Source organism: Leuconostoc inhae (genome assembly GCF_019656015.1).
GTDB lineage: Bacteria > Bacillota > Bacilli > Lactobacillales > Lactobacillaceae > Leuconostoc > Leuconostoc inhae_A.
Window position 1 is genome coordinate 1 of record NZ_BPKW01000013.1, and the last position, 46,356, is coordinate 46,356.

A 46,356-nucleotide genomic window follows, 5' to 3' on the forward strand; every position below is an offset into this window, starting at 1 on the left:
CATAAAAAGCTCCTATATTATATTATCTCGGATTTCGTCCTAGAAAGAAAGTAGTCCGGAATTTCAGTATAGGAGCAGTATTGGAAATCAGATATAATTTAGTTGTCGAAATTAATGTTAATGATAGTCGTGCTGATCAAAATAATATCAATGTATTGGATATGAAAATGTCATTTGTCAAATAGATTATTTTATCAAAACAGTAAATTTATTTACTGTTTTTTTGTGACAATTAATTTTAAATCATGGTAATTAACATGCCATTTTACATGGCAAATCATTCAAATATATCACTATGTTAACATAACTAAGTGAATCAAATTTTTTTAGCCATTAATAAGTCAGTTTGAGCATCAGTACCTAAGTTAAATCTATGTTCCCCCACAACTTCGAATCCTAGATGATTATAAAACAATTTAGCATTTTCATTGTATTCCCAGACACCAAGCCATATTTGTTTTTTGTTTAATTCAAACGCTTTTTCTAGCGCCAAATTAAACATTTTACGGCCAAGTCCTTTTTTCTGATGACTTTTTCGAATATATATACGTTCAATTTCTAGCGCATCAACAAACTCACTTTCAGATTGTGCGTTTTCAACATTTAATTTTAAATAAGCCATTTTTTCATTGTTTTTGTCATAAAAAATATAAAATAACGAATTATTATTTTCAATTTCCTTTTTTAACTTTTCAAGTGAATAACTTTCTTCCAAATATTGATACAAATCACTTTCATCACTTTGACTGCCATAAGTATCTGTAAATGTTTCAATGCTAATTTCTTGTAATTCGTAAACTTGAGCTGCTGTTAATTGCTTGATTTCCATTTTTTGTACTTCCCTTATTTTTAATAACATTGTGATGAGAATATTATTTTATTCACACGAAAAATTTAATTATATTCGCATAAAAATATATTTTATCATAAGATTTGCTCCAGTTCAATCTTTTTTAAATTTGATATGATGCTCTTTTGACGTAATTAAAAATAATAAATTATAGACGTTCTTATTAAAATTAACAATTCTTATCACAACAATTTTTTGTTTAAACAAAGTTGTACTTTAACAAATAAAATCTAATAATCTATCCCAATCATTGGATTTTATTTATACAAAACTAACATCATATTTTATATTTTGACTGATTAACCAACAAATTAAAATCTGGCAGCACTTGTTCAAATAACGAGGTTGTCGCGTAAAAAACATATTTCCCTTGCTTTTCACTTGCCACCAATTCTGCCTCTTTCAAAAGTCTGAGTTGCTTAGAAACATTAGATTGAGTATACGATAGTAGTTGCGCAAGTCCTTGGGTCGTATTCTTCTCCTCATGCAAGTGAGACACAAGTTCGATTCTTGCAGGGTCACTTAGCGCAAAGAATACTTTGCTCAGTTGTTCGATATCTAATTTTTTGTGCCGGTTACTGAGACAATCATAGGTAATAAAAATACCCTTAGAAAAGGTTTCCGCAAATAAATGAGGATAAGTGAAATAACTTGGCACAAAAAGCAAAGAATCGGCGTTTTTTAACTGAATATTAGCATCAAAAGGCTTTAAAATCATCAGTTTATTATCTTTAAATTGCATACGTTCAATTTGAAGTTGGTTCAAAAAACCTTTAAACCCGACGCGATGCATGATTTGACTAGCACTTTCAATTTCTTCTAAAAGTATTTGTTCAATATTTTTGTCATACCAATAATCATCAAAAATTAGCGTTCTATATTGACTTATAAAATTGAAAAAACGTTTATATACAGCGTCTGAATCTTTTAAAATGTCTGAAATAATATTTTCATTATGGCTCAGCTTAAAATCTCCCCATTCCAACCCTTTAGCTAATTTAGGAATAAAACTGTTTTCCCTGTTTTTAGTCATCACAGTCAAAAGATTAACCATTTCATCATCTGTCACTGCATTAAGTTTATCCCTTAATAATACAATTTCGTTATCTAAGTTAGTGATAAATATTTCAGTGCTCGGTAAAAACAACGTCGGCGTTCCTAATTCATAAATTAAACGAAAATAGTGTAAGTCATTATATAATGCTGATATCATTTTCTGTTGCGTCTCCACAATCCATTTCATATGAAGGCCATGATGTCTAGGATTAAGTAAAATATGCAACGAACGAAACAATTCGTTGAGCGGAGAAAAAACAAACTGAACCCTTTGCGTCAGTGTTTCTTCTGTTTGGGTAGAAAAATTCTCAAAATTTATTTCAATTGCCATGTAAACACCTTCCTCGATTGAATAATATGGAAATCATTACTTATATCGTATCATTTCTTTGTGAAAAAGCGCATGATGAAATCAGTAAAAATAAATTTTGGAGGCTGATTTTATGATTAAAAGTATCAAAAGTTGCTATATACAGGTGCAACTCTTATGAAGATAATTAATAAATCAAAAATCGAGAATCTTATTATTCTTGTTGCTTGTATTGGCATGTTTCTTTCAACCCTTGATACAGGAATAATGAATATTGCGCTACCATTCCTCACACATCACTTTGAAACGACAAATTCTATCGCAACCATCAGTATTTCAGGCTACACAATGACTCTTGCGGCCGTCATCATGTTTTTTGGTGTACTGAGTGATAAGATTGGGAAACTTAAAGTTTCTCTGTACGGTTTCATTATTTTTGGATTAAGTTCCTTGTTGGCAGGGTTTTCAGTAAATATTGACATGTTGATCTTTTTTAGGATTTTTCAAGGAATCGGAGCAGCAGGACTACAAGCTACCTCTATTACTATGATTACAACTTTTGTAAATAAAGAACGGCTACATACAGCGATTGGTATATTAGGTATCGCAATAGGGCTTGGCCCAGTCCTAGGACCAACAATAGGTGGACTTTTTTTATCTCTTGGCGATTGGCGCTGGATCTTTTGGATGAATGTTCCGATTGTTTTGATTTCTCTATTAACAACTATTTTTTTATTTAAAAATGTGAAAGAGCATCTAATCGTGCAACACAAAATTGATCGTATAGGTATGATGTTAAGTGCAGTAATTATTATTTGTTTACTTTCAGGTTTATCCTTTGTGCAAAGTAATGTTGCTTTAGCTGGATTACTCATACTCACAGCCATTATTTTCACATGGATTTTATTCAAAATAGAACATCATCAAACAAATCCATTATTTAGCCTGAAATTATACAAAAAGAGTCAACACTTAGGCCTGTTTCTACTCGAAACAATGACTTTCGGCTTTGCATCAGCACTGATTTTTCTTTTTCCACCTTTTCTACTCGAAAAACATCTAGGAGTAAGTGCCGGTTTAGCTGGCCTATTTGTACTTGGAACACCTGTTGGACTCGTTATTTTCTCGAGAATTAGTAGTAAGTTGAACAAAGGAAATAAAGGTAGAAAATTTGTTAGTATTGGTTTTATTATGATGACACTTTCATTTATTTTATTGTTTGCATGTCATACTCTGCTGACACCATTCCTAGTAACAATCTTCCTTTTCATTTACGGTATTGGTGGTGGCCTCTTTCAACCCGCAAATATTGCGCTCATTTCTAAATCCGTGCCAATCACGATTCAAGGAGAAATAGGGTCACTTCAAAGAATGGTACAAAACATTGGTATTTCTACTGGCGTCACCATTGGTGGTGTGATTTTATCATTACATGATTCTTTATTGCAGAATATCAAGATTGGATGGCTTTTAGGTGCAATAGTTCTTGTCGTAATAATTATAATTGATTGTTTTTCTAGCGATCACAATTGATCTACATTTCGAAATAGAGGGCAAACAAAAAAGCATCCTAAGGATGCCCACATGATCTCAATGACCGTCACGGTCATCAAAATAACGTTTAATTGCAAACATTACAACTGCCACACAAATTGTGTTGAACAGTTGTGTTAGTTCTTGGAAGAAATATATCATGGAGTTTTCACCTCCTTGCCGTTGCGTATAGTAGGAAACAACAGCTTTTTAAGTATATCATGTTTTGAAATGTCACCAATAAAATGCTATAATGTAAGCAGGAAGAAATACATGGAGACTCACCTCTCTAGTAAAAAAGGGCTAGTGCGTAGGAACACCAGCTCTTTTTTGTTTGGCATTTTTGGGTTTAGATAGGCTACATTATGGTGACTATAAATGTAAAAGTGCTTTTAATTTTCTTTGCCAAGTGTATTTAAAGCCCATAGTGTTGACTGCATAAAATCTGTTTAATATAGCCAACGTACGAATATTAAGTAAAAATACTCCCCAAATGGATCAGCCCAAAAAGACTTGAATATAAGACAACAGCTTCTATTTGAACTTCTTTTGAAAACATAACCCCCTGAGTTTGATTTTCTCCAACTCAGGGGGTTCAGTTCAACACTTAATAGCTGAGTCAATTTTTGTTTACAATCTACTGTTCTTTTTGTCTCAACCCAACACCCGTCACAGCTGATAATACTGACATGACTGGTGACAATAGGGCAAATAATGTAAATGGCGCAAATTCAATCACTGGCACGCCTAATGTTTGTGCAGCAAAGCCGCCTGCCACGCCCCATGGTACCAAGTAATTCATGACTGTCCCTGAGTCTTCAATTGTTCGACCGAGAGCCAATGGTGATAACGCAACTTTTTTAAAGCTCTCTTTAAACAATTGCCCTGGTAAAATTGTTGCCAAATATTGTTCGCCAACTAAAAAGTTAGCGCCAATTCCCGTCAATAATGTTGCCAATATAATTGAACGTTGTGTCTGTAAATGGACAACAATGGGTGCCATGACACGTTTCAAAATACCCAATCCGCTTAACAATCCACCCAAGGCAAGTGCCAACATAATCATCATAATCGTTTCCATCATGGCAGACATCCCCCCACGATTAAGCAATGACATCAACGTTGCGTTAGTACTTGTTGTATGAAAACCGTTCACTAATAAGTCAGCCCAGGCCTTCAAGCTATGCTGTGTTAAAAACATGACACTTGATACTAAAACGTTGATCATCAGAGCAGGAATAGCAGGCAATTTAAACCATGCCGTTGCAACCAATAACACGAGTGGCACAATCGCCCACCATGTCGGTTGTAGCAAAGGTAGCAACGCCGTAATCTTACGGGTAGCATCTGCATGAGTTTGATGCCCTAAACTCATAACAATCGTCACAATAAACGTTAAACTCCAAGCTGGTACAGTCGTCCACATCAGATTTTTGATATGTGCAAATAAATCCGTTTCGGAAATGGCACTGGCTAAGTTCGTTGAATCTGATAATGGCGAATTCTTATCACCAAAAATTGCCCCTGACAACACAATCCCAGCAACTATGGCTGGATTGATACCCATCAATGTGCCAACGCCCATTAGCGCAACACCAACTGTCGATAGCGTCGTAAATGCGCTACCGATTAGTGTGCCAATAATTGATGTTGTAATGAAAGCCGTCGGCAAGAAAAAAGCAGGTGTTAAGACTTTAAAGCCAACCCAAATCATTGTTGGAATCACTCCGATTGCCAACCATAAGGCAATGAGTGCACCAATTAATAAGAATAAAAATAATGGCGTCAATCCTGACTCAACACCCTTAATCAGCGCTGTTTGGCTAGCTTGCCAAGAAATACCCCTAAAACGGGCAACGACCATAATCATACCAATGACAAGTAAGATCGGTGCAATCGGTGCCAGCCCAAAGCCAATCACACCAACTGCCAAAATCATAACTGTCGCGACAACTAGTGCCACTGAAGTTCCTGTGTTTAATTTATTATCCATACCACTTCTCCTGTCAATTTTTATATTGTGACAATAAAAAAGTCCCCGCTGTCACATTGACAGAAGGGACGAATTGACATTTAAAAATCCGTGGTACCACCCAGCTTACGCGCTAAAAAACGCATCACTTTGGCATTTGATAACATGGTGCTGCCATGCTTAAATCGATAGCTGTATTTCGAATATTAACACCTGTGCAGTTTTCACCAACCACTGCTTCTCTTCACGCCGAATGTCTATTCTACTCAATAATTGCTAATTTCAAGTAAGTTAAGTCTACTATGCCACTGAATTTTTGTCAACACGGCATTTTTCACCAAAACACGTCCACAAGGAAACCTAATTATTTAATATCATGCCATTGCCAATTGACAACGTCTGGTAAATCGGTCCCTTTATCACAAATATAAGCAGTATGCTGCGCGAGTATCGTATCCATTTTCTGATTGAATTGACCAGCTGCATCAGCATAACGAGTTGCATTAATGGCATCCTTAGCTAAGTGAAACCGATCAAGTTCATTAAGTACACGCATATCAAAAGGTGTTGTAATGTCACCATTTTCACGATAACCATGAAAAATAACGTGATGATTATGGCGATCATAAAACAAATCGCGAGCGAGACTTTCAAAACCATGAAAAGCGAAAATAACTGGCTTATCAATCGTAAAGTAACGATCAAATTCGTCGTCACTCAAACCACGACTATCTTGATCATTCCCCTTTTTACGCAGTTTCAGTAAATCTATAACATTTATGAAACGGAATTTTAAATCAGGAAAATTATCATGCAATAACGAAATAGCTGCTAAGCTTTCCATCGTTGCTTCAGTACCACCAGCTGCAAAAATAATATCCGGCGCAACATTATTATCATTTGAAGCCCAAGGAATAATTCCTAATCCATTATCAACTAATTTAGTTGCTTCATCGATTGTAAACCATTGGGTTCGTGGATGTTTAGAAGCAACAATAATATTGATTTTATTACGGACCTTGAATGATTTATTCATCACAGCCAAAAGTGAATTTGCATCGGCTGGTAAAAATTCATTGACAAACTCATGTCCTTTTTCAGCCATATGTGTCAACATACCTGGATCTTGATGCGTATACCCATTATGATCTTGTTGAAAAGCATGAGACGCGTTGACAATATTTAACGAGGGATAATCATGACGCCAAGTCTGTTCTGTCGCCTTACGCAGCCACTTATAATATTGTGTGAGCATAGAATCAACAACACGCGTAAAGGCTTCATATGATGCAAAGAAACCATGTCTTCCAGTAAGAACATACCCTTCGAGCCAGCCTTCAGCTTGATGTTCAGATAATTGTGCATCCAGTATACGACCTGAATGTGCCATAGCTTGGTCATTTGGTGTATGAATATCTTGCATCCATTGACGATTAGTCACCTTAAATTCATCCCATAAGCGGTTTGACATTGTTTCATCTGGACCAAATTGTCGGAAATTAGAGGGATTTTTTTCCATGATATCAGCAATAAAAGTTGAAACAATTTGTAGATCCATTTTCTGCGTTTGATTATTTTTAAGTTCATTGCTAGCAACCGCAAATTTCTTATAATCAGGCATTTTTAACAGCTTTGTATTAATACCGCCATTAGTGATGGGATTCATCGCCATACGCTGATTTCCCTGAGGTTGATTAACACGTACAATATCTGTTAATGTCCCATCTTGATTAAATAATTCTTCTGGTTTGTAAGAAGTCATCCAATCAGTCAACATCGTTTTATGTTCTAAATGGTTGGCATCCACAGGAATAGGCACTTGGTGGGCACGAAAAGAATTTTCAATTGGGTTTCCTGCCAAATCTTTCTTTGGCCCTGTCCATCCTTTGGGTGCACGTAACACAATCATTGGCCAGATTGGCAATGATTCGTCATCCATTTGACGGGCATTCTGTTGGATCGCTTTAATTTTTTCTACTGCCGTATCAACTGCTTTAGCCATAGCACCATGGGCTTTAAAATTATCACTGCCATCAGTCTCGACAAATAACGGCTGCCACCCCATACCTTCGTAATACTTTTCAATATCATTGTCACTCATTCGCGACAAGATTGTCGGATTCGAAATTTTAAAACCATTAACCTGCACAATCGGTAAAATAGCACCATCATGAATCGGATTAATAAATTTACTGGAAAACCATGATGCCGCTAGAGGACCCGTCTCAGATTCACCATCACCCACTTCTACAGCAGCAATTACGTCAGGGTTATCCAAAATAGCACCAACACCGTGAGAAATTGAATAGCCTAGTTCACCCCCCTCATGCATTGATCCAGGCGTTTCCGGCGCAGCATGAGAAGCAATGCCACCTGGAAACGAAAACTGTTTAAACAAGCGTTGCATGCCCTGAATATTCTGAGTGATATTGGGGTACATGTTCGTATATGAACCATCCAAATAGGCATTAGATACCATTACTTGGCCACCATGACCCGAGCCTTCTATGTAAAACATATTCAAATCATACTTCAAAATAGCACGATTTAAGTGGGCATAAATAAAGTTTTGTGGGGCAATTGTTCCCCAATGCCCAATCGGTTTTATTTTGACGTCTTCAGAGGTTAATTCACTTTGTAGTAACGGATTTTTCCTCAAAAAAAGTTGACCAACAGATAAATAATTAGCAGCTCGCCAATAAGCGTCAACATAGTTTAAATAATCTTTTGAATCGTAATCAATTGTCATTTGTTCTCCTTCACAAACTACTTTTTAATCTTTTTTAGGCAGTCACAACGCCTTTTCTACTATAAAATATCGGTAAAATAGTTTTCCAAAAATACCGCAACGCCATCATCTGCATTTGACAAGGTCACATTGTTAGCAATTTTTTTCACACTTACAACAGCATTTTCCATCGCCACACCCACACCTGCAGATTGAATCATCTCTTCATCATTTTCCTCATCACCAAAAGCCATAATATCAGACCATTTAAATTCAAAATAAGAAATAAGTTTTTCTAAGCCATTTTTCTTATTAGTTCCTCTTGGTAAAAATTCAAGCAAATCACGTCTTGATCTAACAATTGTTAGATTATCAACTGTCTTCAGAAGCACACTAATTTTATCTATTTTAGTCGGATCATCTTGGCAAACAAATTTATAATATTTTTGGTCTGGTAACTTTGCAAAATTCAAATCACTGAATGTCATAGGCGGACCAATATAATTTTCATAAGTTGATTTACCAAGTTCAGTAATTGAATACGCTTGTTGCAGCGAGACAATATCAAGTGGAAAATGGTATGTCATCGCCAAATCATAAATAGGTAAAATATCTTTTTTAACCATTGCATGGCTAAATAGTGTCTTTTGATTTGCATTATTGACAACAACTGCACCATTAAAGTTAATCGCATAATCATCTGCTTGTAGCAGATCAAGTTGTCTGATAAAAGGAAGAATTCCTTTTATCGGTCGGCCAGTAGTTAGAACAATTTTGATACCTTTTTGGTGAAGATTTTTTAAAACCAACTCACTGCGCAAGCTAATTTCTTTTTGTGGATTTAATAATGTATTATCCAAATCTAATGCAATTAATTTTGTTGCCATAAGCTAATAACATCCCTTTTACCAAATCAATAGTCACTTCATAGATAGTTAGAGCAGATAAAAATGCTTTTAATTATCTTTAAAATCAGCTATGGTGATTCAAAATGTTTGATATGTTTTAATCATATGAGACTGCCTCCTACCCCTATCTAAATTTAAACACGCTGATTTCTATTTGTAAAATAAATATTTATAATGACTTGTATTAACAATATAAATATAAACCGATATTTGTTCATAATAAAAACCCACAACGTCAAATGTTGTGGGCTATCTTCAATACTATGACACATATCTCAAATATTTTAATACTACTGAAATGTTACGCCAAAAATAGCAATCAATTCAAAATTATATCTATGCCACTGAATTTTTGTCAACACGTCGCGCCATGGTCAATGCTAACAGCCCAGTGATAATTATCATTACAATAAAAACCGACAAAAATAACGTATTTGTCCATCCGTGATCCATCATAACACCCGAATATATCGGTCCAACAACACGACCAGAACTAATCATCATTGACACAAATCCTTGTGCCTGTCCAGCAACTTCTTTGGGTGTCATTTGGGCAACCCATGCCGGTACTTGCGGACTTTGTAGCATTTCACCAATCGTTAATAATTCAAAGACTAATACAATTTGCCAAAATTCTTCAACAAAAATCAAAAAGAAAAAGCTCAGCGCAAAAATAACACTCCCTAAAATAACAGACACATGGTACGGGTGTTTATTTGCCCAATTTGAGACAAATTTCTGCAACACAATAATTGTGACACCATTAATCATCCATAAATCAGCATAGTTCCGCGTTGGCATGCCTAGTGTTTTCATATGTGGTGCCATAACTGTTTCCCAAAGCATGTAAGATAAATAGGTAATAAATAAGAGCGCACCAATAGCAATTAAAACAGGTGTTAATTTAAATTTTTTCTTTGTACTTGTTGGCTTGTTGCCCTGTTCTTCTTCGTTGTTAACTACCGGATCAGCATCGTCCACCGACACATTAAATTTAGTAATAATAATCAACATTAATCCAAAATAAATGGCCGTCGAAATCATCATCAGTAAGCTGAACCCATAATCAAACAAATAACCAACAGCTAACGTTCCCAAAACAACACCAATATTTAAAACAATATACATATTATTAAATATCACACGCGTTTTTTGACCAGATATAGTTGTCGCAAATGAATTTACTAATGTCTGCTCAATGCCCATACCAAAATTTGCTATCCAGATTAAAATAGCAAATACTGGCCATTTATTAAAGAATATTAGGCTAGCCACCGCTGTCAAAATGATGATACTGGTCAAAACCATAGCAGCATAAGGGCGCCAGTGATCAAATAATTTACCACCAACAAAAGAGCCAAATAAACTCACCATGGCCCCAATCATTAAAACAACGCCAGCGGTTGTAAAACTTTGATTCAAAACACCAGTGATGTACAAAGTCATAACAGGCCAAATCATAGAATTCCCTGTACTTGACAGCAAGGTACCTATAAGTAGCCATTTTTCATTGAGCTGTCGCGGTTTATCAGCTAAACTTGTTTGCATAAATCCTCCAATTAGTAGGTTTATTGTAGCATAAAAAACAGCTTAGAATGAGCTATTTTAAGCTGTTTCAACAAAAATTATATTATGTAAAATTGTACGTTTCAGATACTGTCATCTTACCATGAATTTTTTTAAGAGGCGTCTAATTGGCTTGCTAAAAATAGCAGAATTCAAAACGTATTGATGCCTGACTGTGGTCGTTCTTAACCCACCTGCTTTGAGTAACTCGGCTACCTCAATTGGCTTAATTGGTTCATCAGGTTGATAGCGCCAATGATTGGTCTTTAAATCAATATGGATGACATAATAATTTTTAGTATTATTTTTACTCGGTGCGTGGGCAATCAGCGTTTGACCAGCGTACTGACCAATATCTAATTGTCGTAAAATTTGTTGTTGTTTTGGGGTAAAATCGTTAATTAACATTTTTTCCTTACCTAGCAGTTGACGTGTTTGTGAAAACGCATACTTTCTAACTGATTTTGCGTTATAATAATAGTTGAATTCAATTCTAATATTAAGGGGAACATTATGGTTTCAGAAATCAAGACATTGGTAACATTTTTTGGCGGTACTGGTGATTTGGCAAAGCGCAAGCTTTACCCATCAGTTTTCAACCTTTATAAGAAAGGTTACCTACAAGAACACTTTGCCATTGTTGGCACGGCGCGTCAAGAACTAACGGACGAAGAATTTAAACAATTAGTTCGCGAGTCTATTGCAGACTTTACAGAAGATCAAGATCAAGCCGAGGCATTTATTGCCCATTTCTCATACCGTGCACATGATGTCACAGATGCTGCTTCATATGGTATTTTGAAAGAAGCGATTGAAGAAGCTGCTACAAAGTTTGATATTGACGGTAACCGTATCTTTTACATGTCAGTTGCCCCACGCTTCTTTGGTACAATTGCAAAGTATCTCAAGTCTGAAAACTTACTGGCTAATACTGGTTACAACCGTTTAATGATTGAAAAGCCCTTTGGTACATCATACACGACCGCTGAAGAATTACAAAATGATTTAGAAAACGCCTTTAAAGATGATCAATTATTCCGTATTGACCACTACTTAGGTAAAGAAATGGTTCAAAACATCGCTGCTTTGCGTTTTGGAAACCCAATCTTTGATGCCGCTTGGAACAAAGACTATATTAAAAACGTACAAGTGACTTTGTCAGAAGTATTAGGTGTTGAAGAGCGTGCCGGCTATTACGATACAGCTGGCGCATTGCTTGATATGATTCAAAACCATACCATGCAAATTGTTGGTTGGTTAGCTATGGAAAAGCCAGCATCATTTAACGATAAAGACATCCGTGCTGCTAAAAATGCTGCTTTCAACGCATTGAAAATTTATAATGAAGAAGAAGTCAACAAGTACTTCGTTCGCGCACAATATGGTGCCGGCGATTCAGCTGATTTCAAGCCATACTTGGAAGAATTAGATGTCCCTGCTGATTCAAAGAATAACACCTTTATTGCTGGTGAACTACAGTTTGATTTGCCACGTTGGGAAGGTGTCCCATTCTATGTCCGTTCAGGTAAGCGTTTAGCTGCTAAGCAGACACGTGTCGATATTGTCTTCAAAGCAGGCACATTTGACTTTGGTACAACACAAGAAGCACAAGAGTCTGTTTTGTCAATTTTGATCGACCCTAAGGGTGGTATAGAATTCAAGATTAACTCAAAGTCTGTTGAAGATTCATTCAACACACGTACTATTGACCTTGGTTGGACAATTTCTGATGAAGATAAGCAAAACACACCAGAACCATACGAACGTATGATTCATGACACAATGAACGGCGATGGCTCAAACTTCGCTGACTGGAATGGTGTCGCAATTGCTTGGAAGTTCGTTGATGCAATTTCAGCAGTTTATACTGCCGGTAAAGCACCGCTTGAAACTTACAAGTCAGGTTCAATGGGACCTGAAGCATCTGATAAGTTGTTAGCCGGTAACGGTGACGCTTGGGTGTTTAAGGGATAAAATTAATATATAACTAAAAGCGCTTAGAGAATTTTACCTCTCTAAGCGCTTTTTTTCACCCTAATTGAATCAAATGAACAGGTAGATCGACCATTTGTTCCAAGTTATGTGATGTCATAACGACTACTTTTTGACGATCCTGTACCAGAGAAGCAATCATGCTCAAAATAATTTTTGTATTATCAACATCAACACCACTAGTCGGTTCATCAAAAATATACAGCTTTTTTTCCAACAAACACTGCCCGTATGTTAAGACCATTTGTCGCTCACCGCCAGATAATTTGCCCATTTCAACCTGCCATATTTTATCCAATACCCGTTTTTTAATTATTTGAAATGTTGTATTTTCTGTTTCAATCGCTGGGTTACCAAGTTGTCGATACATTGTAATCGTCTGGGCAACACTAAGTGTTGTAAAAAAATGAATATGCTGCAATTGATAGGCAATTTCAGCTTGTTTGGGTACATTGATTTTATCGCCTTTGGCCGCTTTTGGACCAACACCCGCAATAAAGTCTAACAGTGTCGTCTTACCAGCGCCATTAGCACCCGTAATCACATTGATTTCTTGATTAGAAAATTCAACCTCCAAATTCTGGGCGAGAACACGATCAGCATAACGTAATGAATAATTTTTTATTTGCATATGTTAATCTCCTAACTAGACCCGATCAATAATCGAATGAACTGATAATTTCGACGTGCCAAACCACCCGAACAAACCATAAACCACCGTGACAATCAACCATATTAAAATCATACTATAATCAAATGTATGATTAAAAAACAATGACAACGTCTGGAAAGAAGTTTCAACCGTATAGGTTAGTGGATTAAGTAAGGATAGTATGTGACTAATCGATCCACTTTTTGGTAAATTAATCAGGGCAAACAACCCAAACAATAAAATAGATACCAGAATATTAATTGATTCAATTTTAACTTTTAACAAAAATAACAGACTACTAATCAACGCCACAGGTACAGAAACAATTATAGCCGACAACATGCCAGCTAAAAGCAGACTAATATGCCAATTATGAAAAACTGTCATCACTACCACATTGAAGATAATCAATTCACCATTTAGAACTGCCAGTTGCACTAAAAAATTAGCGATGAGTATTTTCCATTTAGAACCAACAATAAAAAATAATTGTTTATAAAAACCATTTTCTCGTTGCGCAATCATGGCAACAATCACATTATTTAATATTGTCACCATAATAATGTAGGCCCAAAAATAACTAATCACTAAATTAGTCGATTGGCTGAAACTGACAGCAGGGCGAGACCAGTATTTGCCATTTTGGTATAAAAAATAAATCGTTGGTAATAGCAAGTTAAACACAAAGACAAATTTATTACTCAACAGATTAATGACATATACTTTGCTCAGTGCCCTTATATCGTTCATATTTACTCCCAAATAATTAATATATTTATGATAAAAAAATCATTTATATCATCATAACACAATAATCAACTCATGTTATCTATTTTAAGGTCAAAAAGCCAATGACAACTGTCGTCCCAACATCAATTTTTGAGGTCACTGTAATGTCACATGATAATTTATTCAACACTAATTTTGATAAATATAATCCCAAGCCACTCGATTTTTTATCTAGTCGACCATTATAACCAGTAAAACCATGTGAAAACAACCGTGGTAAGTCTGAAGCTAATATGCCAATACCACTATCTGTAATACGTAATTGTTGATCAGTTATTTCAATTCTTACCCCACCTGTTTCCGTGTATTTCACCGCATTATTAATAATCTGCTCTACAGCTACCGCCAACCATTTAGCATCGGTTTGAATCGTTGCTTCACCGACAATTATCACCTTTAAATCCTTATGAATAAACTGAGCAGCATACTTTTTAATCACCATATTAACTAACTCACGGATATTCACAACTTCAAAACGAAAATCAGTTGTTATATTTTGAACGCGAAGGTACTCAAGCAGAATAGTCAAATAATTTTCTAATTCAAATGTTTGCTTTTGAAGCTCCGGTAACCGCGTTTGCGCAATCAAATCTAAACTCGCTAATGGTACTTTCATTTGGTGCGTCCAGACACGCATAATATCCATAAACGCTTTATCTCTCTGCATTTGCGCTGCCAATTTCGTACTAATTTGTGCATTTTCTGATTGTAAATCACCTAAATATCGTTGTTCGTGTCGAAATTTTTGATAATCAATCGTTGCGTAAATAATAAGCATTAACAAAAACAATAAACTTGCATTTAGAAGCGATGTCATTGGTAACTGCCATAAGAAAAAAGTACATAAAAATAGACTCATCCCCACAATAAGTGTTAAAAATAACCCCAATTGTCGTTTTAAATACTTACCCCAATACATAGCCAACCCCGCGTACTGTGTGAATTTTATCAAAATTAATGACCGCTACTTTTTTCCGCAACCGTGCCATATTAACATGCAGTGTATTAGCGTCGATGAAATCGTCATTTTCCCACAGCTTTGCCAACAAGAAATCCTTAGTTACAACCGTTGTGCCATGTTCAAATAACGTCTGCAGTATTTTTGTTTCCGTTCCTGTTAAATCAATTTTAGCCTCAGCGCTAATCAACTGACTATCAACTAAGCGATATCCAGCAAACATCAACTCTGACGCACTAAAATTGTAACTACGGCGTAACAATGCCTGCACTTTAGCATTCAAAACAGCTAAATTAAACGGTTTAGCAACAAAGTCATCAGCACCCATACTCAATGCCATCACTTGATTCATTTCATCATTAGCACTTGAAATGAAAATAATAGGCACTTTACTAATCTGACGTAACGCTGCTGTCCAATAAAAACCATTAAAGTAAGGTAACGTGATGTCCATTAATACTAAATCAGCATGTGCCTCAGTTATTTCTTGTACGACAGCACGAAAATTCAGCGTTGTCGCAACGCTGAATTCTCTGGATAATATATCTTTTAAACTGTCGACAATACTCGTGTCGTCTTCAACAATAAATATTTTTTGCATAACTTCATTATACGTGACGTTGTACAATCTTAACATAACTACGCGACGTGACTTTATAAATCAGATAGTACATCACAACAATTAATAGAATGACACCACCACTAACAGATAACATTAACATGTCATTGGTAATGCCAAAGGCATTAATAATTTTAGAAATCATGATATAAGCACCTGCAAAATGAACAACAGCCACCGCAATTGGCATGAAAAACAATAAACGTATTTGACTATTAATTGTTTGTGACACTTCTTTTTTAGACAGGCCGACCTCTTGTAATATGCGGAACGCCTCTTTATCCTGTTCGCCTTCAGCAATTTGTTTATAATAAATGATTAACGCAGCACCAATGATAAATGTTAATCCCAATGTGAAACCAATGAAGAGAAAGCCACCTGAATATGCCTGCCCCTCTTTTAGTAGTGCAAATCGATCAGATGAGAATGCTGATACTCGGGGTACCGATGATAAGTTGCTGTCATTTTCACCTATTGATTTAAATGCTTTAACAACTTGCTTACTATCAATCTTACTTAAATTAATCACTAGCTTACGTTGTGCAATTGAGTAACCATCTGCATCAAACGTAATACGTTGATACAGCTGTTTGGCTTGTCTATCATTTGCCGTTACAATCATCATACTGTTACCTACAATACTTTGAGTTGGATAGTTTTTGACATTTTCTGTTTGACCTTTAACACGTAATGATTGACCAAACCAGTTGACGCTCTTTGGATTAAACTGCCCAGCATAATTATGAATTAATATATCATTTGGTGCCAACTTCGGTATTTTGTTGCCAAGCTTAATTAACGTATCACGGGAAACAATCTCTACATTAGTAAGACCTGACTGACTAGCACTAGACATGACATGGTTAACCGTCACATGTTCACTACTAGGCAATTGAACTGACGTTGTGCCATAGTCAACGTATTGAATCCCTTTTGTCAAATCAATATGTGTTTGTTGCTCAGTTAATGACAAAAGACGGTCAAACTGTTCTTCTGTTACATTGCCAACACGAGTATCGCCTGTGTTCATGGCGCTCAGTTCGGTTGTAAATGGCATATTTGCCATCATATTTTGTTTTAATCCAGCCTGTAACATGACTGTCGTGACTAAAGTCACGATGGCCATTGTGACTAGTATGGTAATATTACCTAACCCAATAGCATTTTGTTTCATGCGGTATAGTAAGGCATTTGTTGTGATAAATTTTTCTGGCTGATAATATTTACGGCCTCGTTTTTGACGTTTTAAATACCAAATAGTAAATGCGACATAAAATAAGTAAGTCCCTATAATCACTAATATCACTGCACCCGCAAATATGATAATCATAAGCGAATTTACTTTAATCGTTATCGCCATATAATAACCAATAACTAGTAGTAACATGCCTAAAAACGCTAAAAATCCGCGTGATTTTGGTTCACGTTCACCCTGGTTCTCCGAATGCAATAATGACAAGCTAGAATGGTGATGGATCGTCCACATACTAATCAATGCTAATAGGACAAAAGCCGTTAAAGTCACAATAATCGGCATAACAATGCCGACAACTGAAAAAGTTAAATTGAAATAGTTGCCACCGATTAAGGCAATAAAAACTAAAAATAAGAATTTTGATAAAATAATACCAATTATTGTGCCGAGTAATAACGTGGCTATTAACAAGAATAGTAGTTCAAGTAAGGCAACAAAAATAATCTGCGCCTTGCCAAGGCCTAAAATATCATACAAGCCAAACTCTCGTGAACGTTTCTTTAATAAAAAACGGTAAGCGTAGATTTCAATCCCAATCGAAAAAGGAATAAGTATGATTTGACCAATAATTAAAACGACAGCTACTGACTTGATGTCTAATTTATCTAATTCTGGTGAAAAAGCAATTGATGCCAAAATAAAATTCAAAACAAACATCATCAGGGTTGCTAGTAAAAATGGGGCAAAGTTTTTGAATGACTTTCGAATGTTACGTTGCGCTAATTTCAGATAAAACATATCAATTGCCTCCTAAAACACTACTCATGGCTAAGTTGATTTCTTTGTTAAAGTCTGCTGTACTACGCTCAGCACGATATAATTGATGATAAATCATACCATCTTTAATAAACAACACACGTTTAGCGTGACTGGCAACAACACTTGAATGTGTCACCATTAAAATAGTTTGACCTTCATCATTGATTTGTTCAAATAAATTTAACAAGCGATCTGAGTTTTTTGAATCTAACGCTGCAGTTGGTTCATCCCCCAAAATCAAGTCAGGTTCCGTCATCAAAGCTCTTGCAATCGCTACGCGCTGTTTTTGACCACCAGATAATTCAAAAGGTTGTTTATTTAATATTTCTGATATATTAAGTAGCGGTGCTAACTTACCAATACGTTCTTGCATCATTTGTACTGGTTTACAGTTTAAAACCAGTGGCAAATAAATATTGTCGCGCACATTCAATGTATCTAACAAATTAAAATCTTGAAAGACAAATCCCAAGTGTTCACGACGAAATTTAGCTAAATCGTTGGCTTTAATACCAGTTATATTCGTGCCATTTAACGATACAACGCCGTTAGTCGGGCGTTCTAATGTCGCTAATATATTGAGAAGCGTTGTCTTACCACTGCCAGATTCACCCATGATTGCAATATATTCACCCTTCTCAACGCTAAAATCAACGTCACGCAATGCCGTCGTTGTTTCCTTCGAAAAACGTGTTTTAAAAATCTTTGCTAAATGATTAACTTCGAGTAACATATTATTTTCTCCAATTCATATTCTATATCTATTATTATCTAATAACTTAGCCTGCCATTCACTAACAAATGCGACCATAACCTGACAAAAATGTCAGATTAGCCACTTTTAAAGATAAGGTTGACAAATGCAATCATTATTTGGTATAGTTTACTGGTTAATTAACTAGTAAACTATCGAGGCCAATCATGTCAGAATCCGACAACATTATTCAAGAACTCAACACCTTTGTCCAAACGTACGCGGCAAGTTCTGAGTTCATTCGCACAACCACAGCCCAGCAAATTAATGCCACACAGGCGCATTTGCTGATGCTATTACGATCACAAAACGCGACCAATACAATGCTCGCTGAAACAATGAAGCTCACAAAACCAGCAATTACCAAGGCCATTAAAAATTTGACCACGCATGGCTATGTGACATCAACCAAAGATGCCGTCGATAAACGTAGCGTCAATTATACTTTAACACCTGAAGGCATCAAACTTGCCTTACAACATGAGCAATCGCACCAGAATTTACATCATGATATTAATGCGACTGTTTCAAATTTCACACCTGAGCAGCAAACAACAATTATTACATTTCTTGAACAAATTAATCATTTAAAGGACAATCACTCATGAAAAAACTAATCGCCGCTATGGTAATTATCGTTATTGCCATTGTAGGTTTTGCCACATTTAAAGGTAATTCACCAAAACAAAATACAACTAAAATCAACATTGTCGCATCAACTGATTTCTATGCTGAACTTGCCCAAACAGTTGTTGGTACACATGGTACTGCCACAGCAATTATTAAAGATCCTAATGTATCACCCGAAGATTACGAACCAACCACAGAAGTTGCTAAAAAAGTTAGTGGCGCTGATATTGCACTGGCCAACGGTTTGGGGTACGATGCTTGGCTTAACAAACTGGCTCGAACATCCAAACATACCCAACTCATCCGCATTGGTGAAAACGTATTAAAAGAAAAGTCCGGTGTCAATCCTCATCTCTGGAATAATCCGGAAACCATGACGAAAACAGCCCAATATTTAGCTGATAAGTTGTCAAAGCAAGACCCCTCACATAAAAAAGAATATCAAGCTAATGCCAAAAAATATATCACGAGTTTAAAACCCGTGACAGATCTTGTTGATCAACTTAAAAAGCATGCTAATAATCAATCTGTTGCCCAAACTGAACCTGTATTTGAATATATGTTAACAGCTTTAGGATACAAAGTAATGGATACTGATTTTTCTGAAGCCATTGAAGAGGGCAATGATCCGTCACCTGCGACACTAACAAACCTTCGTTCAGCTATTACAAACCACAAAATTGCCTTTTTGGTAAATAATAAGCAAACGACAAGCTCAACTGTTTCAACAATCGTTAACCTTGCAAAAGACAATCATGTGCCTGTTATCAATGTTACCGAAACTATCCCACGTAACGAAAATTATGTCAGCTGGAAATTAGCAGAGTTAAAACAAATTCAAAAAATAACACAGTAATCTTACCATGCCATTAATCATTTCAAATATGCTATACTACTCTTGAAGAGGATCACAAACTATCCGATGCGCTTCAAGATAATCAATTAGTAATTTATGATGGAGGTAACATTTATGTCTCTTACAGACACTTATACACTAGCAAACGGTACTAAAATACCAGTTCTTGGTTTTGGTACTTGGCAATCCGCTGATGGTGACGTCGCTTATCAAGCAGTTAAGTGGGCGCTTGATGCTGGTTACCGACACATTGATACAGCTGCCGTTTATGGTAACGAAGCATCAGTTGGTCGCGCAATCAAAGACTCAGGTATACCACGTGAGTCATTGTTTGTCACATCTAAGCTTTGGAATGATGCCCACACCTATGAATCGGCACTTAAAGCACTTGATGTATCACTAAATAAGTTAGGCCTTGATTACTTGGACTTATACTTAATTCATTGGCCTAATCCAGCAAGTATTAAGGCTACTGGGGAAGAAGCTTGGCAATCTGCAAATGCTGAAACCTGGCGTGCTTTCGAAGATGCCTATACAGCTGGTAAAGTTAAAGCCATTGGTGTTTCTAATTTTCAAATTCATCACCTAGAAGCATTAACTCACACACAAAACATAGCGCCTATGGTCAATCAAAACTTTCTTAATCCTTCTGATCAACAGGTCGAACTTGTTGCTTATAATGCTGCACACAACATTTTAAATGAGGCTTACTCACCATTAGGCACTGGCAAACTCATTGATTTGCCACAGGTAAGTTCTCTAGCTAAAAAATATAACAAATCAATCCCTCAAATTTTAATTCGTTGGTCATTAGATAAAGGATTTTTACCTTTACCTAAATCAACCCATGAATCGTATATTCAAGCTAACGCGGATGTGTTTGATTTCTCCTTAACAATTGAAGACATTGCAGCTCTAGATGAGTTACAAGCTGTTGGTGAATTGCATATTAATGCTGATCAGATATCATTCTAATCACTGAAAAAGCGATTGTTTCACGTGAAACAATCGCTTTTTATATGCAATTAAACTGAACGTTTCTTGAAAATAAGATAGGCAATTACGTACATAATGAAGATATAAACAAGGTAAGCAATGATCACGGTACCCTGTGACATATGAACCATACTCTTAATCACGCTAGGACTTGCTTGTCCGTATGATGCCATCCCAATAAATATGTTGAACGGATTCCATTTCAATATCGGCGCCATATTAATCAATAACATTGAAATCGTACTTAAAATCGGTGTTCCAACAATCATAACAACGCCTAGACCAATGGCAGCACCAGAACTCTTAACTAGATTGGTAATCAATAGTACGAGTGCAGCTACAAAAATCATTTGTAACAATGTTCCCATAACTGTGATACCCATAGTCTGCCAAGCATTACCAGCGTAACTAACGCGTTTTGAAAAATCAAAGTTAGGTGCAAAAATTAATTGTCCAATCATCGTACCAATAAAGGCACCAATAAACAGTGCAATATAAATGCTAAAGTTAAGTAACAACTTACTCGTAAATATCATACCACGACTAAATCGTCGTGATAACAAAGGCCGAATTGTCCCAAACCCAAATTCTTGCGATACACTTAGTGCCGTAATTATAATACCGACCAGATAGACATAAAACGTTGCATGCCCTAGATCAGTTATTGATCCAGCACCACGCTGTGATTTAAATATACCCATAATTGCTAGTGGGAAAATGACACTCAAACCTAACCAAATGTACAAACGGTTTTGCTTAAAAGTTTTATAATACTCTTGTTTCATTAAAGTTAACATCTATTATTCCCCCTTGTCATCATTAGCTAACATATCAAGTAATGATTTTTCCAAATTACCAGTGACAGTATTCAGTGATTTAATCTGTATGTCAGCGTGATTCATTGCTGTAATCACATGTTGTAAATTATCCGCCCCAGAGATTTGCACATGACCATCATCAACTGTTACTGTCCATTTATTTGCTTTTGCTAGCTGAACTGTTGCCTCGTTATCTGATGTATCCATTACCCAACGAACCTTATCATGACTGAAAAATTCTGTCATAGTTGCTGTTTCGATTATTTTACCATGGTTAATAATAACCACATCATCAACTAATTTTTGTAATTCATCTAACAAATGACTTGAAATCAAGAATGCAACACCTTGATTGGCTAAATCACGAATTAGTTCACGTAAATCATGAACTGATTGTGGATCCAAACCGTTCATAGGCTCATCCAAGATAACTAATTTAGGATTACGAATTAACGCAATCGCAATTCCCAGACGTTGCTTCATGCCTAATGAAAAGTTTTTAGCCTTTCTCTTGCCAAAATTATCACCATCAATTTGTGTCTTGTGCATCAACTCTTTAAAATCAGCTGAATCTTTTGTATCCATCGCGTACAAAGTCAAATGTTCTAATGCGGTCAAGTTTGGATAGATTGAAGGATATTCAATCAAATTACCAACTTTATCAAGTGCCTGATGGTTACTGAAAGTAATCGGCTTCCCATCAAATACAATTGTCCCATTTGAATAACTCATCAAACCAGTAATCGCACGCATCGTTGTTGATTTTCCCGCGCCGTTTGGACCAATAAGCCCTACAATATGCCCTGTTTCAACGTTGAAACTGACATTTGTCATTGCTTTCTTTTTACCAAAACTTTTATCAATACTTTTTACTTCTAATAAAGCCATTTTTATTCCCCCATGTAGTTTCTATTATCATCACGCAATGTGCGCTACGACGTATTAATCAAATTATTTATCCCATGTCACTTTAAATGTTGGCTTAAATACAAAGATAAATGTCACAACTGTTAAAATAATAGGCAAAATAAGCCCCAGTAGGAAACCATCGACACTATTTCGACCAGGATTAGACATTGTTTTTATTAATGTCGCCACAAACACAAAAATAACAATCGGCCACTTAAGATAATGAACGCGTACTGCCTCATCAACAGTATCATCACTAATATTTTGCGCTAAATAATATCCTATCGCAAATATTAACAGTGCGGCTAACACCGTAATGATTGGTTGAATGATTACTTCAAAATGAGAAGTACCACCACTGATCCTTTTAAACAATGACGCAATCATAGGCCCAGCTAGAACCATCAGGCCTAATGTAAATATAGATCCTGCTAACTTCAACCAATGTGGGCCAATAATTGTCGCAATAATCACAAATAAACTAGACATAAATAATACATTAGCAGATACGGTTATATCATTATTGAACGTCGCCATTAAAATATGTGGATGACGGACAGCAGTTAATCCTAAATCAACTACATTAGCCGCCATAATTGGTAATCCAACTAATAAGATAATCCGTGTTAAAAATAATTGTCCACGTGAAATATTCTGTGTGTATAACCAAGTATCTAATCGACGTGATTGATCATTCAAAAAGACGATTATAGCCATGATTAACCATATACACATCAAGGCTGTTCCTAAGGTATCGTCAATATCTTGGCCAGTCATACTTGGGATCAATATAATCGACCCCACTGATAAGATAATTAAAATCATGCCAATGACTGTTGCCATCATAAATTGATTTTTTCTAATCGTCGTATATAACTTAAGTGCTTGTCTCACGCGTCTGCCTCTAATTCTTGTTGCCACGTAAAGGCTTCTTCAGCAAAACTTGCCCTGAACACATCTTCACTACTAATCTGCAATTCTTCCACAAACTTAAATTCTGGTCCAGCTAATTTAATACCGAGATCTTCTGAAAAATCATTAAATACAATTGTCACAATATGACCAGTTTGCGCAATAATTGTCCCACTATCCCGTAAAAACCGTGGTAATTCATCACCCGTGAAAGCCAATTGATATTTTTTAATGTCTTTATTATCCTCAATAGCAAAAGTACGATCAATTGTTTGATTTTTCAACAATAGAATGCGATCAACTAACGTATCTAACTCGATTAAGTTATGTGAAGCAATTAAAATAGTCGTGTTATGTTGTGTTACTTGGTTGACAATTAACTGCTTCACTTGATCACGAATCAAAACATCTAAGCCATCAAGTGGCTCGTCAAGTAATACATATTGTGCACGACTAGCAAAACTAACAATAATAGCAAATAACGCACGCATACCTTTCGAGTATGTCCGAATACGTTTACTGTTGTTCAAACCAAATCGTTTAATTTCAGCATCATACCAAGATTCATCAAAGTTTTTGTATGACACTTTCAAAATGGTTTTGATTTTTTTAGGTGAATAATGGCGCAACCAATTTTCTGGCATATCCACATAAAATAATTGGTCATGTAGGCGTGTTGTCTTATTATAATCTAAATCATTTAACCCAATACGCCCAAAATCAGGTATTAATTCACCGGCAATTGTACCAAATAGTGTCGTTTTACCGGCACCATTTCGCCCTACTAATCCAACTATTTCGCCTTGATTTAATTCAAAACTAACATTTTCTAATACTTGTTTATCTTGGATCTTTTTAGAAATATTCTCAATGACTAGTGTCATGCATCCTCCTTGGCAAAGACGCTTCCCCGCTATAACAACTATCAAGCCATTGATGTAATTCTTGCACCGAAATTGATGCGCGTTTTGCTTCAATTACAACTTCCCCAAGTTGTTGTTGCAGGCTTGCAATCAGTTGTTCATCTGCGGCAAAGTCATCATTTGCACGAATAAATGTCCCTCTTCCAGTTACCGTTTCGATAACATTTTGACTCTCCAAAGCACGATAGGCTTTAGCTACAGTATTTGGATTTAATCCCTCAATTAAAGCCATTTCTCTTACCGAAGGTAATTTTTCACCAACTATCAGCACGCCTGAAGCAACTTGTGCTTTGATACGCCACATGAGTTGCTCATATAATGGCTGATTCCGCTGAATTTGTGCCATTTATGTACTTCCTTTTTATTTTTTAATACAAGTCAAGTTCGTCAACTAACTTATATTATTAACTGTGTTTCATTATTCCCCAAGACACACTTTTAGATGTTACTGTGTGTATCACGTGTACTATGTTACGCGGTACACTCAATTTTGTCAAGGTTGCGTGCTTAACTAATGAATTGACTTATCTTTTCAATCGTTGCCATAACATCATCAGCATAATCATGTTCGCTCTAATATATGGTAAACTATGGTCATTAACCTTTAAAATTGGTGACGCTTTCTGAGATGGGGAAAATATGCAAAATCGACACACTATCAATACAATTGTCTTTGTTTCTTTTTTTGCTGCTATCACTTTCATAGCAACAAGCATCCAAGTGCCTATGCCTGCTTTAGTCGGCAAACCATTTGTGCATCTAGGCAATGCAGCCGCATTACTTTCTGTTCTTTTATTAGGATATAAACGCGGTGCATTAGCTGGTGGCATGGGGTTAGCACTTTTTGATGTCACGCATAATTATGTCTTAGACGCACCCTATTACTTTCTTGAAGTTTTTGTCGTTGGTGGCGCAGCAACACTAGTGATTCATCTTTTAAACTATCGCGTTAAACCACAATCATTTAAATTAGTTCTGATCATATTAGCAGCCATTACAACCAAATTCATCACAACGACATGTCACAATTTTATCATGAGTTTAGTCAGAGGGTTGACGCTACAACCGGCAATCGTTGCGACTTTATCAGCACTTTTACCGACAATTGTTAATTGCGTGACAACGATGATGGTTGTCTTAATTGTTTATCCAGTCTTAGGTAACCGATTGCGCAGTCAACTAGCTCCGATACTAAAATAGTTGCCATAACAAAAATGCCGACCAATGATTACTGGTCAGCATTTTTTTTTGCTATTTACAAAACGAAACCCCATATCAACTAGATAATACGGAGGGGAGAAAATATTTTTAAGAATGAGAAGAGAGATTGGGAGAGAATGAAATGAAAAATTTGCATTATCTATTGAGGTTTCGTTATATTGATAAGTTAAGTTATCTTATCAATATAGCTATCATACCGAGGTAACATTAAATACAGGTTAAATAAAAATACTTAAGCGCCATATGTTTGATTTCTTTTATCATAATTTATATGTTGATTTTTTGGTATCAACCCACTATTTATGAATAACTTCTTACCTAAAAAACAGATTAATACAACCATATAATATTCAGCCTTTGGACATCTTGGCCCGTCCAAATGTTTTTTATTCTTCTATTTATTTTAATGAGTATTGGATTGATTTTTATAGACTGGCACAAAATTTAGTCTAGTCAATTGAAAAGGCATCTAACGTCGATCATAGCGTTAGATACTTTTTTCAAATATAACCTATTTTACTATCCGTGCAGGATTTCCTACAGCTGTCGCATGAGCAGGAATATCATTGAGGACGACTGCATTGGCACCAATTTTACTATAGCTTGCAATCGTTATCGGACCCAATATTTGCGCATGTGCCCCAATAAAACTGTCATGTTTAATATGTGGGTGTCGCCGGCCACTACTGATGTTACGGGCACCGATGGTCACACCATGTAAAATAGTCACGTCATCTTCAATAATCGCTGTTTCACCAATAACGACGCCAATGCCATGGTCGATGAAAACACGTTGCCCGATTTGTGCCCCGGGCGCAATCGTCACGCCAGTCCGTTTGGCCGCCAAACGCGCTATGATGGCGCCTAGTAGATACTGTTGGTGCACATGAAGCCAATGGGCCAACCGGTGATATCCTAGCGCATGTAGCCCAGGATAGGTTAAAATAACCATCATTAAACTATGAGCAGCTGGATCTTGTTTGAGGATGGCCTTAGCAGTTGCAAACATATGGCCGCCAATTTAACCTTTTAAATGATCAAAACTTTGATCCAAATCAGCAATTAAATCATCAATATCTTCGACACCAACTGACAAGCGAATCAATTCATCTTGAATACCATTAGCCAGGCGAATATCCCTTGGGATTGCCCCGTGAGTCATTTTTGCTGGCACTTCAATCAAACTTTCAAGTGCGCCTAAACTTTCAGCTAAGGTAATAACTTTTAGATTTTCAACAAAAGTATCTGGGCTTAGACCAGCCTGTAATTCAAATGAAATCATGGCGCCAAACCCATTCATTTGTTTTTTGGCAAGATCGTAGTCAGAATTATTGGGATCTCCTGGGAAATAAACACGAGCGACTTGCGGATGCGCATTCAGGTAGTCAAAAATAGTTTGTGCGTTACTCTGATGACGTTGCATACGTAGTGCCAATGTCTTAATACCACGTTGTAGCAACCAACTTTCTTGTGGTGATAAAATGGCGCCAATGGCATTTTGTAAATAACCGATTTTTTGACCCAACTCTGCCGTTTTAGTAACCACTAGACCGGCAATAAGATCACTATGTCCACCCAAATATTTTGAAGCACTATGCACAACAATATCAGCGCCTAAAACAATTGGTTTTTGAATGTATGGTGAGGCAAAAGTATTGTCAACAATACTGAGTAAGTGATGTTTTTGTGCGATTTTAGAAATTGCTTCAACGTCCGTAATACGTAATAGCGGGTTCGTCGGTGTTTCAAAATAAATTGCCTTGGTGTTCTCTTGAACAGCATTTTCTACAGCGTCCAAATCACGTGTATCAATGATTGTAAACGTCAGCCCTTGTCGTTTAAGCACACTATCTATTAATCGAAATGTGCCACCATAAACGTCATTACCAACAATAATGTGATCGCCAGACGAAAACAGTGTGAAAATGGTACTAATTGCTGCCGAACCTGATGCAAAGGCAAAGCCAGCCGCACCATTCTCAAGATCAGCAATCAATTTTTCAACTGCTTCACGTGTTGGATTGCCAGAACGCGAGTATTCATATTTTGATTCACCAATTTTATGTTGTTTAAACGTCGATGCCATGTGAATAGGCACTGATACGTCACCAGTTGTTTGATCAAAGCTAATGCCACCATGGATTAATTGTGTATTAAATTTCATTTTATTTGCCTCATTTTTCATAAATTTTATCACTCATATAACGTTCACTGCTATCTGAGAAAATAGTAACAATCGTACTATGCTCTGGTAACGTTTCAGCCAATTTCAAACTTGCTGCTAAAGCTGCCCCACTTGAACTACCAATAAACAACCCTAACTTTGCTGCAGCCTCACGCACCTGCCGGAAAGCATCTGCATCACTGATCGTTAATGTTTGATCAATGTGGACATCTTTGAAAAATGGCGGAACAAATTCAACACCAATGCCTTCTGTGCGATGCGCATGTGCAGGACCCCCATTCAAAATTGATCCTTCAGGTTCAACAACAATATTTTGGATAGTATTATCATATTCGTTGAGGTATCGTGCAACACCTGAAAAGGCACCACCACTACCCGCACCGGCAACAAATGCCGTAATCTTTTCACCCTTTAAATCGTCAATTAACTCTGGCGCTAACGTTTGATAATAAGTCTGTGGGTTAGCAGGATTGGCAAACTGCATCGGTACATAACTATTATCAATCTCTGCTGCCAATGCTTTAGCCTTTTCAATCGCACCTTTAATGCCGGCACTCGAAGGCGTGTTCACAATTTCAGCGCCCAATGCCTGCATTAACTGTTGCTTTTCATAGCTGAACTTCTCAGGCACAACCAAAATTGTACGCAAATGATGTTGTTGTGCAGCTAAGGCCAAACCAATTCCTGTGTTGCCTGCTGTTGGTTCAATAATCACAGTGTCTTGATTAATGACTTGGCGTGCGATGCCATCCTTAACCAAAGATTGCCCTAACCGATCTTTGATACTACCACCCGGATTAAACATTTCTAGCTTTGCAAAAATACGGCTATGATTTGGAATAGTGAGTTGTAATTCAATTAATGGCGTTTGACCAATTAATTCGGATATATTTTTAATTAACATGCTATTTTCCTTTTTTTCTGAAAAATGTAGACAAAAAGGCGTGAAAATTCAGTTGAATTTTCACGCCTTCGATTATTGAACTGCCTTGTCCATTTTGGTTATGATTGACCCAAAAAGTTCATGCTTAACAAGCAGTACAACATCGAAAACGTGTTGTACTGCAGCAATTAAGATGAAATGTCGTATATTTGGGTGCCATAACAAACTCCTGCTGATTAATTAACTTTAATATACGTTATATTTTTTAAACTGTCAACTCATAAATAAAATACTTGCGCGTGTTTAATCAAATAATATTAATTTATTATAAAAAGCAAAAAATATGTTTGACAATTCACATACAAACGTTTAAACTTACTATTTGTAATAGAAAATATATTACGTATCATTGTTTCGTTTGAAAGGGAGAATTTATGTTTACATTACAAAAACCACAAGCTAATCTGAAAGAGATTATCATAAAAAGTGTCTGGTTTGGCTTCATTGCCGGTATGGTTTCTGGTATGGTCAAGATTGGCTGGGAGAATATTTTTCCACCTCGCACAATTGCCCGTAACTTAATCAATCCGCCACAGCATATGGCTATGCAAATTGGCATTCCTAAGAAATTAGTTGAGTCATTTGTCTACTATTCACAAGATCAAAAAGTATTTTGGTTTACATTGATTCTTCATTTTTCATTTGCCATTGCCTTCTCAATATTATATGTATTTATTTCACAATATTGGTCAAAAATTGGTCTTTGGCAAGGCGCTGCTTATGGTATTGTGCTTTGGATTGCTTGGCATGTCATTATTATGCCAGCTTTTGGAACAGTGCCTGCACCTTGGAACCAACCATTTGCTGAACATTTTTCAGAGTTCTTCGGACACATTGTCTGGGCTTGGGCTATTGCTGCAACCGTCTACTACTTGATTGCTAAAGATAAGCGCGGACATCTCACAAATATTTAATTTAAAAAGGCATCCACTATGTGGATGCCTTTTTGATATCACAACAAACAAAAAATAGCCTACTCATCATAGTAACAAATAGGAGACTGAAATCTCACATGTTATTACTACTTTGAATCACGGACATGGTTGTATGCGTTCTCGGCCACTTACAAGATGTTCTGATTCTATACAAGTAAACTATTTGGAATGAACGAGGTATACTGCGTTCGCCAGTGAAGATGGCTTAAACAAGTTTAATTAGTCTTATCGTTTCGCCTAATCTACCCTTATATTATATCGTATCTGCATTAACTCTGCAAACGCTTACAGTGTTTCACCATTGGAGGCAATAACCTCTTTGTACCACGTGAATGAATCTTTTTTAATTCTTTTCAAAGTGCCCTTGCCATCATCATCTTGATCCACATAAATGAAACCATATCGTTTTGACATTTCTGATGTCGAAAAACTAATCAAATCAATTGGGCCCCACATCGTATAACCTAAGAGATTAACACCATCCTTGATTGCTTCTTTCATCTGCTCAATATGGGCTCGTAAATAATCAATACGATACTGGTCATGCACATGACCATCATCTTCAAGTTTGTCTAAAGCACCTAGGCCATTTTCGACAATAAATAATGGTTTGCGATAACGGTCCCACATAGCATTCAAAGTTATCCGTAATCCAACAGGATCAATTTGCCATCCCCAATCTGATTCCTTCAAATAAGGATTACGACCGCCGACGGCCATGTTACCCACACCATCATCAACCTGATTATGCTGTGTCACATTAGTCATATAGTAGCTAAAACTAATAAAATCTACTGGATTTTCAAGCAAAATGGCTTGGTCATCCTCTGCCATATGAATTACAATACCATTGTCACCGAAAAAACGATTCATATACTCTGGATACTCACCACGTGCTTGTACATCTGTAAAAAATAAGTTTTTTTCATCTTCTAATTGTGCCGCTCTGACATCCTCTGGATTTGGTGTCACAGGATATGTCTGCATCCGTGCCAACATTGATCCAATTTTGGCATTTGAATCAATCTGATGCAGTTGCTTTGTTGCAATGGCGCTGGCGACAAATTGGTGGTGTAACGCTTGATAGCGAATCTGTAACTGTTCTCTTTCCGAAAGGCCTTTATCAATAGCCCCCGTTTCGTGAAATCCCCAAGTACCTGTATTGATTTCATTAAATGTCAACCAATAATCAACTTGATCATGATAACGGTCGAATACTGTCTCAGTAAAACGATTAAATGCAGCAATAGTTTCGCGACCAGCCCAACCATTATACTTTTGTGTCAAAGCAACTGGCATCTCATAGTGTGATAAAGTCACGAGTGGGACAATGTCATATTTAGCTAATTCAGCTAACACATTGTCGTAAAACACCAATCCTGCTTCATTTGGTTGTGAATCTTCTCCTTGTGGAAAAATTCTAGACCAAGCAATCGAGAAGCGATAAACTTTAAACCCCATCTCTGCAAAAAGCGCAATATCTTCCTTGTAGTGGTGATAAAAATCAATGCCGCGACGCTTAGGATATAAATCATCTGTTTTATCAGCCAATGCTATTGCAAGCGTTTCTTCAGTGACGTCACCCATAGACATTTTACGACGATTATCAGCTTTTTGGACAACTTCCGCCGTACTTAACCCTTTGCCATCAAGGTTCCAAGCACCTTCAACTTGATTGGCCGCAGTCGCACCACCCCATAAGAATCCTTTGGGAAATGATTTTTCATAAGTTGTTTTATACATGCTGTACTTCTCCTTTATAATCATTACTTGTCTCAATATGACGATCAGTTAAATTCAATACCCAGTCACGATCAGTCGCCAATGTATTGTCTGTTACGGAAATATCGTAATTTGGTGTGTTTGTAATAATGAGCATCACAGTTGTATCATAACCAGCATCACTAATCGCTTGACGATCAAATTCAACCAAAGGTTCATCAACAGTGACTTTTTGATTCTTTTTGACCAATGTCTTAAAGTACTGACCATTCAATTCAACTGTGTTAATACCAATGTGCAAGAGTACTTCGACGCCTTTTTCTGAAATGATACCTATAGCATGTCCGGTTGGATATACAGCGCTCACAGTTCCTGTGATAGGTGCCTTCACAATGTCACTCGTTGGCACAATCGCAATACCCTGTCCCATAGCTTCAGAAGCAAAAACCTCGTCCTTAACATTTTTCAATGGAATAATTGTCCCATCAACCGGTGCTATGATTTGATGATTGCCTGCCTTTTCAGTCGACTTCCCATCTACTGTCGCAACATTTGTATTCTTACTAAAGCCGAAAAGATAAGTCAGCACAGTACCTAATGTAAACGCCACACCCAACCCAATGATAACACTAACAAATCCCTTACCCAAATATGTTGGGAGCGCTAATAGGCTAGGTAACGTAAATGAACTTGCATGTGCTTGACCACCACCAGCAATGGCACCACCAATAGCACCTGAGATAGCTGCCAGAACAAATGGTCGCTTAAGTTTTAACGTCACACCATAAATCGCTGGTTCAGTGATACCTAACAAAGCAGTCGCTACTGATGAACCCGCCAAAGACTTCATTTTAGCATCCTTAGCTTTTAGAAAGACACCTAATGCTGCACCAGCCTGTGAAACCACAGCAACACTTAGTATAGGTAGTAGTGGATCATAACCGAGTTTACCAATGTTGTTCATCATAACAGGTACGAATGTCCAGTGAACACCAAAGATAACAAACACTTGCCAAAACGCACCCATAAGCGCACCCGCCACTGCTGGTGCAAAATTATAAATAGCAGATATACCATTTGACAATAACGTACCAACACTAGCCCCTAGTGGTCCAACGACAATCAGCGTTAAGGGTGCCATAATAATTAACAAAAATAGTGGCGTAAATATATTACGAATTGCTTCTGGAAATAGCTTGTCCAGTACGGGCTGAATATAAGACATCACCCATACCGCTAACAATATCGGAATAACACTAGACGTATACGTGGTTGGAATAACCGGTATATTAAAGAAGTCGATTGTCTGTGAATTACCCGTTATAGCAACAAGCGTCGGATAAACCAGTGCCGTTGCTAAAGCAACTGCCACAAACTGATTCACTTTAAGGCTCTTAGCTGCCGTAAATGCTAATAATATTGGTAAAAAGTAGAAGAACCCATCGCCTGCCGCATACCAAATTTGATAAGCGCCACTTTTTTCAGTTAACCAACCTAGGGCTAACAGTAAAGCTAACAACCCTTTTAAAATACCTGCACCAGCCATGGCACCCAAGAATGGTGTAAACACACCGGATATAAAACTAATTAATTTGTTCAACACATTCTCTTTAGGTTGATCTTTTTCATCAACAATCTGATCATCTGTATTTTCTAAACCTGCCAATTCTGCTAAAGGTTCAAACACATTAGCGACCGAATTACCAATAACGACTTGATATTGTCCCGCAGAGTTAACCACCGTCACGACACCATCTAAGTCTTCAATTTTTTTGGTGTCAGCCAACTTATCATTTTTTAACTTGAATCGTAGACGCGTTGCGCAGTGCCACCCTGTGTTAATATTATTCTTACCGCCCACACCAGATAATATATTTTCTGCTAATACTTTATAATCCATGATGTCTCCTTTTCTTAATCACAAAACCCAAGTTAATTATGATAACCACTAAAAAGCGTTTTTCATAATTAACTTGGGTTTTGCCTAATTAAATAGTTACAATCCCATCAACTCTGTTGACTGATTTCATTAATAATTCTTTGAATGTGAATCGTGACATAAACTTGTTCGTTCAAAGTCACATTTTTATTTAGCGTATTTTTAACAAACTGTACAATTTTTTGTGTACAATTAAACGCTTGCGGATATTTTTTAAAAATATGCTGATATAAGACATCATCCGTCTCTTCCACTGCATTAATTTTTTGATCGCTACTAATTCTTTCGACAAAGAATCGTAGATGCACCAAAAATCTTTGATAACTAATGGTGTCTTCGCTGAGATGAACCTGCAACTGATACTGTACAATTGTTAAAATATCACCAATCAATTTTGTCATTTTCACACCCCTATCATTACTATCTTGAGCGGATGTGCGATTTTCGACAAATTTTAATGCAATAAATCCAGCTTCATCATCTGCAAGTGGCACCCCAAACGATGTCTTAATTAATTTTAGCGCTGCGACACCAATAGCGTATTCCTGCGGATAAAAATGTTGTATCTCCCATAGCAATTCATTATGAATCACAATACCATCTTCTGTTCTTTGAATGGCAAAATGAATGTGGTCAGTAATCGCAATCAATAGATAAGCGTTAAATTTAGTCTGCAGCTGTTCTTCAGCTGATTTAATAATTTGTGATGATATTTCGAAATACTGTGGTGAAACATCACTAATTAACTCATCAAACAACGTTAACCACCGTGCTTCTGTTGGTGCATAAATCTTATCAATTGCCTTTTCATCTATGCGTTGCCCGATTTTTTTTTGGAAACCTAAACCCTTACCAATTAATACAACTTCATGACCATTATTGTCTGCCAGTAGAACATTATTATTAAAAATTTTTTTGATATTCATTCATCACTTCCAGACTTTCAATGATAATTCTAAAACAAAAACCCGACAAAATCTGTACAAAGTTTTTTAAAACTTGCAACAAATAACTGTCAGGTTTTGCCCATTCGCACGGTAACAATCCTTTATGACTTTAGTATACAATACAATGTAAGCGTTTACAATACTAAAGTTTAAATTACTCATATGCCTTAATTGCTGATTTACACGATCTTATTTTATATGACATCATAATTTTAGTATAATGAAATCAGTTAGTCCAAACGATGAAAAGGGAGAAACGATGTTATTTCAAGATAAACCGAACATTTTTGTGCCTGCAACCATTCCAGTGACAGCAACGACTATTTTTAAGGACATCAATTATGCCCCTGACGCGCGCCACACACTAGATGTTTACCTACCAGACGGTCACCAAGATTTTCCAGTGATTGTTGATATATATGGTGGCGGCTTGCTCCGTGGTCAGAAGTCATCCGCTAAACTCAATCCAAGTTTACGTTTTTTAGCTGATCAATTTGCCATAATTAGTATCAATTATCGCCTCAATGACCCACTAACAAATCAGTTTCCAAACCAGATTGCTGATATTAGAGCTGCATTAGATTTTTTGTCTCTGAATGCCACTCAGTACCGTCTTGATATGACAGATTTAACACTGATTGGTGAATCAAGCGGTGCACAATTAGCTGTTTTGGCAGCTGCTACGTTTACCAAACAACACACCATCGGAAACATACCAAATGTCACTTTCAACCCAACATTTCCGATGATTAAACATGTTATTGCACTATATGGTCCCTACCAATTAGACCAATTTAATCATCAGTTTAAAAAATTAGGTATTACCCCAAAATTTTCTGAAACAGGTACTGCAAAATCTTTTGAAGGTATTATGTTGCAACACCAATCCCCAAAAGATGTGCCTGACCTCGTTTCTCAAGCTAACCCAGCCACGTATTTTACAAACAACATGCCGCCGCTCATGCTCATTGCCGGAAAAAAAGATTCAGTAGTGCCTTATCTTCAAAGCGTCCAACTAGCTGAAACTTATCGCGCTATTGTTGGCGACAGTATTGAAACACACTGGTTGCCATATGGTGTTCACGGACCAAAGGATTATAATAACGAGGCCATACATACTCAAAAATTGGCATTTATAACGCAAAATTAAAAATCGTAGTATGCCCGACCCACAGTTTATGAGTCATTGCATACTACGATTTTTGTTACGCTTAGATTATAGTTAATATTGTTTTTAAGACACCGGCATGATTATTATCAGCTGTTACTTTATTAAATGGCCCAGTAATACTCGCCCCTGGCATAATAAATGGCTGACCTACAGCCGTTAGCATTTCAAAATCATTTGCGCCATCACCAAAAGCAGCAACATTTGCCATACTAATGCCCATATTATCAGCTAACGTTTTTAATCCGATGGCTTTATTAACATCTGCCGGTACAATATCAATTGCTCCTGTACCAGTTTCTGTGACATGAACAGTATCCCCAAGCGTTTGCCGCGCCGCATCATAAAATTGTGTCTCATCAAAGTTTTGCCAGTTCATCGTTACTTTTAAAATTGGCGCTTTAATTTCTGATACATCGTCAAATATGATTACTTGTTTAAAGTATCGACGATGTGATTGTAACATGATATGCTCATATTCACGCGGTATATAAGCTGTATCATCTGTCGAATAAACTAACCCACGACTAGGTTTAACAGGAAACGCAGTTAATAATTGCTGTACACGTAGCAATATCGGCATAGCCAGCGTGCGTTCATAAATCAACTGCCCATTAGCATTGGTAACCCGTGCACCATTATTAGTCACATAGGCCATGCCCTCATTCAAAAAATCTGCCAATAGCACGTTGATGCGTTCTTGATGAACCCCTGTCGCAATAGCCAGTTGAATATTTTTATTTTTAAGTGTCTCTAACACCACACGAAATAACGCCTTATCAAAGGATTTATCATCTGATAAAAACGTGCCATCTAAGTCCGTTGCAATAAGTTGAATATCTGCCATTAATTTTTCAATATGCTTTCATTTATTTGCTGTTCTGAATTCATACAGTACACTTGACTATCATTCTCATTTACCCTGAGAATTAACACCTATTGGTGGGCTAAAATATGCTTCGCTATCCAAGCCCCTTCACGTAGGATTACTGTATTAACCCTAGGTCTGGGAATGACCGTTCCAAACCATTTCAAACCCTCTAATGGAATGCCATAGACATATAGATGAGAAATAATTGCGCCAGATTTATCAATCACTTCAAAAGTTGTTGGATCGACATTAATTGCCCCTAATTTGTACGTTGAGCCATCACCTCGTGTACGCAAGGGCTGCACAAACATACCACTATGCCTCAAATTGGTAATGAGCGGGTTACTAGCTATCGACATATCTGTTGATCCTAATCGCGCTTCAATCAGCGCATTTCCCTGAAATTTTTGTCCACGAACATCACGTGCTTCAAATTTTCCATCTACTGTTGATACCTTGATATTTGCAGCAGTCACCTCAAAAAGGCCGGCTTTAATCAATGCTTTGAGTTGCTCTACTCGTTCTAATGGTGGGCCAACTGACACACGTATATCTAATGGCTTAAACCGTTTCACAAATTTTTCATAATCATCTGCTGAAAAATAATCTTGTGCAATCACGTCACGTACCAAATCACGAATATCTCGCATAATATCAAATGTACCCGCATATGGTGCGTTTTTGTTACCTAATTTAGCATCTTCAATGTCCGCCGATAAATATTGCAAAAACCATGCTGCATAATCGACCGTCTCAGGTAAATCACGCGCAGGATTACGTATCAACTCAATATCGAATGCTGGTATATCTGTTAAACCAAAGTGCTTCGCTGTCTCATTTAACTGTTTTCCGGTTAATAAAGCTTTTTTGAAATTCTCAGTTTGATTAGGTGTTAATTGATTATCTTTTGAATCTAGACGATTTAGCCAATATTTATATGTTAATTCTTTAACGATTAAATTTTCAAAACTCTCATAAGTCATATGCCCGCCTTCTTCAGACCGCAATGCATTTAAGGCTGACAAAGTAAAGAACACTGGTTGATAAAGTTCACCCGATAATTTCTTGTTCACGCCTCGCGCATGCAATGGAAAACCACCACGTGAGCCTGCTATCACATGTGGTTCACGACCTGAAGGCTCATAAACTAATTCTCCCGTACCATCACGTGTGAACTGACCACCTTTTCCAATAGATAATGCTGCAACATAATCAAAAAAACTCAATCCCAAACCACGCATAATCACAGTATCATTTTCATTAAAATCAGATAAATCAGCTTCAGCTGGATGTGTCGGTGCAACATATTTCAAATGATGTTGCGCGGCAAAGGTTTTAAATGCTGTTTCTTCTTCAGTTAAGTGATCATCAGAGTGACCTAGTGCCATCACAACATGATCGGCTAATATTTGTGCCCCATCAGCTAATTTCAATTGGAACATTGCCCCAATTTTAACAACATTAATGACACTTTGCTTAGTAAAATTAAGTGTTTGATTTGGCCGTACACGACGTGTTAACCACTCGAAAAACCACGCTGCATAAACACCCATCATGCCACGTGACGCAAAGTCATCCGGTTTAGTTAAGCGTGATACTTCAATAGCATATTGTTCAGCCAACTCTGAATGATTAGCTAAAAACGCTGCTGCTTCTTGCTTGAGCCATTCAATCATCGTTGGTCCAGGATAAGGTGTGCCACCATTTACAATTGACTCATCATTAAATAATGTAATTTGATCAATGACTGTATTCATTAAAAATTGTTTGTTTTGCGAAATCGTTGGATCCCATACTCGACCACCAATAGCGTACGGATCATAAATTTGAACGTCAATCTGTGTATCATCATCCGCTAAATTAATTAGGCGTTCAGCAACAGCAAGGCCTCGCGGACCAGCACCAATAATTGCAACTTGCATATATTTTTTCTCCAAAGCGTGCACCAATAAACGCTTCTATTCTATATTTAAACTAGTATTTATTATAAGGGTTTTTAACGATATTTTCAAAAACTGACTGTATTCACGCTGACTTATATTTCAAACAACTGTCGCGTCGATTTTAAATATTTTCTAGCGCATGGGAGCAAAACACCGTTATGCAATTGAACAGTTCTCTTTTTGGCATCAAATGCGCTAACTTTAGATTTGTTGACCACATATGCAGCATGAATTTGTATGAAATTTTGGTGTAGATCAGGTAATGATTTAACTGTCGTTCGAATCTGTATGCTTTTTTGCTCACAGCAAACTGTCAATTGATGACTTTGTGATTGGTTAGATGTCATGTATACAATATCGTTTAAATAAAGACTTTCAGATTTTTGACCATTTGGTAGTCGGATAAGCTCTGATTGGGTCCCATTTTGCATTCGTATTTGCTGCTCGGCTGCTGTGATAGCTGATAGTAATCGCTTAGTAAATAAGCTATCAGATTGTGCTTTATCAATGAAATCTATCATACCAATATGATATTTAAGCCCCTGCTCTATCATTTCTGAGTGGGTAGTGACAATGATTATTTGCGACATTGTATCAAATTGTCTAATCATTTTTGCTACATTTAGCCCAACATTTTCAACCGTACGAATTTCTAAATCTAGCAAAATAACTTTAGCTGACTGATCTGCTTTTAACGCATCTAGCAATGCCATTGGTTGATCAAATACCAGACAATTGGCAATGATATGTTGTATGCGTCGTTGTTGTATCAGGTTGTCTTCTAATAAATAATAATTCATTATCTCACCGTAAACATCATTTTTTGTATAAAATGATGTTGTTCAGAAATCGTGGTTAACTCAATATTATCATGTTGATTAACATACTGCTGGACAAAATTTAAGCCAAAACCACTATGATTTTTTTTAGATGAATAACCAAGTTTTGCTATTTTTGTAAGATCCATACGTTGTGTACAACTGTTGATAATCACTATTTCTTCACAATCTGTTAATAACATCGTTACCGTTTTTTTAACGGCTTTTTCTGCTGATTCGATAGCATTATCTAGTAAAATACCAATAACACGGTAAAAAGTAACATCATTCTCAATTGCAACAATATCAAAAAACGCATTAATTTCAACGTTAAATGACACTGATTTCTCAAAAGCTGTTTGATATTTAACTAAGATAAGACTTTTTAGATTCAAATCTGCTATGTACTTTAAATTTAATATTTGCGGATCTGGCAATGTATCATTACTTTTTTTAATGACTGAATAATATGTACTTCTGATATCGCTCATATTTTCTGATGCAATACCATACTCTAAGCTAGCTAATATATTTTTATAATCATGTTTGAAAAACCGAAATTCAGAATACTTCGTTTCAAGTTGTTGCGTATAACTTTGGCTGGCCGCCATTTCGACATCATGTTGATTAATTTTGTCTAATAATAATTCCTGTTGATTACTGATCACCGGCACAAAAATTATCGCTAATATGATGCTTAATAAGAAAAAATCCCACCAAATTGACCCTGTAAATTGTTGTACAGCAAAAAAATAGGCTAACAAATCATTCATTATTCTCAAAAATAAGCTGCTTATCAAAAGTATTTGCAACTGAATACCATGTTTATCTAAAAAACTTTCAGTTAACCATTCATATTGCAATCGTCTGAATGTCAGTGCCAATATGACTGCCAGAATGTTAGCTAAAAAATCTAAACTTGTTTGAACAAAAACTGGCACGCTAACTAACGATGTCATCGTCATTTCAAAGTTTACCACCCAGTATGCTAGCAATGAACTAACAGACGCGTAGAGTAGTAACACCCGCTTACTGCTAATGATGCTCTGTCGCCAGCCAATATAAAATAACACACCTATGGACAAAGTCGAAGCCAAGCTGGCACGCAATAAAGGCGATTCAAAACTATTTCCAATCATATTAATGACGTACAATATCATGCTGGCTATTACAACAGTGCCTTTTGAAAAATGATGCTGTCCTAATAAAGTACTGAACCAAATTAACATCACACTACTTTCAAATAATGGCCACGTTATAACGTTAAAAATATTTAAGACTTGGAACATGATTAAATCCCCATAGTTATTTGTAATTTACGCAAAAATTCGTTCTAATCCAATCGACTAGAGCGAATTTTTTAGCGTAACGTTTAACATATTAATAATAACAATAATAAAGTAAATAACCTATTAAAGCAACTACTAAACCATATACTTAACTAATCACTATGATTATCTGATTCTTAATCAATTTTTACTGAACATATTCTACCCTTTGTATCTAAAAATGAGGTAAACTATAACAAATATAACTCTGTGAGGAAATCACATGTCACACTTGCATAACAACAACACAACAGAAAATTTAACTAATGCTTTGTATGCTGGACGTTTTGGTATTGAAATTGAAGAGCACCGTGTTCAGACCGGTAGCAAAACACTCTCTCGTCATCCCCATCCTGACACCCTTGGCGATAGGCGTGTTCAGCCCTACTTTCAAACCGACTTTTCTGAAAGTCTAGAAGAGGTTGTTACCGCGCCAAAATCATCTTCTGCTAAAGCACTTACCCATTTACACGAATTGCAACTCATGCTTAACGAAGAATTAGTTGATGACGAAATAATATGGCCATTGTCAATGCCACCGTACCTAACCAACGATGATGTTAATTTTTTAAACACCCATTTCGATCGCCCTTGGTATCAAGAGTATCGTGATATATTGTTATCTCGCTATGGCAGTTTCCAACATATCATGGCTGGCGTCCATGTTAATTTTTCACCTTCTGATGATGTGATTACTTGGTATCGTCAACGTAATAATATTGCTTCTCACTCATTGGCTAAAAATAATCTTTTTTTCCAAATAGCACAACAAGTCACTGGTTATCGCTGGATCCTAACTTATTTATTTGGTGCGTCACCAGTTAGTGAAAACCCTGCCGATAATATACCAAACGATCGGTATGCACTCCAACCTGTGCGCTCTTGGCGAGCAAGTGATTTTGGTTTTGCCAACCGGCCTGAAATAACAGTTGATTATACTGACTTCCAAACGCACGTCGATCAAATCCAAAAACATATTATTGACGGTGACTTTTACGATAAAAGCGAATTTTATGGTCCTGTGCGATTGAAAGCACCTGGAAACATGACTGACCTTGTCAATAATGGCGCAGAGTATATGGAATTTAGAATGTTTGACATTGACCCTTTCACACAGGATGGCATTTCCCAAAATGCGCTAAGTTTCTTACATCTACTCATCATAGATGCTATTGTTAACCCAACAACTTGGGAACAAAGTACACTGGACGATGCACGCACACGCAACCAAATAGTTGCTTTACAACATCCCAATGAACAATTACCAGACAATGCCATCGCCTACGCCGATGATTTGTTTTTACGATTAGAAAAATTGGTACAATCTGCACCAATCTCACAAAAAAATGACTTCCAATCAGCGCTTAGCTTTGCACGTTCTGCTGTAAAACAACCAAAACTAACCATTGGTGCACAACTGAGTAAGGCCATTGAAAATGAGTCACTAATACCTTTTGGCCTACAACAAGGTGCTAAAATTTCGGCACAGAGACATCAAAATACTTGGTCTCAAACGCTACAACACATGCCAACACAACTCCAACAAGTTTATATTCAAGCACACAAACTCGGTTTTGACACCCATATGGACAGTACAGAACAAACACTAAACATCACCTATAATAATGGTCCCTTGCAGACTTTAACCGGTAATCAAGATTTGACACAATACATTTAAACACACAATAAAAAATACGAGACCATCAGTCTCGTATTTTTTATATGCACTCACATGTAATCAATCATTTTTAAACAGCTGTTGCTTGACTGATATCTAACCAAGTTTCGTAGGATCCAATTTTCACTTTTATGCCGTTAGACGCCTTATCAACAGCTAACACACGATAAGTGCCATTCACCTTAAAGTATTCTCCTACTGCTAGTACTTGATTGCCTGATTTTGTACCACTAGCATTTGTTTCATCTAATGGTACAGCGTCAATCAAATTCAACGTGGTTGATTTGCCACCTGATAATTTATCACTCGCCACACTGTTCTTAGCTATATTCACAACATTCACTTGATACACCCCTGAAAAGCGGACATTGCTCCCAATACCAATATTTTTGTTTTGTGGCGTTTGCTTTGGTGTGGTATTAGCAGTAGCAGCTTTGGCACCTACTAAATCCTTAAAGTGGATAAAGCCAGAAACCTCACGCTTGTTCACCGTGCGTCGATAATAATTATGATTGTAGTTGTAATTGTATTCTTCAATCACAACGTTATCACCTGATACTTCAGCAACCCAAGAAACATGACCTGCACCAAACCATGCGACACTACCAACACTTGGTGTATTGTCAACGCGATACCCTTTCGCCTTTGCCTGTGAACCCCACTGCCAAGCAGAACCAAAACCGACTGGTAGTTCAAATTGGTTTTGTGCATGCAATCGCCATGCCACAAACGAGACACATTCTCGATTATACATGGTCCAGTTATCAACCTTGGAATCTGGCGAGGCATTTTTTAAGTGGGCTGGATAATCATCCCCCATTACGGCTGCACTAGCCGTATTAATAGTCATCCCGCCAACAATGCCTAACGTTAACAAACCTGTTACTATTTTTTTCATTTTTCTACCCTTTTCTTGTGATACCACATCATACGTTAGGCTGATTCCAAATGCTTAATCAGATTATAGTGATATAATGAAAGCAAATATGTTCAGTTACTCAATATTATCAAAAAGGAGCCAATATAATTTATGAAAATTGTACTTTTAGATGGTTATGAACTTAATCAAGATTTAAATTGGTCTACATTAAAAGCATTGGGCGACGTCACTTTGTACGATCGCACAACTATTGACAATCAGGCAGAAATCTTAGAAAAAATAAGCGATGCGGAAATTGTTATTACCCATAAAACACCTTTAAATACTGGTATTCTCAATCAAACCCCACATCTAAAATATATTGGTATTATGGGCACTGGTTATGATGTTGTGGCCATTGACACTGCGCATCAAAACAACATTGTCGTGACTAATATTCCCACATATGCTAGTGATGCGGTTGCACAATTTACTTTTTCACTTTTACTCGAAGTCACTGGACAAGTTGGCCTACATAATCAACTTGTCCACAAGGGTAAGTGGTCTGAGAGTCCTGACTTTACTTTCTGGGATAAGCCATTATTTGAATTAAAGGGCAAAACACTTGGTTTAATCGGTTACGGCCATATTGCTCAAAAAGTAGCTGAAATAGCGCATGCTTTTTCTATGACTGTTATTTTTTATAACCATCGTCCTAAGCAAGTCGATAATGACTGGGTTAAGCAAGTATCATTTGATGAGCTGTTGAAACAATCTGATGTCATCAGTCTGCATGTTATCCAAACACCCGAAACAATGAATTTAATTAATCAAAAAACAATTACTAAAATGAAAAACAGCGTGATTGTGCTCAACACTGCCCGAGGAAAACTAATTAATGAATTTGATATGGCAGACGCCCTTAATCATAATCAAGTTTACGCACTAGCGACAGATGTTGTGCAAACCGAACCAATCGACAATAACAATCCGTTATTAAAAGCTAACAATTGCTATATCACACCACATATTGCTTGGGCGCCACTCGAAACACGCGAAAGACTATTAGATATTACGGTTGAAAATTTAAAATCTTATCTAGAAAATAAGCCGGTTAATGTTGTTTACTAATCGTAGTATATCTGTATTTTCATACATCATTAAATGCTCCTATACTGAAATTCCGGACTACTTTCTTTCTAGGGCGTAATCCGAGATAATAGAGTATAGGAGCTTTTATGAAAAAATATACCCCAGAATTTAAATCTTCAATTGTGACCTTGTACAACCAAGGTCGTTCAGCCAATTCACTAGCCAATGAATACCACTTAGCTGTCCAAACCGTCACGGGTTGGGTTAAAAAAGCTGAAGTGATTGGCACAGATGATCAGGGTCAACCAGTCACTCGCGTGCAATTCAATGCCTTACAAAAGGAAAACAATCGTCTCAAAGAAGAAAATGAGATATTAAAATTAGCGGCCGTTTTGCTAGGCGAACATCACAAGTAACGCGTAAGACCCATCTACCAGTCATTCAAAACCTTTTAAGAAAAGGCTTTAAGCTAGTCACGGTGCTGAAAATGTTGGCTATTCCAAAAAGTACCTACTTTGATTGGACGCATTATCATGAGCCGGCTCGTCAACGTGAAGATGCCATTTTAACAGAGTTATTGCTTGAAATTTGGCAGAAAAACTACCGCGCCTATGGTGCGCCACGCTTGAAAATTGCCTTAGATGGCTTGCATTTACAGCATGGTATCAAGCGTATTAGACGTTTGATGCGGGCAGCAGATATTTATTCTGTGATGGTCAAACGCTTCCAACAGCCAACAACGACAGTCGATTACAAGCAACGACCAAATTTGATCAAACATCTAAAGACTGCCCATGCTTGGAGTATGGACATTACTTATTTGAAATTAACCGATGGGCAATGGGTGTATCTCGCGTCGGTGTTGGATTTAACCACTCACAAGATTTTGGCTCATCAAATCAGTGCCACGATGGACACAAAGCCCGTTGTATCAACGTTACAACGGGCTTTATCGCGACATGCTAAACCAGATTATTTGCACACCGATATGGGCAGTCAATTTACCAGTTTTGGCTTTGAACAAGTGTTACAACAACAAGCTATTGCGCATTCTTATTCAAAATTAGGCCATCCTTATGACAATGCTAAAATTGAGAGTTTTCATTCACTCTTAAAGCGAGAAATGATTTATCAATTCAGATTTACCTCGCTGGCACATTTAATTTTGGCTGTTGCGAACTATTTAGACTGGTACAATGATGAACGTATCAGTGTTGTGCATCGCGACAAGCAAGTCGCTTAACCGAACAGCCCTAGATAAAAAAGAGTCCGAACTATTGACTTAGGAGCACAACATGATTTCATTTAATATGGTAGATTATAAACTTAAATCAAATACTGCATAAAAATTGCAGAAAATTCAATAGCACAAACCATAAATAATACGCAACTGATATTTATTTTATCATCTCGAATGTACAAGCCATTTTCTAACTGCTTTTGCAATATATTTAGCCCATAACCATTTTCCAAAAGCAACAACTCCCATCGAAACTACTAAGCTAGCAACTATTCCTGCTAACCAACCAAATGGGCCAAATATAACCCCTATCCATTTTGATAAGAATGATCCTATATTAGACAAAATATCCATAATTCCTGTAAACATAGTATGAACTATTGCGTAACTAGTCCCATCCTTTTCTCTAACAACACTACCATTAGATTTAGCATACTTAGAGTTATTTTTTTCATATTTTTTATACTCCTCTTGGTCATCAGAAGTCCCTTGATTTATTTGGTGCATATCTTTTAAATCATCAAACACATCAATACCTGAACTGAGTACTCCTAGTCCTGCCATTCCAACCTTTATATGGGCTACTTTTTCTATAGACGGGTCAACTATTTTTTTTAATTCTCCTACATCTTCTAAAAATGATATTGGTGTTAGTCTAAAAACATGGACACGGTTTCTACTACGATATAATAGACGTAGGAGAATAACCCATGACGCAAAAA

At 36.7% G+C, this 46,356-nt stretch carries 42 protein-coding genes; 12 read left to right on the forward strand and 30 right to left on the reverse strand.

The annotated features are described in order from the left end of the window. Positions 1-316 precede the first annotated feature (316 nt). The gene (locus tag K5Q14_RS07835; RefSeq protein ID WP_220735243.1) at positions 317-829 is read right to left on the reverse strand and encodes a GNAT family N-acetyltransferase; all 513 of its coding nucleotides are present in this window, start codon (positions 827-829) and stop codon (positions 317-319) included. Between the two features lie 298 nt (positions 830-1,127). Continuing rightward, positions 1,128-2,237, reverse strand: a complete 1,110-nt coding sequence (locus K5Q14_RS07840; RefSeq protein ID WP_220735244.1) for an ArsR/SmtB family transcription factor — start codon at positions 2,235-2,237, stop codon at positions 1,128-1,130. 156 nt (positions 2,238-2,393) lie between these two features. Here K5Q14_RS07840 and K5Q14_RS07845 point away from each other — a divergent pair, with 156 nt between their 5' ends. After that, positions 2,394-3,749 carry an MFS transporter gene (locus K5Q14_RS07845; protein WP_220735245.1) on the forward strand — a complete coding sequence of 452 codons (1,356 nt, stop codon included), beginning with the start codon at positions 2,394-2,396 and terminating at the stop codon, positions 3,747-3,749. A gap of 637 nt (positions 3,750-4,386) precedes the next feature. On the opposite strand, the gene K5Q14_RS07850 is transcribed toward K5Q14_RS07845, so the two are convergent. The 5 genes from K5Q14_RS07850 to K5Q14_RS07870 form a co-directional block, all read right to left on the reverse strand. Continuing rightward, positions 4,387-5,742, reverse strand: a complete 1,356-nt coding sequence (locus tag K5Q14_RS07850) for a Na+/H+ antiporter NhaC family protein (RefSeq protein ID WP_220735246.1) — start codon at positions 5,740-5,742, stop codon at positions 4,387-4,389. A 343-nt stretch (positions 5,743-6,085) separates the two neighbouring features. Then, positions 6,086-8,470: a phosphoketolase family protein gene (locus tag K5Q14_RS07855; RefSeq protein WP_220735247.1), complete on the reverse strand. Its 2,385-nt coding sequence runs from the start codon at positions 8,468-8,470 to the stop codon at positions 6,086-6,088. 59 nt (positions 8,471-8,529) lie between these two features. After that, positions 8,530-9,336, reverse strand: a complete 807-nt coding sequence (locus K5Q14_RS07860) for a Cof-type HAD-IIB family hydrolase (protein WP_220735248.1) — start codon at positions 9,334-9,336, stop codon at positions 8,530-8,532. A gap of 357 nt (positions 9,337-9,693) precedes the next feature. Beyond that, the gene (locus tag K5Q14_RS07865) at positions 9,694-10,905 is read right to left on the reverse strand and encodes an MDR family MFS transporter (RefSeq protein ID WP_220735249.1); all 1,212 of its coding nucleotides are present in this window, start codon (positions 10,903-10,905) and stop codon (positions 9,694-9,696) included. Positions 10,906-11,016: 111 nt separating this feature from the next. Continuing rightward, positions 11,017-11,331, reverse strand: a complete 315-nt coding sequence (locus K5Q14_RS07870) for a hypothetical protein (RefSeq protein ID WP_220735250.1) — start codon at positions 11,329-11,331, stop codon at positions 11,017-11,019. Positions 11,332-11,436: 105 nt separating this feature from the next. Here K5Q14_RS07870 and zwf point away from each other — a divergent pair, with 105 nt between their 5' ends. Further along, complete coding sequence (gene zwf, locus K5Q14_RS07875) at positions 11,437-12,897, forward strand: glucose-6-phosphate dehydrogenase (RefSeq protein WP_220735251.1); 1,461 nt, start codon at positions 11,437-11,439, stop codon at positions 12,895-12,897. A gap of 55 nt (positions 12,898-12,952) precedes the next feature. Here zwf and K5Q14_RS07880 read toward each other — a convergent pair whose 3' ends face one another. The 6 genes from K5Q14_RS07880 to K5Q14_RS07905 form a co-directional block, all read right to left on the reverse strand. Beyond that, positions 12,953-13,546, reverse strand: coding sequence for an ATP-binding cassette domain-containing protein (locus tag K5Q14_RS07880; RefSeq protein ID WP_220735252.1), 594 nt, complete (start codon positions 13,544-13,546; stop codon positions 12,953-12,955). A gap of 15 nt (positions 13,547-13,561) precedes the next feature. Continuing rightward, positions 13,562-14,317 (reverse strand): hypothetical protein, encoded by a 756-nt coding sequence (locus K5Q14_RS07885; protein WP_220735253.1) that lies wholly within the window; start codon positions 14,315-14,317, stop codon positions 13,562-13,564. 79 nt (positions 14,318-14,396) lie between these two features. Continuing rightward, a complete protein-coding gene (locus K5Q14_RS07890; RefSeq protein ID WP_220735254.1) occupies positions 14,397-15,275 on the reverse strand; it encodes a sensor histidine kinase in 879 nt (292 codons plus the stop codon). Then, positions 15,262-15,915, reverse strand: coding sequence for a response regulator transcription factor (locus K5Q14_RS07895; RefSeq protein ID WP_220735255.1), 654 nt, complete (start codon positions 15,913-15,915; stop codon positions 15,262-15,264). Before K5Q14_RS07895 ends, K5Q14_RS07890 begins: the two co-directional genes overlap by 14 nt. A gap of 7 nt (positions 15,916-15,922) precedes the next feature. After that, positions 15,923-17,926 carry an FtsX-like permease family protein gene (locus K5Q14_RS07900; protein ID WP_220735256.1) on the reverse strand — a complete coding sequence of 668 codons (2,004 nt, stop codon included), beginning with the start codon at positions 17,924-17,926 and terminating at the stop codon, positions 15,923-15,925. A gap of 1 nt (position 17,927) precedes the next feature. Then, positions 17,928-18,680: an ABC transporter ATP-binding protein gene (locus K5Q14_RS07905; RefSeq protein ID WP_220735257.1), complete on the reverse strand. Its 753-nt coding sequence runs from the start codon at positions 18,678-18,680 to the stop codon at positions 17,928-17,930. A gap of 188 nt (positions 18,681-18,868) precedes the next feature. On the opposite strand from K5Q14_RS07905, the gene K5Q14_RS07910 reads away from it, so the two are divergent. From K5Q14_RS07910 to K5Q14_RS07920, 3 genes are all read left to right on the forward strand, one after another. Beyond that, positions 18,869-19,309: a MarR family winged helix-turn-helix transcriptional regulator gene (locus tag K5Q14_RS07910; RefSeq protein ID WP_220735258.1), complete on the forward strand. Its 441-nt coding sequence runs from the start codon at positions 18,869-18,871 to the stop codon at positions 19,307-19,309. Then, positions 19,306-20,187: a metal ABC transporter solute-binding protein gene (locus K5Q14_RS07915; RefSeq protein WP_220735259.1), complete on the forward strand. Its 882-nt coding sequence runs from the start codon at positions 19,306-19,308 to the stop codon at positions 20,185-20,187. Before K5Q14_RS07910 ends, K5Q14_RS07915 begins: the two co-directional genes overlap by 4 nt. A gap of 114 nt (positions 20,188-20,301) precedes the next feature. Further along, entirely contained in the window at positions 20,302-21,162 is an 861-nt protein-coding gene (locus K5Q14_RS07920; protein ID WP_220735260.1) for an aldo/keto reductase, read from the forward strand. Between the two features lie 50 nt (positions 21,163-21,212). Here K5Q14_RS07920 and K5Q14_RS07925 read toward each other — a convergent pair whose 3' ends face one another. From K5Q14_RS07925 to K5Q14_RS07945, 5 genes are all read right to left on the reverse strand, one after another. Continuing rightward, complete coding sequence (locus K5Q14_RS07925) at positions 21,213-21,980, reverse strand: ABC transporter permease (protein WP_220735261.1); 768 nt, start codon at positions 21,978-21,980, stop codon at positions 21,213-21,215. Positions 21,981-21,983: 3 nt separating this feature from the next. Then, entirely contained in the window at positions 21,984-22,889 is a 906-nt protein-coding gene (locus K5Q14_RS07930; protein WP_220735262.1) for an ABC transporter ATP-binding protein, read from the reverse strand. 63 nt (positions 22,890-22,952) lie between these two features. Further along, on the reverse strand, positions 22,953-23,804 hold the full coding sequence (locus K5Q14_RS07935) for a permease (protein WP_220735263.1): 852 nt from the start codon (positions 23,802-23,804) through the stop codon (positions 22,953-22,955). Further along, positions 23,801-24,706, reverse strand: coding sequence for an ATP-binding cassette domain-containing protein (locus K5Q14_RS07940; RefSeq protein WP_220735264.1), 906 nt, complete (start codon positions 24,704-24,706; stop codon positions 23,801-23,803). Before K5Q14_RS07940 ends, K5Q14_RS07935 begins: the two co-directional genes overlap by 4 nt. Further along, on the reverse strand, positions 24,690-25,091 hold the full coding sequence (locus K5Q14_RS07945) for a GntR family transcriptional regulator (RefSeq protein ID WP_220735265.1): 402 nt from the start codon (positions 25,089-25,091) through the stop codon (positions 24,690-24,692). The genes K5Q14_RS07940 and K5Q14_RS07945 overlap by 17 nt, the downstream gene beginning before the upstream one ends. Before the next feature lie 293 nt (positions 25,092-25,384). Between K5Q14_RS07945 and K5Q14_RS07950 the strand changes: the two genes are divergently transcribed. Next, positions 25,385-25,945 carry an ECF transporter S component gene (locus K5Q14_RS07950; RefSeq protein WP_220735266.1) on the forward strand — a complete coding sequence of 187 codons (561 nt, stop codon included), beginning with the start codon at positions 25,385-25,387 and terminating at the stop codon, positions 25,943-25,945. A 532-nt stretch (positions 25,946-26,477) separates the two neighbouring features. On the opposite strand, the gene epsC is transcribed toward K5Q14_RS07950, so the two are convergent. Genes epsC through K5Q14_RS07965 form a run of 3 tightly spaced genes read right to left on the reverse strand, consistent with a single transcriptional unit; the run spans position 26,478 to position 29,055 of the window. Beyond that, complete coding sequence (gene epsC, locus K5Q14_RS07955; RefSeq protein ID WP_220735267.1) at positions 26,478-26,975, reverse strand: serine O-acetyltransferase EpsC; 498 nt, start codon at positions 26,973-26,975, stop codon at positions 26,478-26,480. A gap of 12 nt (positions 26,976-26,987) precedes the next feature. Continuing rightward, entirely contained in the window at positions 26,988-28,130 is a 1,143-nt protein-coding gene (locus K5Q14_RS07960; protein WP_220735268.1) for a trans-sulfuration enzyme family protein, read from the reverse strand. A 10-nt stretch (positions 28,131-28,140) separates the two neighbouring features. Further along, positions 28,141-29,055, reverse strand: coding sequence for a PLP-dependent cysteine synthase family protein (locus K5Q14_RS07965; RefSeq protein ID WP_220735269.1), 915 nt, complete (start codon positions 29,053-29,055; stop codon positions 28,141-28,143). A gap of 413 nt (positions 29,056-29,468) precedes the next feature. On the opposite strand from K5Q14_RS07965, the gene K5Q14_RS07970 reads away from it, so the two are divergent. Further along, positions 29,469-30,008 (forward strand): YagU family protein, encoded by a 540-nt coding sequence (locus tag K5Q14_RS07970; RefSeq protein WP_220735270.1) that lies wholly within the window; start codon positions 29,469-29,471, stop codon positions 30,006-30,008. Positions 30,009-30,314: 306 nt separating this feature from the next. Here the strand turns inward: K5Q14_RS07970 and K5Q14_RS07975 are convergent, their stop codons facing one another. The 3 genes from K5Q14_RS07975 to licT form a co-directional block, all read right to left on the reverse strand. Continuing rightward, positions 30,315-31,772, reverse strand: a complete 1,458-nt coding sequence (locus K5Q14_RS07975) for a glycoside hydrolase family 1 protein (protein ID WP_220735271.1) — start codon at positions 31,770-31,772, stop codon at positions 30,315-30,317. Continuing rightward, a complete protein-coding gene (locus tag K5Q14_RS07980) occupies positions 31,765-33,651 on the reverse strand; it encodes a beta-glucoside-specific PTS transporter subunit IIABC (protein WP_220735272.1) in 1,887 nt (628 codons plus the stop codon). The genes K5Q14_RS07975 and K5Q14_RS07980 overlap by 8 nt, the downstream gene beginning before the upstream one ends. A 107-nt stretch (positions 33,652-33,758) precedes the next feature. Then, entirely contained in the window at positions 33,759-34,616 is an 858-nt protein-coding gene (gene licT / locus K5Q14_RS07985) for a BglG family transcription antiterminator LicT (RefSeq protein WP_220735273.1), read from the reverse strand. 280 nt (positions 34,617-34,896) lie between these two features. On the opposite strand from licT, the gene K5Q14_RS07990 reads away from it, so the two are divergent. Then, complete coding sequence (locus tag K5Q14_RS07990; protein ID WP_220735274.1) at positions 34,897-35,787, forward strand: alpha/beta hydrolase; 891 nt, start codon at positions 34,897-34,899, stop codon at positions 35,785-35,787. Between the two features lie 61 nt (positions 35,788-35,848). Here the strand turns inward: K5Q14_RS07990 and K5Q14_RS07995 are convergent, their stop codons facing one another. The 4 genes from K5Q14_RS07995 to K5Q14_RS08010 all read right to left on the reverse strand — a co-directional run bounded on the left by K5Q14_RS07995 (position 35,849) and on the right by K5Q14_RS08010 (position 40,726). After that, entirely contained in the window at positions 35,849-36,652 is an 804-nt protein-coding gene (locus K5Q14_RS07995) for an HAD-IIB family hydrolase (RefSeq protein WP_220735275.1), read from the reverse strand. 89 nt (positions 36,653-36,741) lie between these two features. Then, positions 36,742-38,598 carry an FAD/NAD(P)-binding protein gene (locus K5Q14_RS08000; protein ID WP_220735276.1) on the reverse strand — a complete coding sequence of 619 codons (1,857 nt, stop codon included), beginning with the start codon at positions 38,596-38,598 and terminating at the stop codon, positions 36,742-36,744. A gap of 113 nt (positions 38,599-38,711) precedes the next feature. After that, a complete protein-coding gene (locus tag K5Q14_RS08005) occupies positions 38,712-39,419 on the reverse strand; it encodes a LytR/AlgR family response regulator transcription factor (protein WP_220735277.1) in 708 nt (235 codons plus the stop codon). After that, positions 39,419-40,726, reverse strand: a complete 1,308-nt coding sequence (locus K5Q14_RS08010; RefSeq protein WP_220735278.1) for a GHKL domain-containing protein — start codon at positions 40,724-40,726, stop codon at positions 39,419-39,421. The genes K5Q14_RS08005 and K5Q14_RS08010 overlap by 1 nt, the downstream gene beginning before the upstream one ends. Positions 40,727-40,988: 262 nt before the next feature. Here K5Q14_RS08010 and K5Q14_RS08015 point away from each other — a divergent pair, with 262 nt between their 5' ends. Continuing rightward, positions 40,989-42,443, forward strand: a complete 1,455-nt coding sequence (locus tag K5Q14_RS08015; RefSeq protein WP_220735279.1) for a glutamate--cysteine ligase — start codon at positions 40,989-40,991, stop codon at positions 42,441-42,443. 70 nt (positions 42,444-42,513) lie between these two features. Here K5Q14_RS08015 and K5Q14_RS08020 read toward each other — a convergent pair whose 3' ends face one another. Beyond that, positions 42,514-43,341, reverse strand: a complete 828-nt coding sequence (locus K5Q14_RS08020) for a CHAP domain-containing protein (RefSeq protein WP_220735280.1) — start codon at positions 43,339-43,341, stop codon at positions 42,514-42,516. A gap of 132 nt (positions 43,342-43,473) precedes the next feature. Between K5Q14_RS08020 and K5Q14_RS08025 the strand changes: the two genes are divergently transcribed. The 3 genes from K5Q14_RS08025 to K5Q14_RS08035 all read left to right on the forward strand — a co-directional run bounded on the left by K5Q14_RS08025 (position 43,474) and on the right by K5Q14_RS08035 (position 45,637). Beyond that, a complete protein-coding gene (locus K5Q14_RS08025) occupies positions 43,474-44,433 on the forward strand; it encodes a D-2-hydroxyacid dehydrogenase (protein WP_220735281.1) in 960 nt (319 codons plus the stop codon). 107 nt (positions 44,434-44,540) lie between these two features. Continuing rightward, positions 44,541-44,810: a transposase gene (locus K5Q14_RS08030; protein WP_220735282.1), complete on the forward strand. Its 270-nt coding sequence runs from the start codon at positions 44,541-44,543 to the stop codon at positions 44,808-44,810. A gap of 23 nt (positions 44,811-44,833) precedes the next feature. Continuing rightward, positions 44,834-45,637, forward strand: coding sequence for an IS3 family transposase (locus K5Q14_RS08035; RefSeq protein ID WP_281419684.1), 804 nt, complete (start codon positions 44,834-44,836; stop codon positions 45,635-45,637). Positions 45,638-45,799: 162 nt separating this feature from the next. Here the strand turns inward: K5Q14_RS08035 and K5Q14_RS08040 are convergent. Further along, positions 45,800-46,356: hypothetical protein (locus K5Q14_RS08040; protein WP_220735283.1), on the reverse strand; the 557-nt coding region annotated here is incomplete at its 5' end.

What these genes read in the sequence shown, in the direction of transcription:
- K5Q14_RS07835 (WP_220735243.1), bottom strand. Translation starts at nt 829, where the DNA reads ATGGAAATCAAGCAATTAACAGCAGCTCAAGTTTACGAATTACAAGAA.
- K5Q14_RS07840 (WP_220735244.1), bottom strand. Translation starts at nt 2,237, where the DNA reads ATGGCAATTGAAATAAATTTTGAGAATTTTTCTACCCAAACAGAAGAA.
- K5Q14_RS07845 (WP_220735245.1), top strand. Translation starts at nt 2,394, where the DNA reads ATGAAGATAATTAATAAATCAAAAATCGAGAATCTTATTATTCTTGTT.
- K5Q14_RS07850 (WP_220735246.1), bottom strand. Translation starts at nt 5,742, where the DNA reads ATGGATAATAAATTAAACACAGGAACTTCAGTGGCACTAGTTGTCGCG.
- K5Q14_RS07855 (WP_220735247.1), bottom strand. Translation starts at nt 8,470, where the DNA reads ATGACAATTGATTACGATTCAAAAGATTATTTAAACTATGTTGACGCT.
- K5Q14_RS07860 (WP_220735248.1), bottom strand. Translation starts at nt 9,336, where the DNA reads ATGGCAACAAAATTAATTGCATTAGATTTGGATAATACATTATTAAAT.
- K5Q14_RS07865 (WP_220735249.1), bottom strand. Translation starts at nt 10,905, where the DNA reads ATGCAAACAAGTTTAGCTGATAAACCGCGACAGCTCAATGAAAAATGG.
- K5Q14_RS07870 (WP_220735250.1), bottom strand. Translation starts at nt 11,331, where the DNA reads ATGTTAATTAACGATTTTACCCCAAAACAACAACAAATTTTACGACAA.
- zwf (WP_220735251.1), top strand. Translation starts at nt 11,437, where the DNA reads ATGGTTTCAGAAATCAAGACATTGGTAACATTTTTTGGCGGTACTGGT.
- K5Q14_RS07880 (WP_220735252.1), bottom strand. Translation starts at nt 13,546, where the DNA reads ATGCAAATAAAAAATTATTCATTACGTTATGCTGATCGTGTTCTCGCC.
- K5Q14_RS07885 (WP_220735253.1), bottom strand. Translation starts at nt 14,317, where the DNA reads ATGAACGATATAAGGGCACTGAGCAAAGTATATGTCATTAATCTGTTG.
- K5Q14_RS07890 (WP_220735254.1), bottom strand. Translation starts at nt 15,275, where the DNA reads ATGTATTGGGGTAAGTATTTAAAACGACAATTGGGGTTATTTTTAACA.
- K5Q14_RS07895 (WP_220735255.1), bottom strand. Translation starts at nt 15,915, where the DNA reads ATGCAAAAAATATTTATTGTTGAAGACGACACGAGTATTGTCGACAGT.
- K5Q14_RS07900 (WP_220735256.1), bottom strand. Translation starts at nt 17,926, where the DNA reads ATGTTTTATCTGAAATTAGCGCAACGTAACATTCGAAAGTCATTCAAA.
- K5Q14_RS07905 (WP_220735257.1), bottom strand. Translation starts at nt 18,680, where the DNA reads ATGTTACTCGAAGTTAATCATTTAGCAAAGATTTTTAAAACACGTTTT.
- K5Q14_RS07910 (WP_220735258.1), top strand. Translation starts at nt 18,869, where the DNA reads ATGTCAGAATCCGACAACATTATTCAAGAACTCAACACCTTTGTCCAA.
- K5Q14_RS07915 (WP_220735259.1), top strand. Translation starts at nt 19,306, where the DNA reads ATGAAAAAACTAATCGCCGCTATGGTAATTATCGTTATTGCCATTGTA.
- K5Q14_RS07920 (WP_220735260.1), top strand. Translation starts at nt 20,302, where the DNA reads ATGTCTCTTACAGACACTTATACACTAGCAAACGGTACTAAAATACCA.
- K5Q14_RS07925 (WP_220735261.1), bottom strand. Translation starts at nt 21,980, where the DNA reads ATGTTAACTTTAATGAAACAAGAGTATTATAAAACTTTTAAGCAAAAC.
- K5Q14_RS07930 (WP_220735262.1), bottom strand. Translation starts at nt 22,889, where the DNA reads ATGGCTTTATTAGAAGTAAAAAGTATTGATAAAAGTTTTGGTAAAAAG.
- K5Q14_RS07940 (WP_220735264.1), bottom strand. Translation starts at nt 24,706, where the DNA reads ATGACACTAGTCATTGAGAATATTTCTAAAAAGATCCAAGATAAACAA.
- K5Q14_RS07945 (WP_220735265.1), bottom strand. Translation starts at nt 25,091, where the DNA reads ATGGCACAAATTCAGCGGAATCAGCCATTATATGAGCAACTCATGTGG.
- K5Q14_RS07950 (WP_220735266.1), top strand. Translation starts at nt 25,385, where the DNA reads ATGCAAAATCGACACACTATCAATACAATTGTCTTTGTTTCTTTTTTT.
- epsC (WP_220735267.1), bottom strand. Translation starts at nt 26,975, where the DNA reads ATGTTTGCAACTGCTAAGGCCATCCTCAAACAAGATCCAGCTGCTCAT.
- K5Q14_RS07960 (WP_220735268.1), bottom strand. Translation starts at nt 28,130, where the DNA reads ATGAAATTTAATACACAATTAATCCATGGTGGCATTAGCTTTGATCAA.
- K5Q14_RS07965 (WP_220735269.1), bottom strand. Translation starts at nt 29,055, where the DNA reads ATGTTAATTAAAAATATATCCGAATTAATTGGTCAAACGCCATTAATT.
- K5Q14_RS07970 (WP_220735270.1), top strand. Translation starts at nt 29,469, where the DNA reads ATGTTTACATTACAAAAACCACAAGCTAATCTGAAAGAGATTATCATA.
- K5Q14_RS07975 (WP_220735271.1), bottom strand. Translation starts at nt 31,772, where the DNA reads ATGTATAAAACAACTTATGAAAAATCATTTCCCAAAGGATTCTTATGG.
- K5Q14_RS07980 (WP_220735272.1), bottom strand. Translation starts at nt 33,651, where the DNA reads ATGGATTATAAAGTATTAGCAGAAAATATATTATCTGGTGTGGGCGGT.
- licT (WP_220735273.1), bottom strand. Translation starts at nt 34,616, where the DNA reads ATGAATATCAAAAAAATTTTTAATAATAATGTTCTACTGGCAGACAAT.
- K5Q14_RS07990 (WP_220735274.1), top strand. Translation starts at nt 34,897, where the DNA reads ATGTTATTTCAAGATAAACCGAACATTTTTGTGCCTGCAACCATTCCA.
- K5Q14_RS07995 (WP_220735275.1), bottom strand. Translation starts at nt 36,652, where the DNA reads ATGGCAGATATTCAACTTATTGCAACGGACTTAGATGGCACGTTTTTA.
- K5Q14_RS08000 (WP_220735276.1), bottom strand. Translation starts at nt 38,598, where the DNA reads ATGCAAGTTGCAATTATTGGTGCTGGTCCGCGAGGCCTTGCTGTTGCT.
- K5Q14_RS08005 (WP_220735277.1), bottom strand. Translation starts at nt 39,419, where the DNA reads ATGAATTATTATTTATTAGAAGACAACCTGATACAACAACGACGCATA.
- K5Q14_RS08010 (WP_220735278.1), bottom strand. Translation starts at nt 40,726, where the DNA reads ATGTTCCAAGTCTTAAATATTTTTAACGTTATAACGTGGCCATTATTT.
- K5Q14_RS08015 (WP_220735279.1), top strand. Translation starts at nt 40,989, where the DNA reads ATGTCACACTTGCATAACAACAACACAACAGAAAATTTAACTAATGCT.
- K5Q14_RS08020 (WP_220735280.1), bottom strand. Translation starts at nt 43,341, where the DNA reads ATGAAAAAAATAGTAACAGGTTTGTTAACGTTAGGCATTGTTGGCGGG.
- K5Q14_RS08025 (WP_220735281.1), top strand. Translation starts at nt 43,474, where the DNA reads ATGAAAATTGTACTTTTAGATGGTTATGAACTTAATCAAGATTTAAAT.
- K5Q14_RS08030 (WP_220735282.1), top strand. Translation starts at nt 44,541, where the DNA reads ATGAAAAAATATACCCCAGAATTTAAATCTTCAATTGTGACCTTGTAC.